The organism is Myroides sp. C6-3 (genome assembly GCF_050522425.1).
Classification (GTDB): Bacteria; Bacteroidota; Bacteroidia; order Flavobacteriales; family Flavobacteriaceae; genus Flavobacterium.
In genome coordinates this window covers 1-57671 of the sequence record NZ_JBMVQP010000020.1, presented here as the reverse complement: position 1 = coordinate 57671, position 57671 = coordinate 1, and the positions used below count along the sequence as shown (strand labels likewise).

The following is a 57671-nucleotide window of genomic DNA, read 5'->3' as shown; positions in this document are numbered from 1 at the left end:
CAGGACATGCAGCTAGAGAATACAAAGAGGGAAAACGAGTATTGTGTGGTGTTGAGCTGCCTGAAGGATTAAAAGAAAACGACAAATTGCCGCAACCAATTATCACCCCTTCAACGAAGGAAGATTTAGGGTTGCACGATGAGGATATTTCCAGAGAAGATATTTTAGCACGTGGTATTGTTTCAGAAGAAGATTACCTTGTTCTCGAACAGTACACTAGAGCCTTATATCAAAGAGGAAGTGAAATTGCTGCGCAAAGAGGGTTGATTCTCGTGGATACAAAATACGAATTTGGAAAGACCAAAGACGGAAAAATTGTGTTGATTGATGAGATTCACACCCCAGATTCTTCGCGTTATTTCTATGCAGAAGGGTATGAAGAGCGCCAAGCAAAAGAAGAACCTCAAAAGCAATTGTCTAAAGAGTTTGTGCGTCAATGGTTAATTAGTCACGGTTTCCAAGGAAAAGAGGGGCAGCAGGTGCCAGAAATGACAGATGAATACATTCAAACGATTTCAGAGCGCTACATCGAGTTGTATGAACATATTTTAGGAGAGTCTTTTGTAAAAGCAGATGTTTCGAATATCAATCAAAGAATTGAAGCGAATGTAGAAGCATTTTTGTCTAAAATTTAAAAAGTAAAGCGATGACATTAGTAGATAATTTAAAGTGGCGTTATGCTACGAAACGCTATAACAGTGCAGTCAAATTAGACGAAGGCAAAGTAATGCAGATTGTAGAAGCTGCTCGTTTAGCGCCAACATCTTCTGGATTGCAGCCTTTCGAAATGGTTTTAATTAAAAATCAAGAAGTAAAGGAGCAGTTATTTCCAATAGCAATGAATCAGATGCAGATCAAAGAATGTTCGCATTTGTTGATTTTTGCGGCTTGGGATAGTTATACGGACCAAAGAATAGATTCCGTATTTGATAATATGGAGGCGATTAGAGCGTTGCCAAAAGGAGAGATGAATGATTTTAAGAACAGCATCAAGGCTAATTTTAAAAGTCAAACACAAGAGCAACAATTTCAACATGCAGCCAGACAGGCTTATATCGCTTTTGGTATGGCTATTGCTGCTGCGGCTGAATTAAAAATTGACGCTTCTCCAATGGAGGGGTTCCACAATGATCAGTTGGATGCCTTCTTAGGGCTAGATAAAAAAGGACTTAAGAGTGTAACCATTTTAGCACTAGGGGAGAGAGATCCAGAAAACGATTGGTTGATGCCGATGAAGAAAGTGAGATTTTCATTGGAAACCCTGTTAACCGTTATCGAATAAAATAAAAAAAGCCTTTGTTTAAATCAACAAAGGCTTTTTTACTTTTGCTATATTGAGGATTTAGTAATCAAAAGCTTTTTTTTAAGATATGATTTTTATATTCTTATTTTTTTTGTGCTTTTAGTTCGTAAAATCTAAAAGAACAGTGTTGGAATTCGCAATAATCCTTTGCTATAAATTAGCTTTTTTGTTTGGATTATTTTATATTCGTATCCTGTAAAATATTAGATTACGCGATGAGTCAAAATAAAAAAAACACAGCACTTTCTTTTGAAGATTTTAAGAAAGAGGTTATTCAAGATTATACAATTGCAAAGATCAGTAGAGAATGTAGTTTACTAGGTCGTCGTGAAGTTTTAACGGGTAAGGCTAAGTTTGGGATATTTGGAGATGGAAAAGAGGTACCACAATTAGCTATGGCTAAAGCTTTTCAGAATGGAGATTTTAGATCCGGATATTACCGTGATCAGACCTTCATGATGGCAATTGGTCAGTTAAATATCCAACAGTTTTTTGCTGGTTTATTCGGTGATGCCAATATTGAAAATGACCCTATGTCAGGTGGACGTCAAATGGGTGGGCACTTTGCTACGCACAGTTTGGACGAAAATGGAAAGTGGAAGAAACTAACGGAACAAAAAAATTCAAGTGGAGATATTTCACCTACAGCAGGTCAAATGCCTCGTTTACTTGGACTTGCACAAGCATCGAAGTACTATAGAGCCATTCCTGAAGCAGATCAAAACCAACAGTTTTCAGTTAGTGGAAATGAGGTAGCTTGGGGAACAATTGGAAATGCTTCTACATCAGAAGGCTTGTTTTTCGAAACAATCAATGCTGCTGGTGTACTACAAGTGCCGATGGTAATGAGCGTTTGGGATGACCAATATGGGATTTCAGTACACGCGAGATACCAAACAACAAAAGAAAATATTTCTGAGATATTAAAAGGATTCCAACGCGATGAGCATGGGAACGGATATGAAATTCTACGCGTCAAAGGGTGGGATTACCCTGCTTTAGTAGAAACCTATGCGAAAGCAGCTCAAATCGCTAGAGAAGAGCACGTTCCGGTATTGATTCACGTACAGGAATTAACACAACCCCAAGGACACTCCACATCGGGATCACATGAGCGCTACAAAAGCAAAGAGCGCTTAGCTTGGGAGGCAGAACAAGATTGTATCTTGCAAATGAGAAATTGGATGATTGAAGCCAATATCGCTACTGCCGAAGAGTTAGACGTACTTGATAAAGACTTGAAAAAACAAGTATTGGACGGTAAAAAAGAGGCTTGGAAAAATTACTTAGATCCTATTATTGCAGAGCGCAATGAATTAGTAGCTGTTTTACAGCAAATTGCTGCTCAGAGTCCGAATAAAGTATTTATCGAAAAGCACATAGCAGACTTACAAGGGTTAAAAGAGCCTATTCGCCGTGATGTTTTAATTGCAGCACGTAAAGTATTGCGTTTGATCGTACAAGAGGGAGGTAAAGACCTGCTACTTCAATTTATCGAGAAATATTACGCAGCTGTACAACCTAAATACAGCTCCCATTTATTTTCAGTTTCAGATCAAAAAGCAGAACACATTCAAGAAGTCGCGCCTAGTTATGATGCAGATGCAGAAGAAGTAGATGCGCGTGTAATTTTACGCGATAACTTTGATTATATCTTGGCGAATCACAAAAATGTAACAGTTTTTGGAGAAGATTCAGGAAATATTGGAGACGTTAACCAGGGGTTAGAAGGATTACAAGAAAAACACGGAGAAGAACGCGTAACAGATACAGGAATTCGCGAAGCAACGATCTTAGGACAAGGAATAGGAATGGCGATGCGTGGTTTACGCCCGATTGCTGAGATCCAATACTTAGACTATTTGTTGTATGCGATTCAAATTATGAGTGATGACTTGGCAACTTTACAATATAGAACAGTAGGTCGTCAAAAAGCGCCTTTGATTGTGCGTACGCGTGGGCACCGTTTGGAAGGGATTTGGCATTCAGGATCTCCAATGGGGATGATTATCAACGCAATCCGTGGAATGCACGTTCTAGTACCTAGAAACATGACAAAAGCCGCTGGATTTTATAATACCCTATTAGAAAGCGATGAACCTGCTTTGTTAATTGAGTGCTTAAACGGGTATCGATTGAAAGAAAAAATGCCTAACAATATTGGGCAATTTAAAACAGCCATCGGTGTTGTAGAAACGATTAAAGAAGGGGCAGACCTAACGATTTTATCCTATGGATCTACTTTGCGCATTGTAGAACAAGCAGCAAAGGAATTGATGGAAGTAGGTATTGACGTTGAAATTATCGATGCGCAAACCCTATTGCCGTTTGACATCCAACACGATGTAGTGAAGAGTTTAGCGAAAACCAATCGCTTATTGGTGGTAGATGAAGACGTTCCTGGTGGAGCATCAGCATATCTATTGCAACAAGTGTTAGAAGTTCAAAAAGGATATCGTTATTTAGATAGCGAACCGCAAACACTTACTTCAAAAGAACACAGACCAGCGTATGGAACGGATGGAGACTATTTCAGTAAGCCATCAGCAGAAGATGTATACGAAAAAGTATACGCTATTATGCATGAAGTAAATCCAACAAAGTTTCCAAAACTGTATTAATAATAAGATAAAAACCTCTCAAATTGAGAGGTTTTTATTTATTTCATAATTTTTGCCCTCAAATTATGAGAGTAAAAACTATTTTTTTAATTTGTATATTAAATAATTCTACCTGTTTTTGAAAAAAAACAAATAGAATTTAATCGGTAAATAGAGAAATTCTCTCTTATTTATTATGAAAGCATACAAAATATGAGTAATTTTGCAATTGTTTTTTTAAACATAGTTATATTATGGTAAATGATTTATTTGACAGAATACAGAAGAATAAAGGACCTTTAGGAAAATGGGCGTCTCAAGCTGAAGGATATTATGTTTTTCCTAAACTAGAAGGACCTTTATCAAATCGTATGATGTTTCATGGAAAAGAAGTAATCAACTGGAGTATCAATGATTACTTAGGGTTGTCAAATCATCCAGAAGTAAGAAAGGTAGATGCTGAGGCAGCCGCAGAATATGGTGCAGCTTACCCAATGGGAGCTCGTATGATGTCTGGGCATACTACGGTGCACGAACAACTTCAAGATGAGTTAGCTGCATTTGTTCAAAAGGAAGCTGCTTATTTGTTAAACTTCGGTTACCAAGGAATGGTGTCTATTATTGACGCATTAGTAACAAAGAATGACGTAATTGTTTACGATGTTGATTCGCATGCTTGTATTATTGATGGAGTGCGTTTGCATATGGGGAAACGCTTTACGTATAAACACAACGACATCGAAAGTTTTGAAAAGAACTTAGAGCGTGCAACTAAAATGGCTGAAACAACAGGTGGCGGTATTTTGGTTATCACAGAAGGGGTGTTTGGAATGCGTGGACAGCAAGGAAAATTAAAAGAAATCGTTGCGTTAAAAGAGAAATATAACTTTAGATTACTAGTAGATGATGCACATGGTTTCGGTACGTTGGGAGCAACGGGAGCTGGAGCAGGAGAAGAGCAAGGATGTCAAGATGGTATTGATGTTTACTTCTCTACGTTTGCAAAATCAATGGCTAGTATAGGGGCATTTGTTGCTGCTGATAAAGATATTATCGATTATTTAAAATACAACTTACGTTCACAGATGTTCGCTAAATCATTGCCAATGATTTTCACGAAAGGAGCATTGAAGCGTTTAGAACTATTGCGTACACAACCTTCTCTTAAAGCAAAACTATGGGAGAATGTGGATGCGTTGCAAAATGGATTAAAAGACAGAGGTTTCAATATTGGTGATACGAATACGTGTGTTACCCCTGTTTACTTAGAAGGTAGTATTCCAGAAGCTATGGTGATGGTAAATGATTTACGTGAGAACTACAATATTTTCTTGTCAATCGTTGTATATCCAGTAATTCCAAAAGGAATTATCTTGTTGAGAATGATTCCTACGGCTACACATACCATGGAAGATATTCAAGAAACATTAGCTGCTTATGAAGCAATCCGCGAGAAATTAGAAAACGGAACGTATAAACGCATTGCAGCTGAAACGACAGTAGATGTATCTAATGCTTAATTAGATTTCAAATAGTATAAAAAAACTCGAAACCTTGGTTTCGAGTTTTTTTTATGCCTCGTTGCCTCGCCATTCGCGTAGGGCTAATAGCTTTTTAAAAGCTAAAAGTATTCTTTTTCCTCTAGTAGCGCTCTTCCTTCTTTTTGTCTTTTAAAAAGATAAAGTAATATAATATTAAAAAATATTTGTTATTTTTGTATTTATTAGTAAATTTTATTGTTTATTATTCGTCTTTGTGTAAAAAATCAATTCCAAAGCTGATTCAGAAATAATTATCCTTACATTTGTTAACATAATTAAAAGTAAAAGTTATATATACGTTTTACTCTAGTTGATGCGTTATAGCTATAAAAAAAGAAATGAAAAGGAAAAATTATATTTGGATAATGGCTCTAGCCTTTGTACTCGTACAGTGCACAGAAGGCAAGAAGAAGGAGATGAATAAAACGGCCCCTGTCGAGCAAACAGAGGAGATAAAATTATATAAAGTAACGGAAGTTCCCTTTACAGAGAACAAAAATTACAAGCTCAAGAAAGAAGTAAAAACTAATGGAGTTCAGCACGTTAAGATAACTACAAAGGCACATTTTGATCGCTTATTTGACTCAAGTAAGCACACCAAACTCGGAGAAGAGGTGGATTTTTCTACATCATTCGTACTTGCTTTGGTGGGTATTCCCAGTACGTTAGAAACCTCTTTTTCCATTACCAGTTTAAAGGAAAAGGATGATTTTATTGAATTGACATATTGTGTAGAAGAAGAAGAAAAAGAGTTGGCGCAAGCGGTATATCCCTGTGCTATTTTGGTGGTGGACAAAAAATTTAATAAAGATATTCGCTTTTTGATTGAGTAATTTTCTGTTAAAAAAATAAAATTTAATTATAATTATAAAGACTTAACTTTTTAGTTGAGTCTTTTTTTATTAATAGACATTGGTGTTAAGTTGTTTTTATGTTATTGATTGTCACATAATTAAAGACTATAAAAACGCTGCGAATTAGCATATTGGTATTGTTTTTGTGCTAAAAATTGTAGTTTTCTATTCTTTATTTAAAGGAATAAGATTTTTACTAAAAACAATGTATTATGAGTAAATTATTATTTTTTTTGAGTTTATCTTTTGTTTTCTTTTCTTGCGAATCAGAGGATAAGAAGTCTGATTTTGATTCAATTCAAAATTATGATGTTTACGGTAGTGGATTTTGGAATACCGCGTTTGTTGATGCTGCTGGTGCTTTGGGTGGAGCAGGATCTGTTGCTAGTGTTGCTGGATGGTTTGGGTGGACACCTGCTGCGCCAATTGCCGCTGGGGCAGTTGCATTAGGTGCAGTTATTGGAGGTGAAGGGGCTTCTATTGCCTATGCAAATAGTTATTCTGTTTCTTTAAATGACGATTACTCATTTAGGGAAGACATGATTGTAAGTGAAAATTATGTGGATAAAGTAGGTTTTATTCACAATCAAGTAGTACTTGACTATATAGAAAAATATACTATCTATAATGAAGAAGTCTATTTCAATTTCTTAGAGAAAAACAAAGATCAATATGGTTTTACTGAGCAAAATCTAATTTCTTTGAATCAAATAAAAGAAGATATTAGAAGCTTAAAAGAAGATTCACACGCCGATGTAATTGCGTATACTTTAAAAAAGTTGCCAAAAGAAATAGACCAACAAAAGTATATAGAATTCTTTAAGGAATTAGGTTCATTATCCGTTAAGGAGAAAGCAATAGATTGTATCATTGGTTTTGAATCTAAGGAACTCACTAAAAAAGAATATACTGATGAAGCAAAGGTGCTATTAGGTGTTTATTTTTCGACTTTGAGGTATTCTTTATGGGTATGGAATGAATAAAGTTGTTATAATTATAGGAGGAATAGTAGTTTTTGTATTGATTTATGCCTTTGTAACAAGTAAATACAACCCTATATTTTTATTGTTATTAGGCCCAGGTTTATTAGCAATTTTTAAACTACTAAAGAAGAAGTAATAGAAAACACAAAGGGCATTTCGAGTTCGAAATGCCTTTTTTTTGTATAGATTAAACTTTTTACTTTGTTTTTTTCGTCCAAGAATACGCCCAAAAGGCAAATGGAATAGTTCCTACCATAACTAGAGCAGTTGAAAACAAGGCGTCTTTTGAAAATAGCGAAACTAGGGCGCTAGCAATAAAACACATACCCAATTGAATGGTATTTTGTAAAGCGGCTGCTTTTCCAGCATTTTTTGGAAATAACTTTAAAGCTTCAGCAACAACGATAGGGTAGCAAGCTCCATTGGCTAAAGCCATAAAACAAAAAGGAATAAGCAAACTCGTTAGCGTAGGCGTTGTGAAGATGGCTAGTGCTGCTGTAACTGCAATAGCTATAGAAAATAACGTCACAAAATAGGCTACTAGCTTCGTCCCTTCAACTTTAGAGGATAAGGTTCGATAACCAAAACCACCAATCAAAAAAGCAATGGTTTGTGGTACAAAACTAAAGCCAATCTCTCCCTCGCTATAGCCCATTTCCTTTAAAAAGAAAGGAGATCCTGTTAACCAAGCAAAGAAAGCAGCTGAACAAAACGCATAAATCATCACATTACCTACATAGGCTTTAGATTGTAATAAGGTCCAATAAGAAATACGTTCTAGCACCGGAGATTCCTCATCTTGATGCACTTTGACAGTTGATTTTTTTTGAATCGTAAAAGTGTAAAGCATGAGTGCCATCGCTATAAATGCCAACGTGATAAAGATTGAACGCCAACCAAAATGCTCTAATAGGTAAACCCCTAACAAGGGAGCTAAGGCAGGTGATAGCGCAACCAAAGGCATAATCGTAGCAAAAACGCGATTCGTTTCTTCTTTGGGATAACGCTCGATCACTAAGGCTTGCCAGCTAACCGCAGCAGCACAAACACCAACTGCTTGTATTAAACGCAAAATTAAGAATGCAGTTACATTAGAAGTAAAATAAATCGCTAAGGAAGAGAGTGTAAAAATACACAGCCCTATTAAAATTGTTTTTGGTTTTCCTACTTTGTCTGAAACCGGTCCCTATAATAATTGTGCAATCGCATATCCCGCAAGAAATAAACTTAGAGTTGCACTAATACTACTTTTGGTTGTATCTAAATCTACACGCATTTGTTCAAAAGCAGGCAGATACATATCGGTTGCTAAAAATCCAATGATACTCAATCCCGTTAAGTATACGAGAAAGAAGAAGTTGTTTTTATTTTGTTTTGGCATGTATTTAAAAATTTTGAATTTGCAAAAGTACTGTTTTTTTTGTGAGGTTTGTGAGTTTGTTCTTCCCAGAGAACCTTTCCTCTCTCTTCTCTCTTCTTTCCAATTCACAACATTACAACGAGCAAAGAACAACGAACAAAGAACAACGAACAAAGAGCAAAGAACAAAGAGCAAAGAGCAAAGAGCAAAGAACAAAGAACAAAGAACAAAGAACAACGAGCAAAGAGCAAAGAGCAAAGAACAACGAGCAAAGAACAACGAGCAAAGAACAACGAGCAAAGAACAACGAGCAAAGAACAACGAGCAAAGAACAACGAGCAACGAGCAAAGAGCAAAGAACAACGAGCAAAGAACAACGAGCAAAGAACAACGAGCAAAGAACAACGAGCAAAGAACAAAGAGCAAAGAACAAAGAGCAAAGAACAACGAGCAAAGAGCAAAAAACAAAGAGCAAAGAGCAAAAAACAAAGAGCAAAAAAAACCACTCCTACAAAGGAATGGTTTATCTATGATTGATAATTTTCTGTCAACTGTTAACAGTTAACCGTTAACTGTTAACAGTTAACAGTTAAAAATAAGAAAACGTTTCTCCGTTTTCAATTTTCAGTAAAGTATTGTAGATTAATTGAATCGTATGTTCAACATCATCTCTGTGTATCATTTCCACTGTGGTGTGCATATAGCGCAAAGGCAATGAGATGAGGGCAGAAGCAACGCCACCATTGCTATAGGCGAAGGCATCCGTATCGGTTCCTGTTATGCGGGATAAGGCATTGCGTTGAAAGGGGATCTGTTGTTCCGTTGCGGTTTTTTCAATCAAGGCGCGTAAGTTGTTCTGTACAGCAGGTGCATACGCGACAACAGGTCCTTTGCCGATGGTATTATCCCCTTCAATATTTTTATCGACCATTGGAGTATTAGAATCGTGACAAACATCCGTTACAATAGCAACATTGGGTTTTATTCTTTGCGTAATCATTTCAGCCCCACGTAAGCCGACCTCTTCTTGAACAGCGTTGACGATATATAAGCCAAAAGGCAATTCTTTGTTGTTTTCTTTAAGTAAACGAGCAACTTCAGCGATCATAAATCCGCCAATGCGATTGTCTAGCGCTCGACAAACCCATCGTTTATGGTTTAAAACAGTAAAAGTATCCGGATAGGTGATCACACAGCCAATATGAATTCCCAAATCGAGTACTTCTTGTTTACTGTCACAACCTACATCAATAAAGTTTGTCTCTATTTTTGGAGCTTCTTCTTTTCCTGCTCTATTGCGGATGTGAATTGCTGGCCATCCGAATACACCTTCAACAATTCCTTTAGGTGTATGAATATTTACGCGTTTTGAAGGAGCAATCATATGATCACTACCACCGTTGCGTACAACGTGAATAAAACCGTCTTCTGTGATGTATTTTACATACCAAGAGATCTCATCTGCATGCCCTTCAATAACCACTTTGTAGGGGGCATCGGGATTAATAACCCCAACCGCATTGCCATACGTATCAGTAATAAAAGAATCAACATAAGGACGCAAGTAGTCCATCCACAGCTTTTGTCCTTGGTATTCATGTCCTGTTGGGGAAGCATTATTTAAATACGAAGCTAAAAAGTCAAGGGAGTTCTGATTTACTATTGTATTTTTATCCATAATAATTTTTTATACGAATGTACTCATTCGCTAGGGAATACTCAATCTAATTCTTTACATTTGGTTATATTTTTAACACATGAAAAAGCTTTGTTTCTATTTTTTGGTTTTTTGGACAGTACCTTCTGTTTATGCACAGGAGACAGACTTAAAGCCTGTTCCGCCGCTTGTGCCGAGTATTGAAATGGAAGATGATACGCTAAAATACAGTATTCCAGAAATATACATTGGGACCAATGAAAAAGAAGAGCGCTACCGACAGGATATGAATATCTTGCGCAACCGCATTCGAAGAGTATATCCCTATGCCCGAGCTACGGCGGAGAATCTGATGATCTTAAATGAGAACTTAGAGAAATTAGAAACGAAAAAACAAAAAAGACAATACATCAAAGGCTCACAAAAGTACTTAGAAAGTCAATTTAAGGAGCGGATAAAAAAATTATCTCGCAAGGATGGAAAGATTTTATTGAAATTGATTCACCGTGAGACAGGGGAGACCACATTTGCTTTGATCAAAGAATTTAGGAGTGGATGGACGGCTTTTTGGTCCAATACAACAGCCAAGACATTTAGTTTAGATTTAAAATCAGAGTATCATCCCGATAGTGATTTACAAGATTTTTATATCGAAACACAGCTACAGTTTTTATTTTACACCTATCAGCTAGATTTCAGTCAAGGAAAAGAAAAGATTGATTTCAATGCCTTGCGAAAAATGTGGAAGCTCAAGATTAGCGACCAGGAGTTTTTTCCAATTGAATTAAGGGAATAGTTTTGGCTTTCTAAAAATTAAGCTACCTTTGCATTAATAGTGATTTTATGGAACAATTTATCGTATCAGCAAGAAAATATAGACCGCAAACTTTTCAAGAAGTTGTAGGACAACAAGCCATTACTAATACCTTAGTGAATGCTATTGAGAGCAATCACTTGGCACAGGCTTTATTGTTTACAGGACCTAGAGGAGTTGGAAAAACAACTTGTGCGCGTATTTTAGCCCGTAAAATTAATCAAGTGGGGTATGATGATCCTACAGAAGATTTTACGTTTAATGTCTTTGAATTGGATGCGGCTTCGAATAACTCTGTGGATGACATTCGAAACTTGATTGATCAAGTACGCATACCTCCACAGACAGGTAAATACAAAGTGTATATCATTGACGAGGTTCACATGTTATCGACTGCGGCTTTTAATGCCTTTTTGAAAACATTAGAAGAGCCACCGCGTCATGCTATTTTTATCTTGGCGACAACAGAAAAGCACAAGATTATACCAACGATACTATCGCGTTGTCAAATATTTGATTTTAAGAGAATTACAATAGCTGATGCAGCGGATCATTTAGCTTTAGTAGCGAATAGCCAAGGCATTACTTACGAGCGTGATGCGTTGCGTATTATTGCACAAAAAGCAGATGGTGCCATGCGCGATGCTTTGTCTATCTTTGATCGTGTGGTTTCGTACTGTGGAAAAAATTTAACCAGACAAGCTGTTGCAGAAAATTTAAATGTACTTGATTTTGAGTATTACATTCGCGTAACGGATTTAATTTTATCGAATAATATCCCAGCTTTGTTAACTTCTTTTGATGCTATTTTAGCTAAAGGGTTTGACGCACAACATTTTATTGCAGGCTTAGCTTCTCATTTTAGAAACCTAATGGTTTGTAAAACGCCAGAGACGGCTGCTCTTTTAGAAGTTGGGGAACACGGTAGACAATTGTTTGACGAACAGGCAAAAAAAGCAAGTGTAGGGTTATTATTGGAAGCCATTGACTTAGCTAATGAAGCAGATTTGAAATTTAAGGCAAGTCAGAATCAGCGATTATTAGTTGAGTTGTGTTTAATGAAATTGGCGTCTTTATCTTATGAAGGCGAAAAAAAAAAGATAAATCTTTCATAATTCCCGCTCAAGCTTTACGTACAGTAGATTTAAATGCTGTTGTTGAAGTACCCGAAACTCAAGCTATCGTAGAACAGCCCGTGTCTATTCAACAAGAAGAGGTGATGGCACCCGTGGTAGAAGCACCTCAGGAGGATGATTCCCCACAGACCTTGTTTGGTGCAGTAGAGCAAGAAGCAACGGCTTCTCCTGCTGTTGCTCCAACGGAGACTGAAACAGAAGCTGTTTTTACGGCAAAGACAGTCTCAGCGTCGGAGTCAGAAAAAGCAACAACACCTCCTGTTGAGCGAAAAGTATCCGCCTTGTCTCTTTCGAGTATTCGTGCACGTAAAGAAATGGAATCCTCTTTAGAAAAAAAGGTGATTAACCCAGACGATTTACCCAAAGACCCCTTTACAGCAGAGCAATTCATGGACGAATGGACGAAATACGCGGATAAGTTGGCACGTTCTGGATTCATGTTAATGGCTTCATTAATGGGAATGGTTCCTCCAGTGATTAAGGGAACTACTGTTTCGCTGGAAATGCCAAATGAAGGTTCTAAGTTGAGTTTCGATGAAAATAAGTTTGACTTAGTCAATTACCTACGTAAAAAACTGAGTAACTATGATTTAGAAATTGAGATCATCGTTAATGAAGAAGTAAAAATTCAAAAAAGAGTACTAGATAAAGAAGATAAATTAGTTCGTTTTATAGAGCTAAATCCTGCCATGCAGTATATGAAAGAAATCTTCGATCTAGAATTTAAATACTAGTAAAAATAATCGTTTATGATTAACATTGGAAATGACAATACGTTAAAAGTAGCAAGGAAAACGAGCATTGGTTTATATTTAACCGATGGCGAAACCGATATTCTTTTGCCGAATAAATACGTACCAAAAAATATTGAAGTAGGAGATGAGATTGTAGTTTTTGTTTATTTAGATCAGGAGGAAAGACCTGTAGCTACGACCTTAGAGCCCTATATTTACATTAATGAGTTTGCCCTTTTAAAAGTGAGCTTTACCAATAAATTTGGTGCTTTTTTAGACATGGGATTAGAAAAGGATTTATTTGTTCCTTTTGCAGAGCAAGCGCGTCCGATGAAGGAGGGAAATTACTATTTGGTCTATATGCACCTTGATGAGAAAACCAATCGTTTAGTAGGCTCAAGTCGATTAAATCAGTTTTTGAACAATGACGAAATTACAGTTGCTGTTGGAGAAGAGGTTGAGTTGGTGGTTTCTCATATTACGGATTTGGGAATAAACGTTATAGTGAACGAGAAGCACAAGGGATTGATGTATAAGAATGAAGTTTTCGAAGATTTGAGAACAGGAGATCGCATTGTTGGTTTTATTAAGAACATTCGTCCTGATGGAAAAATTGACGTTTCAAGAACGAGAGTTGGAGTAGAGGCAATTGCCGATGGGGCAGAACAGGTTTTAGCCGCATTAGAAGAGAACAACGGATTTTTAGGCCTTTCGGACAATAGTCATCCCGAAGACATTAAAACAGTCTTAAACATGAGTAAAAAGATGTTTAAAAAGGCAATTGGAGGTTTGTATAAAGAAAAGAAAATCACCATCACAGAAAAGGGAATCTTTCTTGTGAAATAAGATTGAGACATAAAAAACAAAAGCACCTGATTTACAGGTGCTTTTGTTTTTTATGTTTAAGTGTTACTAAAACTAAATTAGCGCGTGAAGGAGGAGGGAATTCCTCCTTTTTTTTAGCGCCGTACTTTGGCTGAGCAGAGAGGGATGTTCTGCTTTTATTTCTTTGTGTAGTTCGCAAGAAGTCCATAGAGCGAAAAAAACAACAGTATTTTTTCAGCAAAAACACCTACAGTAACTTAAAAATCAGTATATTGAAACAACCAAAAAACAGCTGGGGTAGCGCATAGACCTAAAGCGAAAGTCTTGCAAATACTGGAATTCTAAACGTAGCGTGAAAGTGAGTAGCCTTGATTTTAGTTGAATCCTAGCTTTTTTTGAAAGATTTTGTCTCTGTACAAAAAATAATTTTATTAGAAATCCGCAATTTTAGCTCTTGTAGCTTGTCATTTCTTCTTAATAAAGGGTTAATTTAACCTGTGTTTTGTCTATTCGACAGTATTTAACTTTTGTTTGACTGATTTTATTTTATGGAAATTTAGATATAAAAAAGTTTTCAATAAAAATATTCATATATTTATCAAATATAAGTAGTTTGTCTGCGGTTGAGGCTATGAGGGCAGTGCTATTTAGCCTTTCAAAGATTCACCGAACTAGGAGCAGGATATTTATATATAAGATTTAGAATATTAACAACCATAAGAATGAACAAAACAAACAATTTCAAATCTCCCGGATTACTTTTTAGGGAGGCGATGCAGAAGGAAAGTCCCCTCCAAATTGTTGGCGCTATCAATGCGAACCACGCTCTACTGGCACAACAAGCAGGATTTAATGCTATTTATTTATCAGGAGGAGGTGTTGCTGCGGGATCATTAGGCGTACCAGATTTAGGAATTACTACATTAGAAGACGTTTTAATCGATGTACAACGCATTACCAATATATGTGATTTACCGTTAATGGTAGATGTTGACACTGGATTTGGTCCGTCGGCATTTAACGTAGCAAGAACAGTAAAGTCATTAATAAAAGCAGGAGCAGCAGCCTTACACATCGAAGATCAAGTAGGAGCAAAGCGCTGTGGACACCGTCCAGGAAAAGAAGTAGTAAGCAAGCAAGAGATGGTTGATCGTATTAAATCGGCTGTTGATGCGCGTACAGATGAGCATTTTGTTATCGGTGCTCGCACCGATGCTTTTGCAAATGAAGGGTTGGAAAGTACGTTAGAAAGAGCAATTGCATATAAAGAAGCAGGAGCGGATTTCATTTTTGCAGAGGCTGTACCTGATTTGAGTTTTTACCAAAAATTTGTTGACGCAACAGGTATTCCTGTACTAGCCAATATTACAGAGTTCGGAATGATCAAAATGTATACGGTAGAAGAATTAAGAGCAGCAGGTGTTGGCTTAGTATTGTACCCGCTGTCAGCTTTCCGTGCAGCAAATAAAGCAGCGTTGAATGTATACACTCATCTTCGCCAAGAGGGGACACAAGCCAATGTGTTAGATACAATGCAAACTCGTGAGGAGTTGTATCAAAGTATCAACTACCACGATTATGAGCAAAAATTAAACAACCTATTCAAAAAACAATAATATGTCAAATAACGAAACAACTTTTAAGCCAAAGAAAAGCGTAGCCCTTTCGGGAGTTGCAGCTGGAAATACGGCTTTATGTAGCGTTGGAAAAAGCGGAAACGACTTATACTATAGAGGATACAATATTTTAGATTTAGCGGAAAACGCTGAATTTGAAGAAGTAGCTTACCTTTTGATTTACGGGCATTTGCCAAACGAAGCACAATTAAAAAACTACAAAGCTAAATTAAAATCACTGCGTGGATTACCCAAATCAGTGCGCAGTATCTTAAAAAATATACCCGCTGCAGCGCATCCGATGGATGTTATGCGATCTATGGTTTCGGCTATCGGTACGATTCAGCCCGAAAAAGAGGATCACAATACAGCAGGAGCGAGAGATATTGCCGATAAATTATTAGCTTCTTTCGGTTCGGGATTATTGTATTGGTATCATTATACACACAATGGAAAAGAGATCGAAGTAGAAACAGACGACGAAACAATCGGAGGGCATTTCTTACACATGTTACACGGTAAAAAACCATCTGAATCATGGGTAAAAGCGATGCAAGTTTCCTTAATCTTATATGCAGAACACGAATTTAATGCTTCAACGTTTACAAGTCGTGTGATTGCGGGAACAAATTCTGATTTTTATTCTTGTGTAACAGGTGCAATTGGCGCTTTAAGAGGACCAAAGCACGGAGGAGCTAACGAAGTAGCTTTTGAGATTCAAAGTCGTTATAACGATGTAGATCAAGCAGAAGAAGACATCAGAAGTCGCGTGGCAAATAAAGAAGTGATCATTGGTTTTGGACACCCGGTTTACACGATCTCTGATCCGAGAAATGTCGTGATCAAAAAAGTTGCTGAAGAATTGTCAAAAGAAGCAGGAGATATGCTTTTATACAATATTGCAGAACGTTTAGAGCGCGTGATGTGGGAAGAGAAAAAAATGTTCCCGAACTTAGATTGGTTCTCTGCCGTATCGTACCACCAAATGGGAGTACCGACTTTGATGTTTACCCCTTTATTCGTAATCTCTCGTATTACAGGTTGGAGTGCCCATATTATGGAGCAACGTCAGGATGGAAAAATCATTCGTCCAAGTGCGAACTATGTAGGACCAGAAAACAAAGATTTTGTCTCAATCAAAAACAGAAAATAAATTAATAACTAAAAATAAGTATTTAAAATGTCATTACACATTTCAAACGAAAGACCACAACCAGATCAAGTATTAGTGGACATTGCGGATTACGTATTAAACTATGAAATTAAAAATGAATTAGCTTGGAAAACAGCACATTACTGTCTATTAGACACTATTGGATGTGGGTTAGAAGCTTTAACATATCCTGCATGTACTAAATTATTAGGACCTGTAGTAAAAGGTACAGTAGTTCCCAATGGAGCAAAAGTACCAGGAACACAATTTCAATTGGATCCGATTCAAGCGGCGTTCAACATTGGAACAATCGTACGTTGGTTAGATTTCAACGATACGTGGTTAGCAGCGGAGTGGGGACACCCATCGGATAACTTAGGGGGGATTTTAGCTACTGCAGATTGGTTGTCAAGAACAAACCTAGCAGAAGGAAAAGAACCTTTAAAAATGAAACAAGTTTTAGAAGCGATGATCATGGCACACGAAGTGCAAGGGGTAATGGCTTTAGAAAACTCATTTAACCGCGTTGGTTTAGACCACGTCATTTTAGTAAAATTAGCTTCTACAGCCGTAGTAGGTAAATTGATTGGTTTAACACGCGATGAGTTAATCAACGCGATTTCTTTGGCTTTCGTAGATGGACAAGCTTTGAGAACGTACCGTCATGCTCCTAACACAGGAAGCCGTAAATCATGGGCAGCAGGAGATGCAACTTCTCGTGCGGTTCGTTTGGCTTTAATGGCAAAAACAGGAGAAATGGGATATCCATCTGTATTAACAGCTAAAACATGGGGATTCTATGATGTTTCATTCAAAGGAAATGCATTCAAATTCCAAAGAGATTACTCTTCTTATGTAATGGAAAATGTGTTGTTTAAAATTTCATTCCCTGCGGAGTTCCACTCACAAACGGCAGTTGAAGCAGCGATGACGTTACATGCAAAACTAAAAGAGTTAGGGAAATCAACAGAAGATATTAAAAAGATTACGATTCGCACGCACGAAGCGGCTATCCGTATTATCGACAAAAAAGGTCCATTAGATAACCCTGCAGACCGTGACCACTGTATTCAGTATATGGTTGCTGTTCCTTTAATCTACGGTAGATTAACTGCAGCAGATTACGAAGATAACATTGCTTCAGATCCAAGAATTGACGTATTACGCGACAAAATGGAGTGTGTGGAAGATGTTCAATTCACAAAAGATTATTTCGATCCAGAAAAACGCTCTATTGCAAACGCTTTAACTATTACGTTCAATGACGGTTCTTCAATTGATGAAGTAGTAGTAGAATATCCAATCGGACACAAACGCAGAAGAGAAGAAGGTATTCCTGAATTAATCAAGAAATACAAAATTAACTTAGCGCGTATTTACCCAGAAAAACAACAACGAGTAGTGATGGAAAACTCATTAGATTACAATACATTAATTAATCTAAACGTAAACGAGTTCGTTGACTTACTAGTTATCTAAGCTTATAAAACAAGAGTTGATTGTAAAATCAACTCTTGTTCCTTACAAGCAACCACCAACCCAAATAAATGATGAATATTATGACACAAAAAATAAAACTATTTGTAAACGGAGCATTTACAGAGAGTAAAGCAACTGCGTACCTACCTGTAGAGAATCCAGCAACACAAGATATATTAGCAGAAGTTCCTTTAACTCAATTAGAGGAAATTGATGAGGCAATTGCCTTAGCGGGCGAAGCCTTTAAAACGTGGAAAGAGGTGGCAACGCCAGAACGTGCCCGTTTATTTTTAAAATACCAACATTTATTAAAAGAACACCAGCAAGAAATTGCTGAGATATTAGCTACAGAAAACGGAAAGACCCTAGCTGATGCGATGGGGGATGTTTGGAGAGGGATTGAAGTGGTAGAACACGCTTGTTCTATTCCGACCTTGATGATGGGAGAAACCGTTGAAAACGTAGCACGTGCGGTAGATACGTATAGTTACATTCAACCTTTGGGTGTATGTGCGGGTATTACGCCATTTAACTTCCCGGCGATGATTCCTCTGTGGATGTTCCCGATGGCTATTGCGTGTGGGAATACCTTTATCCTAAAGCCTTCTGAGCAAGCGCCAATGACGGCTATGAAATTAGCTGAATTGTTTCAGCAAGCAGGATTCCCTAAAGGTGTTTTAACTATTGTACACGGATCTAAAGATCAAGTGAATCACATTTTAAATCACGACGATATCCGTGCGATTTCATTCGTAGGATCTGTACCTGTAGCGGAACACGTGTATCGCACAGGAACGCACAATTTAAAACGCGTGCAAGCATTCGGTGGAGCAAAAAACCACATGGTTGTCATGCCAGATGCAAATAAACAACAAGTAATCAATAACTTAGTAGGAGCTTCTTGCGGTGCTGCAGGTCAGCGTTGTATGGCTATTAGTGTAGCTGTACTCGTAGGAGAAGCGCAAACTTGGGTAAATGATATTAAAAACGCACTAAGTACAATCAAACCCGGTGTTTGGTCAGATGATTCAGCGGCTTATGGACCGTTAATTAACAAACAAGCCAAAGAAAAAGTATTGCGTTTAATTAAAAGCGGATACGATCAAGGAGCCGAGGTTTTATTAGACGGAAGTGATTGTGTGGTGCCAGGGTATGAAAAAGGTTATTTTGTAGGACCAACGTTGTTTAATAAAGTAACGACGGATATGGATATCTATAAAGAAGAAATTTTCGGACCAGCTTTATTATTAGTAACAGCAGATACGTTAGATGAAGCAATTGAGATCATTAACAACAACCCTTACGGAAATGGTACATCAATTTTTACGAATTCAGGGGCAGCAGCGCGTAAATTCCAACATGAAATTCAGGTAGGACAAATTGGAGTAAACCTTCCAATTCCAGTGCCATTACCGTTTTTCTCTTTCACAGGATGGCGTAAGTCTTTCTTTGGAGATTTACATTCCTACGGAAAACAAGGGGTTCGCTTCTATACAGAGACCAAAACGATCACGGCTCGTTGGTTTGAGGAAGATGTACCTGGAGGAAAAGTAAATATGACTATAAATCTTAAATAGGGGGAGTTCGTATTATGCAGTTTAATTTAGATGAAAATCAGTTAGCCTTTCAAGATGCAGCAAGGAGTTTTGCAGAAAAAGAATTAGCTCCGTATGCATCAGATTGGGATGCCAACAAAATATTTCCACGTGAAGCGATCCAAAAGGCTGGAGAACAAGGTTTTTGTGGCGTTTACACGAGAGAAGATGTAGGGGGATTAGGATTCTCCAGATTAGATGCCGCAATTATTTTTGAAGAATTAGCCGCAGCTTGTCCTTCTACAACGGCGTATATTACTATTCACAATATGGTCACTTGGATGATTGACGAATTTGCAACAGAAGCAGTTCGCCAAGCTGTTTGTCCACCCTTAGCAGCAGGAATCAAATTTGGTTCCTACTGTTTGACAGAACCGGATTCTGGCTCTGATGCAGCTAGTTTAAAGACTACCGCAGTAAAGCAAGGAGACAACTATATTCTAAACGGTACCAAAGCGTTTATTTCAGGAGCGGGAGAAAGTGATTTCTTAGTTGTTATGGCACGTACAGGAGAAGCAGGTCCTAAGGGAATCAGTGCTTTTGTTGTTCCGGCAGATGCGGCGGGAATTAGCTTTGGTGAAAAAGAAAAAAAACTAGGTTGGAATACACAACCGACTCGTTTTGTGTTTTTTGACCAGGTAGAAATACCAGCAGAAAACTTATTGGGCAAAGAAGGAGATGGTTTTAAAATGGCTTTGAAAGGATTAGATGGAGGGCGTATCAATGTCGGAATCTGTTCTGTTGGAGCTGCTCAAGGAGCCTTAAATCTCGCCCAGCGTTATATGCATGAACGCATGCAGTTTGGCAAATCCCTAGCGCAATTTCAAGCCTTACAGTTTAAAATTGCGGACATGGTTACTGAATTAGTAGCAGCGCGTCAAATGGTGTACTTAGCTGCTTTTAAATTGGACTCAAAGGACGCTAATGCAACGACGTATTGTGCGATGGCTAAGCGTTTAGCTACGGATAACAGTTTTACGGTTTGCAATGAAGCGCTACAATTACTAGGCGGTTACGGTTGTACGCAAGATTTTCCTGTAGAGCGTTTAATGCGCGATGCACGTGTGCACCAAATTGTGGAAGGAACAAATGAAATTATGAAATTAGTTATTTCAAGAAGAATATTAGAAGAAGGAGCAACGACTGAAATACGATAATACAAGAGAAAATGAGTTTAATACTAACAGAGATAAAGAATAAAGTAGGTTTCATTACGTTGAATTCAGAAGCAACGCTGAACTCCCTTAATTTGGAGATGATCGAAGCTTTAACAGCTGTGATGACCTCTTGGAAAAACGACAGTGAAGTAGCTTGTATCTTTATTCAAGGAGCTGGAGAAAAGGCGCTTTGTGCTGGTGGAGACGTTAGACAATTGTACGACAATATTATCGCGCAACGTCAGGTTGACGCTACGCAAGTAGCCGCGGGTTGTTTTGATTTTTTCTCCAAGGAATACGCCTTAAATTACGACATTCAAACCTATCCAAAGCCTATTGTGGTATGGGGACATGGAATTGTAATGGGCGGTGGAATTGGCGTTATGGTAGGAGCTTCACATCGCATCGTTACAGAGCGAAGTAAATTAGCGATGCCAGAGATCACCATTGGTTTATTCCCAGACGTTGGAGCCACGTGGTTTTTAAATCGCATGCCTTCTGCTTATGGCTTGTATTTAGGATTAACAGGCGCACGTCTGGACGCAGCGGACTGTCGATTCTTAGGTTTAGCCGATTACTATATGGAATCAACGGCTAAACAAGCGGTTATTGATGCATTAGTAGCGGTTAATTGGGCTGCTAATGCCAAAGAACAGGTAGATGCCGTTTTAGAACAAATTGCGAAAAACTATCAAGTAGGGGTTTCACAAGCGCAAGCCCACGAATCGTTTATTCAATTGTTTGAAAAGGCGACAACACTTCAAGAATTTCGTACAATTTTGCATGATTATACAGCAAAAGACAGCTGGATAGAAGCAGGTGTACAGAGTTTTGAAAAGGGTTCTCCTAGTTCGGCACACGTTATTTTTAGACAGCTACAGGATGGAAAGTCATACAGCTTGGAGCAAGTATTCCAATCGGAATTGAACTTAGCTTGCCAATGTTGTATACATCCAGATTTTGCAGAAGGTGTACGTGCTTTACTAGTAGATAAAGATCAATCTCCTAAGTGGCAACCTGCTACTATAGAAGAAGTTACGTCTGATTGGGTAGAGGGATACTTTAAGCCACTTTGGACGAAAGAGAATTGCGTTTTAAAGCATTTAGGTAAAAACTAAAACGAAAAAGTATGGCAAAAATAGCTTTTATAGGCTTAGGAAATATGGGGGGGCCAATGGCTGCCAACCTACTAAAAAAAGGACATCAAGTAACTGGATTTGATTTAAGTGAGGTTGCTTTAAATCAGTTGGTTGCTCAAGGAGGAAAAGTAGCTAAATCCGCACTAGAAGTTGCGCAAGGCGCAGAAGTAGTGGTATCTATGTTACCTTCCGGAAAACACGTGGCAGATTTGTACAGCGTTGAATTTATGGAGCAATTGCAACCTAATGCGGTTATCATTGACAGTAGCACAATTGATGCTGTTACAGCTCGTGCTGTTGCTGCTTTAGCGGTGACACAAGGGCATGCGATGATCGATGCTCCCGTATCTGGAGGTACAGCGGGTGCTCAAGCGGGTACTTTGACTTTTATTGTCGGTGGAGCGTCCGCTGATTTTGAGCGTGCAAAGCCCATCTTAGAAGGCATGGGACAAAATATATTCTATGCTGGTGAATCTGGAGCAGGACAAGTGGCTAAGATTTGCAACAATATGTTGTTAGCGATTCACATGATTGGTACTTCAGAAGCAATAAACCTAGGAGTACGCCATGGATTAGATCCTAAAGTATTAAGTGAGATTATGCAAAAGAGTTCGGGGAGAAACTGGTCCTTAGAGGTGTATAATCCTTACCCAGGTGTTGCAGAAAACACACCCGCATCGAAAGGGTATGCAGGTGGTTTTGCTGTAGATTTAATGGCTAAAGATCTTGGACTAGCAGCAGAGGCGAGTTTAGATACAAAGAGTTCGACCCCTTTGGGAAATGCAGCACTAAACTTGTATAGAATGTGGAGTGAAGCAGGAAATGGGAAGTTTGACTTTTCGAGTATTATCAAATTTTTAAACCAGCAATAATGATGAATTTTGAAACTTTAATTTACCAACAAGAGGGGTATGTAGGCACCTTGACGATCAATCGTCCGGATGCGTTAAATGCGTTGAATGCAACGGTATTGGCGGAATTGAAATCATTCGCGGATCAAGTAAAAGACAAAGGAGATCTTCGCGTTTTAATTATTACGGGTTCTGGAGAAAAAGCCTTTGTTGCAGGTGCTGATATCAAAGCGATGCAAGGCATGTCTCCAGAAGAAGCAATGGCTTTTTCATATACGGCTCAAGCTGCATTTAATGCAATAGAAGGATTGCCTATGGCAGTTATTGCTGCTGTGAATGGCTTTGCTTTAGGCGGAGGTTGTGAGTTGGCTTTATCTTGTGATATTATTCTTGCAAGTGAGAAAGCTAAATTTGGTTTACCAGAATCGACCTTAGGCTTATTGCCTTGTTTTGGTGGAACACAACGTTTACCGAGAGCGATTGGACTTTACAAGGCAAAAGAAATGGTTTTTACGGGAGATTTTTATACCGCAGCTGCTTGTGAGGCAATGGGATTTGTAAATCGCGTTGTTCCCGCTGAGGAGCTATTGAACCAAGCGCATGCTATGGCTCAGAAAATCGCTTCAAGAGGACCGATTGCCGTGGCAAAAGCAAAAGATTCGATGCATACAGGCTTTGATCTTTCCCTTGCGGAAGGATTGAAACAAGAAGGTGCTTTATTTGGTACTTTGTTTCATACAGCCGATCAAAAAGAGGGAATAGGTGCTTTTATTGAAAAAAGAACCCCTGATTTTAAAGGAAAATAATAGCGTAAAGCATACAAGAAAGGGCAGACTAAAATTAGTTTGCCCTTTTTTTATTGCTAGATTTTTATAAAAGTTCTTTGCGCAATTGTTCGGCTGATTTTGGCGATAAATAACCTAATGGAATATCAAATACTGTTTTTGCTCCAATTTGTCCTTCTTTGGCCATTTTTGCAATCGCACGGCTAAAGGCAACTAATACAGAGGATGTGAATTCCGGATTACTGTCTAGTTTTAAACCAAATTCAAGATGTTGTTGATTGCCATTTCCTGTTTCTCCGGAGCGTAAAACAAATCCACCATGTGGCATTGCACTGTGATTGCGCTTCAATTCATCTTCCGATATGAAGTGTACCGTTGTATGGTAAGGTTCGAAATAATCAGGCATGGTTTTGATCGCCTGTTCAATCTCTTTCTTATCCGCTTGCTCTTCTGCTACGACGTAACAAACCCTTTCATGCTTTTCTGCTGCTGTAAAAGAAGGATTCTTTCCGGAGCGAACGTCCTCTAAAGCTTTTTCAATCGGCAAGGTATATTGTACCCCGTTTTTAACTCCCGCAAGACGGCGAATAGCATCTGAATGACCTTGGCTCAATCCTTTACCCCAAAAGGTGTAGGTATCTCCTTGTGGTAAAATACTCTCACCTAGTAAGCGCAACATAGAAAACAAACCAGGATCCCATCCTGTGGAAATTAAGCTCAAGGTTTGATTGGCTTTTGCACATTGATCGACTTGAGCAAAGTAAGCTGGGATTTTGGCATGTGTATCAAAACTATCTACTGTATTAAAATGCGTAGCGAGTTGAATGACTTGCTCGGGTAAATCCGTTGAAGACCCTCCACAAAGTATCATGACGTCAATTTTTGCTTGATAATCCAATACTTGATCTAAAGCAATTACTGTAGACGTGGTTTCTATACTTTCAGGAGAACGTCTTGTGAAAATGGCTACGAGTTCTAAATCCGCGTTTTGCTTAATCGCGCGTTCAACGCCTTTGCCTAAATTACCATAACCTACAATACCAATGCGAATAGGGGTTGTTGAATGTGTCATACTATATTTTTTTTGCAAGTAATGCTTTTTGTTTCAAAAGCATCAAAAGTACTCAAAAGTTTAGACAGACTCATTTGTTTTGAAACAAATTACTCCAAAAAGCAAGAGTGGTATCGCTATTCCTTCTCTTTTGCTCTTATTTATCAATTTTGAAATTGAAGTTTGGAAGCGGTAAATAATTTCTTGGCATTACGCACACGCTATAGCTTTTAATGCGAGGTTAGATCACATGATGCAAGAACGGTTTTATTTTCGTCTGCTCAATTAGCACCATTACTTTTTACCTTATATTCTTTTTATTACAATCCTTTTTATAGTTTAGATTTTTTAAGAAATAATACTTATTTAATTTATGAAAAAGATTTATTATGTCATTTTAATGGGAGTTGCTTGTGGTTTTTCATCTTTTTCACAAGTCAAGGATCCTTCGTTCACTAAAGAAGAATTTTTAGAGGATTTCGATATCTTAGTCGAATTGGTCAAAAAGCAACATCCGAATCCCTTTCGCTCTATTTCAGAAGCCGCTTTTGATCAACAAGTAGCGGCCAATCGAAACAAGTTAAAACAAAACCCTTCCTTTGAGAATTTTGTGCTATATAGTCCATTTGGCTTACTCGCAGATACACATTTGAGCTTGAGTACAGATCCTGTTTTTTATGAATCTTACGTTAAAACGATACACCACTTTCCTTTAGAAACCCTTGTTTATGACAATCGTGTATTTGTCAATCAATATACTGTTAATTTGCCTTTAGGGGTGGAGTTAATTAGCGTAAATGGTCAACGTGTAGCTGATTTATTGAAAAGAATACCCAAGGCTGCGGATGGTTTTATCGAAGTAAATTCGCAAAAGGATTTTACGGTGTATCTTCCGTTTTTATTACCTGGGGCAACTTCTTATGATTTGGTTTATAAGGAAGTGAATTCTACTGTGTTGAAATCTAGTAAGCTAAAAGGGGTTCCTTATGTCACTTATGATTAAAATAAAGAAAAGAGTATCTTACCTTTGACGTTATTGGCAAAGAAGACGGGTATTTATGGTTCTCAACTCAATGAAACTACCTATATGCTCACGATTACTTCCTTTAATTTATCAGAGGAATATGCCTATTATTTACTCCAGAATATATTTACCGAGATCAAGCAAAAAAAGCTAAAAAAACTCATCCTTGATATTCGCGATAATGCAGGAGGATCACTAGCTAATATTCCTTTATTTTACTCGTTTATCAGTCAGAGTAAAACATTTAAGAATACGTATAAATACGCGACGAAGGTACCTGAGATTCGCGTGAAAAACTACTTAGTTGATGAGGATGAAAAAGCGTTAAATACCAACGAGATAATCACGTTGAATAACTTCATGAAACAGCGATTTGACAAAAATGAAGCAGATGGATTTTACTACGGCAATAATCGTTTAGAAGAGTATTACGTTGAGCATTACCCCCAAGATAAAGATGCATTTGAAGGGGAGATCGTATTGATCCAAAATAACAATACAATTTCAGCCGCTGCTTATTTTGCTTCTGTTTTTCAAGCGAATAACCGAGGAGTAATTGTAGGGCAAGAAACGGGGAGCTGCAAGAATTTTACCACAGCCGCTTGGTTTTTATACTATAAACTTCCAAATACAGGAATGCTCGCTTCGATACCGCGAAGTGAAATATTTTTTAATACACAAGCGAATGATGCGACTAGTTGTCGAGGAGTTCTTCCAGATTATACCCTTACAGGGGATCAATTTCAGCAGGGCTTACACAACACGCAAGATGCAGAGCTAAATTTAGCCCTAAGCCTACTTAAGGAGTAAGTGTTGCTCAGGCACATAGCGTGAGGCCCCTTCAGTTTACGTTAATCAGGTTATTTTATTAGAGGTTTACTATAACAGGTGGTTTTAAAGCGATTGGCTTCAAACCACCTGTTGTTTAAAGCAATTGGGCAAGTTCAAAGTGCATTCCATCTTGTCGAGAAAAGTGCCCGCCCCAGTAAAAACCAAATTGATGAGCCAAAGGAACGATTTCCCGTAAAGAGCCTATACTACCGAGCAAGGCAGGTTTGTTCCCTATGGAATTCCATTGCATATTAAGGTCAAAGGCTGTTCCAAAGGCATGATTCGATAAGGTTGTTTTTGAACCGCGAATTAATCTTGGGGTATAGCTTCCACCATAGCTACGTAAAAGCGGCAGGAGTTTCTTTTCTTCTACGGCGGCAAAAAAGGCGCGTAGTTGATCCACCCCTTTGCGATGAAAACGCAAGCTAGTGTATTGGGTACCCCATTGTTTTTTGAATTGTGGAATTTCGACCCTTACGATGTTTTGTTTTTCAAAATCATTGAGAATAACGATGTTTTCAGGGGCGTTGGGTAGTGGCTGACGTTTGAATATCAGCATACCAAAAAGGTCAAAACGATTTTCTTGCTTGACAAGGGGACTAAACTGGGGTTTAAGCGGAAATGCTTCTTTTTGATTCGGTGTAAACTCCATCCCATCTAGATAGGCAGAAAGCCACGTTTGGTTGCCAATTACGCCATCAGGGGTTAATTTTTTTTGCTTTTGATAGCGTTGAATAACCGTTACAAAATTGGGATCATAGTCATTGTCAATAACCGAGTGGTATAGTCCCTGTTGCAGTAGAAACTGTTTCCACTGCGCTATTTCAGGGTCTCTAAAGTTTGGGCGTAATACGTTCATAAGCATGTTTGGGGGTTATGTAATTTGTCTTTTTAAATAGTTTTCGTAGCCTTCACTAATTTGCTTTAAACCTTCCGAAGTTTGCTGTGGACGCAGTGTAATTTTCAACTTGCCTACATGTGCATGTGAAGTCCTCTTTATGAGAGAAGTCGTTGGTTTGTCAAAGTAGATTTGCAGTTCATCGTTGCTAATTTCCATTTGAAATTCCGTTGTAAATGTCGCTTTTTCTATTCCACATACCTCCAAGGGGATCATGGAAATCAGAGGAACTTCGACAGGTTCCATGAGCAGGGTAAAAGAATCTTCCTCTGCTTTAGCTTGCTGTACTTTTTGGGGGTAGCTGAGCGTAACAGTTTTGGGAATCCATGTTTTTCTATAGGTCACTTGTCCATTAAGATCTATCGTCTGAACTTCTTTTTCTTCAAAATAACGATCAAGTAGCCTTAGATTTTGATCCGCTATTTGTTCCTTAGTCATTAAAATAGCAGTGTGTAGCGCTTGAATGAAGTTCTTTAAGCTTATTGTTTTCATCTCTATTTCTTTATAGAATTTTTATTGCTTTTATACGCGTTGACAGCTTGTGATACCGTTTCTTTGCTATCAGAAGCTAGACCAATACGGGCAGCACATTGGCCACAACTAAATTGAGTCCCTAAAAGAAGCTGCGTTACTTCTAAAGTAACAGGAGCCATACAATTAGGGCAGGTAATGAGTACCGTTTTTGTTTGCATATTTACTTGGAATTAAGGGGGTGAATAGTCTTACTATAAACGTCTAAAATGTTTAAGATGCCTAGGGGTAGAGGTAAAGGGCCTGCTTTCAACTCAACTTTTAAAGTGCGTTGACTGGCTTTAGCATAAGCATCTCGCGTTGGATTTTCTAGATTATTCATGGAGATTTTTCCATTCAATTGAGCCTTTCGCTCAATAATATCATTGGTGTTATTGGTATAGCTTGTTGTCGATGTTATTTCTAAGCTAAAAATAACCCGCATCTTTTGCAGCGCTATTGTGTTTAACGGAACGATCGAAATTAGCGGAACTTGAAAAAGGACTTCTTGTGTTGGGATTTCCTCTTCTTCTTTTCGATTAGTTGTTAGGATCATGTTGATCATTTTGGGTTGATAGACTGTTGCTGTCTCGGTTGATAGCGGCTTGTTTTTCTTTTCTACTTTGGTAAAGTATTGACTTAAAATAGCTAAAGCTTGTCCGTTTAACATCATGCTATTGGCCTTAGAAAGCGCTATTAGAGGAGCTGAAATAATCGATTCAATATTGAGTTCAGCGGTGTGATCTCTAGTGTATTTCGATAAGTTGTTGTCTTGTTTCATCCTTTCTCTTTTTTATGGATTCCCTAAAAAAGGGAATCCATTGGTTTGTATCTGTTGAACGAAACCGGTCTGGTCGGTTTTTCTCATGAAGCATTTTTACTACTTATGATGGGGTCAATGGATTTCGAGAAGACGTCAATAATAGTAGCCACACCAAAAGGCAAGGGCAATTGTCCAGCATGTACTTTAACGTTATACTTAGCGGCGTTACTCTTGTTGTAGTGTTGACTTTCTTTGCTGGAATTTTGGCTGTCATAGCTGACTTTACCTGTGATGGTGGCAGAGAAAAAGCTAAATCCAATTTTTGCTTCTAATCCAGCTTCAGCCGCTCTTTTTTCGCTTTTTTCCTTGCTATTTTCTTCCGAATAACTAGAGTTAACTTCCATGTCAAATTCCACATTTACGTTGTCAATACCCAGAGAATTGATAGGCATGATGGTCAACAAGGGCAAATTAAAAGTAGTCTTTACTGTTTCAATAGTATCGTCTTCTTTAATCAACGCTCTACTTAGTTCCATCTTAATCATAATAGGCTGATAAGAGGGATCTTCTTCTGTGCCCGTTTTGCTAAAACAGGTGTCTAAAATAAATTTGGTTTGCGAAATAGACATTTTAGCATTGGCATCTGCAGCTGCATTTAATGGACCTCCAATTAGAGCATCCATAGGTAATCCCAAGAATTGTTGAGAAATGTTTACTAGATTTTTACTCATGGCTTCTATTTTTAAAGTTTAAATTAAAGCTAATGAGATTAAAAAGCCGATTTTAGAGTGAAATTACCTTGATTTATTGTGTAATTACTTATTTATTTTTTGTTTTTTAACATTCTATGCGATTATTCACGATCTATTTCCTCTCTATCTTTGTTTAGTTATAACGCTAGCTTTTACGCGAATAAAAAAAAAGGACACCTTAGTAGAGTATATTGGCTTCAGCACTTTAGTACGCCTATCTACTTCAAGATTAATCATCTAAATTACAGCATATTTTATCTGACTTAATCTAGTTTGTTCGTTCTTCTGGCTTCATAAGAAATTGCTTGGGGTATAAAGCCCTTTTCCGATCGTTATGGCTTACTATTTGTTTACTTATAGGTGTTTTTTAGAAAGTAGACACAAGTGTTTCAAGGGTAAGGTTGGAGCGTAGATAAACTCGATTACTTGTTTTCAAACCTGTTAGATTCCCTTCATTTTTGTTATTCACATGCATTAATTTAGAATTGAGATGGAAATATATGTACTAGAGGTGTGTTTGTCTTTGGATGAGATTCGCGGTGTTTTTTATCCTAAATCTTGGAGTATTAAGTGTTTTTTCTTTTTGTTATTCAGTTTGAATATGATTTCAGTTGGGGTATTTTACTTGCTTATAAAAGAAGAGCGAACGAAAAGAACCCTCCAAAAGCGAAAAACAAATCAACAAAGGGAGATGCTAGTTCAAATGCAGATTGCAACACAAGAAGTAGAGCGAAGGCGTATAGGAAGAGAGTTACATGATTGTATTTCAAATAAGTTGAGTTTGATTCTATTAAAACTCAATGATGAGTATTCAACAGCGCAGCTCGAAGCAGATATGATACAAACGTTACTAGCGGTACGCAATATTACACATGATTTGAATCCGCCTTTTCAAAGTGACTCCCCTTTGCACCTTATGATTTTTCACCAAATTGAGAAGCTCAAACCGAACTATACGATTCATAAAACGCTTCGAATTTATTGCAGGAAGAACACATCGATCGGTTTTAAAATTCAGATTATTCGAATTGTACAAGAAGTAATTACCAATATAATAAAGCACGCTGAGGCAACAGCAGTTAGTGTAGCGATTCGGATTAGTTCGAAGGGAATATACCTGTCGATTGAAGATAATGGTTTAGGTCCCCTCAGCAGGAGAGAAGGACAAGGCTATTACAATATTAAGAATAGGCTTTATCTATTAAAAGGAGTCTTTAAGGTTAAAGGGAACAGACCCTATGGAACAAAAATAATTCTATTTATACCCCATGAAATACAGGATAACTCTAGTTGAAGATGACACTTTAATTCTTGAACTCATCAAAGATTTTTTAAATGCTTCTGAAAATTTTGAAGTGCGTTATTCTTTTGTAGATGGAGCAAGTTTTTATGAATCAATAGAACGTGTTACCTATGAAACGGATTTGATTATCATGGATTTTCAGCTAGGAGATACCACTGCAGAGCACTTGTTAGAATTAATCCAACTAGAGCAACGGAGGATTCCGGTACTCATTTTAACCGCTCATTACAACCAATCTCTGATCGGTTATATGCTGAAGCTTGGTGTGGCCTGTTATCTACCAAAATACATCAAGTTAACAGAGTTTTTAATCATCCTAAAAGAAGTGTTGCAGAAAGGACATTACATAAGCAGTGAACAATTTCCTTACTTAAAAGAATCCGTTTACGATAGTTCGGGTGATTTATCCGTAAAAAAATACAATATTTCTAAACGAGAGGTAGATATAATTTACCTCTTAGCAAAGCAGTGTACAGCCAAGGAGATTGGCAGTCGATTGTTTTTAGCCCCTCGGACAGTTGAGAATTACAAAAACACCCTATTTGCTAAAACGGGCACCAAAAGTATTGTTGGTTTAGTCCTGTGGGCGATAAACAGACGGATTTTTACACTTGATCAGTTTAACGATTTATAATTCATTTCATTTGTTCAATTCTAAAAAAAACGTTTAATTTTATTTTCACATCCTATTCTAGCGGTGTTATAGGGCGTGCCTATGTTGCTAGAAAAGTTAGGTTATGAATTTAAGATCCCAATACATTTACAGAGAAAGAGCGAGCATTATTTGATGTCTTTTTTTGGAAAGAAACCTGTATTTTTCATTGGGAAAGAATAAACTTTGTACGCATTAAATTAGAAATAGATAGGATACGAACAATTGATCCCACAGAATTTCCTCGTTTAATTGAAATTTGGGAAAGTGCTGTTTTAGCTATGCATGATTTTTTAAAAGCTGCTGACTTTGAATATTACAAAGAAAATTTACCCACTTATTTCTCCTTTGTGCAACTATGGGGTTATGAAGAAGAGGGGCAATTAGTTGGTTTTATGGGTATAGCGTCCAAAAGTTTAGAAATGCTATTCATAGATGCTTCAATCCGCGGAAAGGGAATAGGCAAGGCGGCGAAACGTTTCCCTTTTTGAAAAGATTAGTGTATTTGAAAAGCCAAGCTTTTCAGGTACACTTTTATTTTCTTCTTCCAGTTCAAAAAGAAATAAAAACTCAAATGATTGCGCGCACCATTTACGCAAAAGGGTGCTTTAACGGTACTAAACCGATAAAATCAAATAATCTTCTAATTGCATTGGCGGTCATATTGTTTTTTGACAAAAGTATAAAAAAGAGCGGTATAAATACGGTTTTAAATCCTGTTGTAAATGGACAAAACGCAGATAATTAAGAAGTAGGTAGCACTAGTTGTTTTTAGCTTCTTTAGTATTAATTAACAACTTGTTTTATATGATTTATTTAAAGTGAATTTAGATTGATTTAAGTGTGATTATTTTTTATAAAAAACAAATGTATTTTAATATATTTACTATATTGGTAATTATTTGAAAATCGAGGTCAATTAAGTGCTGAGTGTTAAATGTTAATTTTGCTAATAGTTACTTAAAATAAATCTTGGTATTAACACAATGTTCACCTAAATCCAGTAAAAATACTAGTGCAACTAACCAAATAATAAATATGAATAAACCATTACTTTTTAAACTCTTTTTGAGTTTTATGTTATTATCCGTTCAAATGACTAGAGGACAAGAGTATATTCCTTTGGCCATTACATCCGGATTTAATGAAGATGTTATTGCAGAGACTAGTCCTGCAAACGAACACACAACAGCTGCCGTTGATGCGACGAGTGTTGGTTCGAATTTTGCTTTTATGTCAAGAGCATATCCAGATGCTACCGTTGGACTTCCTGCCAACGGATTAATAACCTCAGTAGCAACAGCAACACCTGGTTTACAATTTCAATTGGGGGCTTATAATGCAAGTAATTCATTAAAAATTAACGCCCAAAATGGGACAGGGACATTAACTGTACAAAGTACCTATCCGGCATTAAAGATTTTTATTTTAGCTACATCAGGAAGTGCTGCGTCAAACTTTACGGGTACAATCACTTTTACAGACGGTACTACACAAGAAATTAGTACACAGTCGGTACCTAATTGGTTTCAAACGGGTACACCTGCTGTTGCTATACAAGGTATTGGTAGAGTACCTCGTAGCGGTGGAAATCCTGATAATAACAGTACGAATCCGAAATTATTTCAGATTCCCATTGCTATCGCTACAGCCAATCAAAGTAAACTTGTGCAGAGTATAGCTATTACTAAAACGAGTTCTACATCAAGTTATTTGAATATTTTAGCTGTTTCAGCAGAATATATACCCGCTTGCCCAAAACCTACAGCGTTTACTCGAGGAAGTGTTAGTGCTACGGATGCAATGCTAAGTTGGACAAGTACAGGTACTTCTTTTGAAGTTAAATACGGGGCAACGGATTTTGATGTTGCTACTGAAGGTACAACAGTTACAAGTACAACTAACAGTCGTACTATAGTTGGTTTAACTACAGGACAAACCTACGATGCTTATGTGCGTACGAATTGTGGAGAATAACTACAGGACAAACCTACGATGCTTATGTGCGTACGAATTGTGGAGAAGAAGATGGATATAGTGCATGGACAGGGCCTCTTACTTTTAGAGCAGAAAATGCTTTTCAAATAGGAGATGGAACTCGTACAAGTAGCGGTGGAAATACAATTCCAGTAACAAGCTATCATTACAATTACAGCCAACAAATTGTCACGTCTCAAGAATATAGTCAATTTGGTGGCGGAGTAGGTCCGATTACTAAAATTCGCTACTATACAACAAATATTGGAACGATAAGTGTTTGGAATAATTGGGCTGTATATATGGGACATACAACGAAGGAAGCTTTTAGCTCCACGACAGATTGGGTTCCACAATCGGATTTAACCGAGGTTTTTGATGGAACTATAACAGCTGTTGCGAACGATTGGTTTGAAATTACCCTAACAACTCCTTTTAATTATACAGGGGGGAATTTAGTTATTGCAGTACACGAAAAGACACGAGGTTGGAGTAGTCAACCTACATTTAGAATGTACGGATCTGGAGCTAATAGAGGAATTTTATACAGAACAGATGGTGGTAATCCGTCATCCCTACCTCCTGCTGAAGCTAGCAGCTTACAATCAACTTTGCCACAGTTACAGTTAGTCGGTACAATTGCATCTTGTAGACCTGTATCAAATATAACAACTACTTTATCTTCTTTTACATCGGTAACTGCATCCTGGAGTAGTCATGATAGTGCTACTATGTATGAATATGCTGTAACAACATCAACAGCAACTCCAACAACATGGTTAACAACAACTGCAACTTCACTGAATCTGACAGATTTGACGCGTGAAACGCAGTATTATTTACATATTCGTTCAAAATGTGGTGCAAACTCGTATAGTGCTTCGATTGTTTCCCCCTTTTATACTGGATATTGTATTCCTACTACCACTAGTACATCTACAGATTATAGAATTAAGGGAGTAAAAACAACAGGAGGCTATACCAATATTAATAACTTAGATAATGGTACAACTAATTGGTATACCAACTATTCAGATCATAAAGTTTACCAATCCCCAGGAGGGGTCATAAATTATGCAATAGATATCAAATCGAGTACTATTGTTAAGGTCTGGATTGATCTCAATCATGATTTTATATTCAGTGATGATGAGTTAATTGCTAACTTTTCAGATTCGGATAGGTCAGATGCAACACGAACAGGAACTTTTACGCTTCCTGCAACTATGCCTTTGGGGGATTACCGCATTAGAATTCGCTCGAGTTATTATAATTTAGTTGGAATTGGTGCTTGTGATACTTCGACCTCAGGAGGAGAAGTTGAAGATTACACACTTTCGGTTGTATCACCACCTACTTGTATCGCTCCCGATACACTTACTTCAGCTTACGTTGATGGTATGAATTATAGATTAGGTTGGGTTAGTGATGGAGATCTATTTGATGTAGAACTGATTAATATTGCAGCAGGAGAAAGCCCTACTGGAATTCCAACGCATACTGGAATTACTTCAAATTCAATGCTTACAGCATTAGATTTTTCTTCTACGTATGGTTTTCTAGTACGCAAGAATTGTGGAGAAGAAGCAGGAACAAGTTTATGGCAAGGACCTTATGTTATCCATACCTCACCCGTTACACCTTCTCCATGGCGTGAAGAATTCACAGGTTTAAGTGCATTACCTCAAGGATGGAATAGTATTCTTAATACTTGGAGAAGAAGAGATTCAAATGGAAATATTAGCTTTTACGCCAATATTTATCGTTCTAAACCTGTTGGAAGTTTATCAACTATTGGAGTTGGTCCTATCTTAAACGAAGACCTTTTAACATTTAAATTTAGGTTTCTTAGATATAGTAATAATGCAGTGATTAATGCTAATTTAGCAAGTTTAGAAGTTGATTTATCGACTGATTTTGGTGCTACTTATACAACAGTTGGTACAGTTAATAATAATGGTTCAGCTGATTGGCAAGAGTTTGAATATGATATGAGCAGTTATGCAAATAAATATGTGACCATTAAAATAACAGCAACTTTGATAGAAAGAGGAAACGACATAAATATCTTTATTGATGATTTTGATATTTCTGGAGGAGTTCCTTGTTATGAAATAACAGAGGCAAGTGTGGATGTTCTTCATACTGAAGGTTCTATATTGACGATCGAATCAGAAGCTGCTAAGTTTGATATTGAATATGGGCTTGAAGGTTTTGAATTGGGTGAAGGTACAGAAGGAACCGAAATTACTACCCCTTATCTTATTCCTGAATTGTCAGCTGATACAACCTATGATATTTATATCCGCGGCCAATATTGTGAGGAGTGGTTTGGTCCTGTAACCTTCACTGTAGATGCAGCAGAAACACAAACCATCACAGTAGAAGACACGACCAAAGTGTATGGTGATGAGCCCTTTATGGTTGGAGAGGCGACAAGTGAATTACCCTTAACGTATACCGTTGAAGATCCGACTGTTGCTATTGTTGAAAATGGCAAACTTGTAATTCAAGGAGCTGGAGAAACAGTAGTAACTGCAAGTCAGGCAGGAAACGGATTGTATTTACCTGCTCAGGATGTAACATTTACCTTAACGGTTACGCCAGCAGAATTAGTAGTGAATGCTGTTGAGGAACAAAAGAAAATCTATGGAGATGGTGATCCTGAGCTACTTTATACAGCTACTGGATTTAAATATGAGGATACGGTAGCTCTTTTAACAGGGGAGTTAGCTCGTGTTGAAGGGGAGGATGTAGGTTCTTATGCGATTCAAATGGGAACATTGGCTCTCAATGACAATTATACGATTATCTATACTGGAGATGATTTTGTTATTGAACAGGCTAAGTTGACGGTCAATGCAGAACCTAAAACCAAAGTGTATGGACAAGGAGATCCTGCTTTAACCTATACAGCTACTGGGTTTAAAAATAACGATACAGCAGAGACACTTATTACAGGTGCTTTAATGCGTGTGCCGGGTGAAAATGTAGCAACGTATGCGATTAATCAAGGTACTCTTGCCTTAACGAATCCTAATTATACGATAATTTACAATTCCGATCAGTTACAAATCGATCCTGCATTATTAAGCGTTTATCCTGCAGCGAATATGGAGAAAATTTATGGACAAGCAGATCCTACTTTTGCCTTCGAAATTACAGGATTCCAATTTAATGATACACATTTAGGTGTAATTAGTGGTTCTATTGAGAGAGTGGGAAGTAACAATGTGGGAGAATATCGATATTTAGTAGGTACTTTAGCGAGTACACCTGCAAACTATATCTTTACCATTGCGAACCAAGAAAAGTTTAAAATTACACCAGCACCAATAGACGTTGTTGTAACCGAAAATCAGCAAAAAGTTTATGGGCAATTGGATCCGATTTTTAGTTTTACTGCTCAAGGATTACAATACGATGATCGCGCGTTTTCGGTATTCTCTGGAAGTTTAGTGCGCGAAGCAGGAGAAGACTTAGGTCTGTATAGAATTAATCAAGGAACGTTAGCTCCAAGATCAAATTATTACTTAGTTTCTTTTACTGGAGCTGACTTTGAAATTGTAAGTGGTCAGATCGAAGGTCTAACTCTTCCTTCAGCTACTTATGTTTACGATGGATCGGCAAAATCACTTGTAGTTCAAGGGGATATCGCTGAAAATGCAGTAGTGACTTATACCAACAATAATCAAACGAATGTAGGTACATATACAGTAACTGCAGTGGTTGATTATGGTTCTAATTTTGAATCGACTACCTTAGAAGGAGAGTTGACGATAACAAAAGCGGATCAAACGATTCGTTTCACGCCACCGACACAAGTTGTACTAGAAGAAACGCCGACCTTACAACTTAATGGTGTAGCTTCTTCAAACTTAGCCGTTTCTTATCACGTGGATAACGCGGAAGCGGCAACAGTAGATGCTTCGGGTGTTATACGCTTCCTGAAAACAGGAATTGTTACTGTAACAGCTCAGCAAGAAGGTAATGCCAATTATAATGCAGCAATACCTGTAGAGAAAAAGATAGAAGTAATCAGCAAAAATGCTCCTATCCTCAACTTAATTGTAGATGGTGTGCCTTATGGAAAAGTTGAAAAAGAAGTTTATGTTAGTATTGGTTGTGAACAGGCACAAGATGTAGTTTTAATTGATGTTGAAACAGAAGAAGGAGCAGAAGTTCTTCCTTCCAATCACATTGAAGTTGCAGTTCCGAATTATGGCATTTACGAGCAGTTGATCACCGTAGTTTCTTCCTATGGAACGGAAGAGATTTATAAGGTAATCATTAATAAACGTATTCCTTCTGAGTTAATCGTACACCAAAAGTACACGAACGTTCTCCTTGTAAACAACAATAAAGAAACCAATGGGGGCTACGTATTTACAGCCTATGAATGGTTTAAAAATGGAGAATCAGTAGGTAAGAAACAGTCTTACGCAGCAGGAAAAGAAAGTTCGAGTACGTTTGAACCTGGAGCGACATATCACGTAGAAGTAACTTTACACAACGGCAAGAAAATAAGCAGTTGTCCGATTGAAATCGACAATAAAGAAGAGTCGAATTTAGCTGTTTATCCGAATCCAGTGAAGAGAAATCAGTTGTTAAATATTACAGCAGATCGCTTGGATCAAGAAACAACCAGCTACGTCATTTATAACGTACAAGGACAAGCTATCCTTCAAGGAGTAATAGAAAGTGGGGCAATGCATATTGAAATTCCTGCAACATTTGCTTCTGGTTCATATTTCTTATTAATGAATATAGAAGGAAAACAAAAATCGGTTCAATTTATTGTTAGAGAATAGCAACAACTGATTTTACTTATCAAGTAGGGTTCTTACACTAAGAACCCTACCTTTTAAAGAACAAGGGTTATTAATCAAATTCGTTTTAAAATGAAAAAATATATCGGTATTTTAACGTTAGGACTTGTGTTAGGAGGGTATCAACACGCACAGGCACAATTCAATCCTTACTATTATAAAAATCACGAAGTAGCCGTAAGTGTAAAAGCTGGTTTACTCCAAAACTATGGTAGTCTACCCGATCAGATTTCTACAGATTTAAAATTCAATACCGCTATTGGTTTGCAATACGACTATTTTCTAAATCGTCAATGGAGTCTTGGTATTGGCGCACAGTATGCGATGTACACAACCGATTTTACTGCAACTAATCTCAAAGGACAAAGTAATGAGATTGATTCCGACAATGAGAAATTCATTTTCTCTTATGAGGGAAGAGAATATAAAGAGGAATGGAAGGTGAATCAAGTTAATATCCCATTGACGGTACAATATGTCGGTGAGGCAGAGACTGCGATTTACGTTCGTACAGGGATTCAGTATTCCCTATTAATGAGTAGCAAACCAACAGTGACGTGGAATAATTTACAAACGTCGGGATTTTTTCCACAGTATAATGTAGTATTTGATGAAGCAATGTTATATGCAGGATTTGGTTTGCAAGATAAAGTTGAATCCAAACCAGATATAGAATTGAAAGATCGTTGGGCATGGATTGCAGAAGTTGGGGTAAAACACAACGTAAGAGAAAATCAAAATCTATATGTAGGTGTTTACTTTGATTTAGGATTAAACAATCAAAAGCCTAGTGTTAAAGAAACGAAAGAAAGTATTTTAGCGTATGATTCCACGTTAGATAATGCCTTGAAATATAATAGTATTCAAGAGAGTTCTAAGGCTGTGTTTAAAAATTACAGTTTTGGAATTCAACTTCGCTATGGAATAGGATTATAAATCTAGTGCTGAAAAGCAAGAGTTTAAATCAAAACCCGTATGAAAAAAGCGTGATTGAATGGATCAAATTCAGTCACGCTTCTTATTTTTAGTTCTAAAACAATTGATTATTCTATTATAAAAAAATAACATATATACTTAAAAGTCTTTAAAATTGCTTATTTTTTTATATTTTACTATTTATTTTTCCATTTTCTTTGTTTTTTTTGTATTTAAATTTTCAATACAAACTCTTTTTTATAAATAAAAAATACATGCAAAAAAAGATTACAATAGATGATCTCGATCAAATAGCCCTTGAAGCATCACAAAGAAAATATCGTTCAATTTTATCTAAGTTGGAAAAAACAGCACATAAAGGAAGGAATAGCATTATCATAACCGAGCTTTCCGAAATTTTAATAAACAAACTGAGAAAGGAAGGTTATACTGTTACCGCTCATTTTACAATAAAATCAAGTTTCCTGTTTAAAAAAAAAATTGTCAAACACTATCAAATACGCTTTAGGAAATAAGTGTAGCGCTTTTCGAAGAGGACGGATGTGCTATGGACAACTACAGTTGCCTTTTACAGGTGAAGGTAATGGAGCTTCAACTCGTTGTTTTTTTGTTTAACCTTGTTAATTAATGTTAATTAACAAAAGATATTTTATTAATCATTGCTTTATGGCTACATTGATTATAATGAAAAAGAATAAAACAAATAAAACAATGAAAAAATTTGTATTACTTGTTGCGTTTATGGCTTCTACAGCGATACAAGCACAACAAGGAAGAGAAAATAAACAAGAGAACAAGGACATTTCAATTTTAGTCAATCAAAGTGAATCCTATGGCTTGAGTCCAGCTCAACGGGAGAAATTAATTGCGCGTAAAAAGACCATTGGTCGAGAATATGCGGAAATTGGCAGGGACCGAAGCTTATCCGGTTATGAGAAAGGAGTAAAGAAAAGAGCCTTATCCCTCCAAATTCAGGAAGATATTCGCGCGATTCTAAATGAAGAGCAATACGGGCAGTGGTCTTCATATCAACAAAAAAAGGATTACTACGCTACGCGATATACCCAACAAAATGAGGAACTAGAGTATGAGATCGATCGTTTAGAGCGAGCGTATGAACAAGATATTAAAGCGTTAGAACAACAATATCGCAACGATAAATACACCTTAAAAAGAGAAAAGAATAAGCGAAAATCACGGTATAAAGAAGAAAGACAAAAGCTGAAAGATCAGAGAATATAAACAAAAAAGGACAACCAAGGCGTTGTCCTTTTTTGTTGATTCTTTGGGAGCTGTGTTTTTTATTTGATAGCTTATAGAAGTTTGATCAAGTCAAATTCAAATGACTATATTTGCATTCCTCGAAATACAACTGGATGTCACTGAAAAAAAATAAAGTGTACCGTAGAACACGGTACGTACTGTATAAAGAAACTTTAGTAGATTTTAAAGAACACTGTTGGGCCTTTATTGGTTCTTTTATTGGATTAGGAACTATTTGTTATTTGCATTTCGAAACCTTTAGCCAGCAGGATTTAACGCTTTTAATCGGTTCTTTTGGTGCGACTTGTGTTTTGATCTATGGCGCTATTGGAAGTCCATTAGCTCAACCTAAAAATTTATTTTTGGGGCATCTAATTTCTGCGATTATTGGGGTTACGATTTATAAAATTCTCGGAGATTATATCTGGGTTGCAGCACCACTTGCTGTTTCGCTATCTATTATTGGGATGCAGATGGCCAAATCACTACATCCTCCAGGAGGAGCAACGGCGCTCATTGCTGTAACAGGAGGGAACAGCATCACAAATCTTGGTTATGGTTATGTATTTTCTCCTGTATTAACGGGTGTAACGATCTTGTTTATAGCCGCTCTTATCTTTAATAATATTCCGCATAAACGCCAATATCCCATGCGATCCCTTATTCGTTTTCACAAGCGAAAGAAAAAAAGATGACAGGATTGAATATCGATTAAAATCGATTTTTTATTTAGTATATTAGCGCTATGAAAGCAGTAGGAAGTACAGTAGAGGACATTTTATCTCATATACCGGTAGAACGTGCAGAAGCTTTTACTAAGCTTCATCAAACCATTGTAGCTAATTTACCTGAAGGTTTTGAAGCAGCTATTAGTTACGGAGGCTTGGGGTATGTAATTCCCCATCAATTGTATCCTGCAGGGTATCATTGTAAACCTGCCGAACCATTGCCTTTCGCTGGATTAGCTAATCAAAAGAACTCCATTAATTTTTACCATATGGGTATTTATTCTGATCCCGAATTAATGGAATGGTTTGTTTCAGAATATCCCAAATACAGCAAGCAAAAATTAGATAGGGGTAAAAGTTGCATTCGCTTTAAAAAACTAGAAGAAATTCCCTACGATTTAATTGGAGCGTTGATGCAAAAGATGAGTGCACAGCAGTGGATTGATCGCTATGAAAGTCTTTTAAAAAAATAGAGTAGTCTTAGCTACTGAAAAAAGAGTCTTTATGTGGACTCTTTTTTTGTTTATTTGCGTTGTTTCTTCTCCGAGGTAACAGCAGTTTAGCTCTTTATTTGATAGCGTTTTACTGTTGTTTATTTCCATCTAATTAGCTGTGGATTTTCTTGAACCACGCTTTGGCCTTTTCATATTGCTCAACGAGGAAAGAATCTTGTTCTCTTTTATTTTTTTCAACTACAGGAAGTACGTGTTCATAGTAAGTTCCTTCTAAAAATTTACGCAGTAATCCATCACCTACGATAGGTTGATCATCATTTAGGGCATGTGCTGCTTTAAGGAGATGTCGGATATCGTATTGAAGCGGGAAGATATCGGGGATTTGTTTATTTAAGTTAAGCAATTGGTAAACCGCTTGTCTCCCCGTTCGAACCGAACTTTCCATGGTAAAAACAACATCGTTATTCGTTTCCACAAATTGACCAATAAGACCTAAATTAGTGCATCCTTGTGGAACAACTTGAGGTCGATCTCCTTGAGCACGAGGCATAAACATAGCTGTGATATAAGGCATATATGCCGTTCGAACAATTGTATTTTCAATTACTTGATCTAACTGATCTAGGAGTCCTAAATGATAGCACAATTCGGCTAAGATTTCATTTCCCGTACAGGCTGGCATTGTTTTTTTTACATAGTTCCCCTCCTTATCCATAAACAACGCATAGACCCAAAGTACGAGAACATCATGGGGTTGCGTAGGGAAGTGAGGTTGGCGATTGCAAGTAAAACTCATCAACCACTGGGAATCCGTAATCGTTATAATTCCGCCCGTAACCGTTTTTCCGGAGTAGGGATCATGTATACTCAGTTGCTTTAATTTGTCAATTAAGGGCGAGGGTTTACAAGTTAAGGTCGCAGATTCCCAAGAAGATTTGTCAATAGCAGAGCAGAATTTCTCTGGATGTCCAAAAATAGGAGACTTGGTCGCTAAATTTTTCCATAAGGTCCAGCCCGGACTTTTGCCGCTTGTGGCAACATCTACCTTTTGAATAGGAACTGTAGTATTCGTTCCATAAGATGTATCTTCTGTCATTGATCCTGTTGTAAGGATAACAAAATCCTCTTCATTTATTGGAATTTGCATTTGTTGTCCATTTTGTTGAACCTGTAAACTTTGGACCGTTTGTCCTTTCGCTGTAGGGTGTAATTCTACGTCTTGTACTAACGTATCCAATTGAATATGAACACCCAATTCAACAAGATATTGGCGAAGCGGAGTTACAAAAGTATCATATTGGTTGTATCTTGGAAATACTAGAGCAGATAAATCTTTCAATCCATCAATAGCGTGTAAGAATCGATGCATATATAATTTAAACTCTACTAAACTATGCCAATTCTCAAAAGCAAACATCGTCCTCCAAAGGGTCCAGAAATTGCTTGCTAAAAAGGAAGCATTGAAGTATTGCTCAATGGTTAGATCATCTAGTTCTTCTTTCTTTTTTAACAAAAGCTTGATCAAGGACATTTGATCTTTTTTGGAAAGACCGAACTTGCTAAAATCCTGAATTTCTCCTAGTTTATGAATAAATCGAGCTTTCGAATAATTGGGATCATTATCGTTAATAAGGCGGTATTCATCGAGTACGCTATAAGGTTTTGGAAGTTCTAAGGCAGGGATATCTTGAAAAATATCCCATAAATTATCATAGGTCATGTCCATTTCTCTTCCTCCGCGAATAATATATCCCTCTTGGGCATTACCAGCTCCATCCAATGAACCTCCATCAATTGATAACTGCTCTAAAAAAGTGATATTCACAGCGGGAATACGTCCATCTCGAATAAAATAATACGCAGCTGACATCCCAGCGATTCCACTTCCAACGATATACACTTTGCTTTGGCTGAAATCTTTTTTGGGAAGTCCTATGTTTCGTTGATAATTCCCTGGTTGATCGGCAAAAGGCATAGACCGTTGAGGCGTATTAATAGGAGGTTGCGCATTGGCATTAGGGGCATGATTCACTTGTCCATCAATAGTAGAAGCAGCTAATACTTTGTCAAATTTATGGGTATCTACTTTCATTTTTTTGGTTTTTATAGCTAATTACCTATAAAATTAAAGTATAATTTTATTATTTGATACCTTATTCCAAAAAATAAAAAGAGTAGTTTATTTTATTAACTTTTATCCTGTATTCTATTTCAATAGTATAACTAAAAAAGCAAGTTAGCAAAGGAGTGTGCTGTTATAGCTGTATAGATTTAGGCTAGTTTCTAATTTTTATTTTTCTACCTCTAGCTGGCTTAAGAGATAAAGAGATTAACTAAAAGGATGTAAATATCATTGAAAAACATTCAGTTTTTTGATTAGTTCAATAAAACTATGTGTATTTGTTTTGTTGAGTATGTTTTTTCGGTGTGTTTGGATTGTATTGGTACTCAGATTAAGGGCATTGGATATTTCTTTACTAGTTAATCCTTCTTTTATGAGTTGAATAATTTCGTATTCTCTCTTTGTTAATTTTATTTTATTGTCTAAATCGAGGTAAATTCCTTGTTCTTTATCATAGATTTTAAAGTGTGCTTGATCATAAGAACCACAATCGGCATTTAATAGGGTATGGCGTACAATAGATTTTGCCCAATAGCCTTCTTTATTAACTTCTAACGCTTGATACTCTTGTAAAAGCAAAAAGTAGGTACCATCCGCTTTACGCATGCGATACGTATATTCAAACTTATATTTAAATAGCTTGTGATATCTTAGACTATTCGTAAAAGCCTGTACTTGTAATTCTTTTTCAAAGAAGGCATCTAAATCTTCCGGATGTACATTTTGAAGATAAAGTTCCGTGGTCATTTCTTGTGCAGAAAACCCCGTAATTCTAGTAAAATCCATAGTAATAAACTGCAATTTATTGTTCAGTGTGTCGAAAATAAAGGAATACGATTGAGCTGGGGGATTTGGTTCTTTTTTTGCGACTTGGGTACTCTTTCCTTTCTCTTGTTTTAATAAATCTACCCATTTTTTATGAGGGGTTTTGTTCATTGTTGTGCGTTATTTAAAATAGAATTAAAGAAGGGGGCAAGTTAAAATTAATTTTAAAGAAAAACGTGCCTTAGTCAACATTTAATAAAAAGATAAGATTACTTCCTGAGCGAAAGGCCTAGAAAACGTATCGAAGGACGACCACTAAATGCATATAAGTAAATAAAAAGTACCCATAATGGGTATTTTCTAGTATGTAATCCACAGCTAATTTTGTTGAAACCATTAATTTCTTCTTGTGATGAAAAAACTATTTAACCTTTTGCTTGTGTTGTTTATAGCACTACTAACAGTTAGCTGTGACTCTGAAAGTTCAGGAGGCAGTGATGACATGGAAGGCGGTGGTTCTGGAAGTGGAACTGCGGATCAATTATACACCACGTGGACGATGTATAAAAAACATCAAATTGCTTATGAGGACGGCCAGGTTATTTACGACCAAACTACTCCTTATGCTGATGGAGAAATTACCTATCGCTTTGACAGAAACGGGACTTATTATGCGCAAGAGCCGGGTAATTCTATTACCGCTTCTTTTACGTTTGACAAAGCTAGAATGATTATTTTTTTTCCTGGAGATGAACATGGAAATCAAATCAAAACATTAAATGATACGAACTTAACTTTTTGGGGTTATTATGAAACAGCAGGAATTAGAGCCGAAACAACGATGTACTTTAAGAAATACACAGGAGGTACAGGCAGTGGAGGCGGAAATAACGGAGGAGGTTCATCTGATGGGCAAATCTCCTTTTGGATTGGTTCTGATTATCAGTGTGGCCCTATAACGGTTACGGTAAACGGACAAAGTCGAAGTATTACAAGCTATTATAGCAATGGAATCGCAGATTGCAACGCTACGGGTAATGCCAATTTTACGCTTGCACCTGGAACTTATTCTTTTACAGCAACCTGTCAGTCCTATAATTGGAGTGGTACTTTTGAGATCAAAGCGGCAGGTTGTTTGCGTATGAACTTAACTTTATAAGTAATAAACACTTAAAATATAAAGCGATGAAAACAATAGTTCTCACATTTTTAGTTTTGGTTTTTGTTGGATGTAGCAAAGATGAAAACCAGGATAGTAAGGATCCTGCAAAAGGGCCAAATCCTGTAGAAATCCCCATTCAAATGGGGTGGTTTTCCATTAATTCTGGTTCGTTTATAATTAGTGAAGATGGTAGTTCTTTAAATAACTTAGACTACTATGTGCTTCAAAAATCTCTTCCTCAGGTAAACTTTGAATTAATGGGATTATATGTCTATGTGCCTACGGATAAAGGATATACAACCACAATTTCTAAAGCACGGGTAGAAATGACCTCAACTACTGGTATGGCCACGGGTAATATTTATGCCGATAGCTTTAGTTTTTATGAGGGTAAACAAATGATGAATGGTATAGAGTACGCTGTTTATGCCGTTTTTGGTCGATATAATCACGAAAAAGGAATTATACATCCACAAAATTTCGCCAATGTAACTTGGAGTTTAAAGGTTGATTACAAAAAAGAAGGACAAGCAGCAGGCTCTCGAGATCTTATACTAAGTGTTTATAAAAGAAATGAATAGAACTCAAAAGAGACTTTAAAAAATAGTGCTGTTTTGCGATTTATGCGCGTTTTTCTGAATCTGATGGAAACCACAAGGATGCCGGCACCTCGATGAACCCTCACGATAAAGGAAGATGCTAAATAAATAGGAATAGTGGACTTGGTAACTTAGCCTGGACATTAAGTTAAGCATAAAAACTTATCTTTGAATTATGAAATTAGCTTTTATGATCATTTTAAAAATCATTCTATTTGTACTTACCCAGGTGGGATAAGCACATGAAACATCCAAATGAAACATCCAAATGGAATAGAGAAAGGGAATAGAGAAAGGGAATAGAGAAAGGGAATAGAGAAAGGGAATAGAGAAAGGGAATAGAGAAAGGGTATAGAAAATAAAGCTCCTTTTCGCCTTTATTTTCAAATAATTACCTAATTTATTAACCCAACTTTAAAATCAATCAATTTATAGTATGAAAATAGTTCAATTTATTTTTCTTTTAGTTACTTCTTTTGTCAGCGCACAACACGCAAAGTATCACTACGAATACGAAAGTATCATTCCCAATCAAGAACGCTTTGACAAGCTAGACGTCAAGGCGTATAACGAAGCGGACAAAATAGACTTATATGGCACCTTATTGATGCCTAAAACACCGTTTGATAAAGTAGTAATGATTATTCCAGGATCAGGTCCAGACACTCGGGAGAATCACTTTAAATTAGCAGAAGAATTGCTTTTGCATAATATTGCTGTTTTTCGCTATGACGAACGCGGCGTTTCTGAATCAGGTGGAGAATTTAACGAAGTGGCTGAAGGCATCAATGAAGGCGCAGACGATATGGGAATCTTATATCAACAGTTGAAACAACTTCCTGAGGTTAAAGACAAACAGCTAGGGCTTATTGGTCATAGTTTAGGTGGTATGATCGCTATTGACGCTTGGAATAAAAAGAAGGTGAACCCTAGTTTTATGGTGCAATGGTCAACTCCAGTTCAAAGCCATGGTGAATGGCTGAAATACCAATTAAAAAATGGGATAGGTGAACTGCCAGGACAGCTGAAGTACGACAAGCTAGAAGATGCTTATAAAATTATGGACATCTTCAACAAGGCACTTGCCTCAACAAATGACACAACTAGCTGGAAAGAGGACCTGGGCCTAATGAAAGCAACCCGAAAAGAAGCTAAAAAAGCAGGGTATACGTCTAAGCGATATGATCGTTTTCGCTATGCTACGTTTCCGAGCTATAAAAGCTTAATAAAAAAGGATTTTGAAAAAATGTATGCCGCTATTGATGTCCCTGTGCTTTATATCATTGGTACCAATGACCTAATTGTGGATCCAAAAGCAGAGGTTGAAAAACTAAAATTTTTGGGAAATAAAAACACAACCATCAAAGTTATGGATGGATTGGACCATTTCTTAACCACAGAAACAGAACTTATACAGAGTAAGGAGATCTATCATATTGATGCAGGTGCAAGTGATGCCATCATCCAATGGATTAAAACTATTTAAATCTAATTCCTCCTTTTTTATTGTTGTACCAGTTAACAGTTTACTGTGTAAAAGTTAAAAAACAAAAACTATACAAATATTACCTTATAAAAAAACAACCATCTGATAATCAGATGGTTGTTTTTTGTTTCTGTGGAGTCGTTGAAAGATTTAGAGGGTAAAACATCTACAATATAACGAAAACACAAATAGATAATACTTTGATTTATAAGTGTTTAATTATTTTGTATTAATGTTTTTATTTCACATATTACGGCAAGAGCGTACAGAAAGCGTACAAGTTTTTCTATACAAATTTCTAGCATATTATTCTTTTAAATCTGTTTATGACACAACATACATTATTCTTCTAATTTACTTAAAAAAGTTAAGTAATTTTTAATAACATATCTCTGATTGGCACCATTATACGCTGTGTGCTTTTTGCTTAGTAAACATTATTTTCTATATTGATGTCAGCTTTGATGGACCTAGTTATTTAATAATAACAAAACTATTATTAATCTTAAAAGAGTTCATCATGGCAGGAATTACCTTTCTATATCGTTCTTCCAAAGATAGGGCTAATGGACTTGGTCTTCTTTTCCAATCATATGCAGTTAATTTTTCAGGTTGTCTACCTTCATCAACAATGCATAAATATTGACTTAATAGTTATTGAAAATGCTCATCAGCTGAAGCTAAATGGTATTGTTCTCCAAATAACCAATAATTTTCTTCAATAGCTGTTTGAATATGATCTCTTTCAGTACTAAATTTTTTCAGATCATAAACTAAAGTAGCCTAATATTAGAAATAAAGATACTTTAAAAGCATAAAAAAGAACTTTTATTGTTGTTTCAGCGAATCTATAGCAACATTTTAGTTGTATTTTATTAAAATAAGAATTACATATTTCACTATAAAATAAAATATGTAATAGACTTATTACAATTACTCCAGGTCAAAGTGCCTTAGAAAATAGAAGTAAAAGACTTCTTGATATTCCCCATACAATAAATAAGATCCTAGCATTCATAGGGGTTCAACGTCTATTTTTGTTTTTTTGTACAACACTTTTTTTAAAGGAATTCAAACGAAAATCAATGGAATTATTTTAACAGATTAATGGGAGTAGGTGAGCAGTTTTGATGGATATTGTGTAATGCATAGTTTTCTTCTTTATATCATTTTTCACTGATAGAATTAAGATGAAATTCTTTTCTACTTGATCTAAAAGTAGAAAAAAAATATCAGAAATACGTTGATTCGAGATCTGAATAAAATATCATTTATCCTATCAGGAAGGTCAACAATTTTACTTTATGATTTAGTGTATCTCATATGAACTCCTCAAGTTATATTTTTCTATTTTTTGTAACAGGAGAAAATAACGTGTTACATTTTTGTCGTTTTTGTAACATGATAAAATTTAATCTGCATTCAATTTATGTAATTGCGTAGCTTCGTTTAAAAAGCGAAATGAGCTACTTAGAAATGAATGGGATCTGTTTTGTCTTTTCCACGCTAATTTCTTTGTTGTGCATTTAGATTTCTATAAAATAGGGTAAAGGAATGAAATAGTAATTTTTTAATTGATTAAAAATTAATTCGATCGAATAGTAAACAGCTCCTCTTTTTATAGTTCAATAATTAGTTCTTTATCAAATCCATTATCTCTTTCATCTAAATAGCCATGTGGATTACAAATAATTTCTGTTTCACCAACTTTATACTGACATGGGGTATGAATATGACCGTGAATCCAATACGTTGGTTGATGTTCTAAAAAAAAATCCTCCAAGTTGGAAGCATAAGCGGCAGTTACAGGATCATTTTTATAGCTTTCGGCAATGGATAAAATACTTGGTGCATGATGTGTGATAACTACATTTTTTTTAGCAAGAGACTCTTTTAAACTCTGATTTAACCAAGCTTTTGATTTTTGATGGATGTGATAAACATCAATTGTTCTCAATTTGGAATAAGAAGGGTCTCGTTTAATTTGTTTGTAGTCATTCATTTTACTTTGACAAATCATTCCATATTCTATGGGATTGCCAAAAATGGAGAAATCAGTCCATAATGTACATCCGTGAAAGCGAATATCATCGATGTCAGTGTATAGATTTTTAGATTTTGAAACAATTGAAAAGAAATGGGATTGTAGCCCAACAGACAAAGTAAATATATATTTAATTAATCAAAAAGTAATAGATTTACTTCACTTGCAGTATCGAAATACTTTTGAATTATTAGATGCTTCAATATATTCAAATAATGTTTTCGTTGAAACAGAATATAGACTATTACCTATTTTAAATCATATAGATCATGATAAAGTTATTTATAAAGATGATATTTGGGTAGATCAAAATTTTAGTAAAGCCTATAAGAAACACAAACTCAAAGGTTGGGTTTTTGATCGTGAAGATGAATAAAGTTTTATAGGTAATGAATCAAATATACCGACAATTTCTCGCTTGTATTAGCTAGTCGATAGAGAGGAAATCTAAATAGGACTTAATGTTAGATAGAAAAACCAAGGGGATGCTTTTATCCTTGGCTTTGGTGTAATCATTTAATGCTCAAACTTTGCGGTTTAACGCTTAAATCGAAGTTCTGGAATGCGAACAGTGGTGACATTATAAAAGGAATACAACAAATAATAAGATTTATTGTATTGTTTTCAAAATGCGATAAATTACTTCCTCGTTAACTCCCAATTTTCCACGCCAAGCTGTAAGAGGGAAGTTGACTTCTGTTCGGTGATTTGGCGCTTCTTGATGGAGTTGTTTCTCCCAAGAAAGTAATTGATGGTAGGGCGTAAAACCATTGAGCATACTGTAATCCTCAACGAACTTATTGCGTAAAATACCCAAAGTAGCTAAAATACGCAACAACCAAGTTCAGGAGGTATTGTTGCTATTTGGGAGTATCTTTGCTTTTGAAATTCGGTTTAATAGATCTGTAGGTGTTTCATTTTCATTGGCTTGCTCGATACAGTCTATAAGATTTTTAAATACTTCTATATCATTTTTGTCCGCTTTAATTGGGGCTAAGGTTGAGATTTCTCTTAAATCTAAAAGGATTTCGGTATAACCACCAATACGACAATAACCGATGTATAAATCATGACTGTTCTTTCCATCATTCTCCCAGTTTTCTTTGGGCAATCCACATATTTTACAAGGATTTCGAAAAGTGTCTTCTGCAAAAGGTTCGAAAATATGATCGGGTAGATGCTTGGCGTAGGCATAGCTAATAATGGGCTGTAAGCCGCGGTGAAGTCCAGTACCAATCGCTTTGATAAATAAATGATAGATTTTATGTTCTAATCCTTCTTGATTGACGATTGTTCTTAAATCCTGTACAACTTGATTGTGCTGATAATGTTCAATTTGATTGATTGAATACCCACTAGCAGTCAATAAAGAAAGATCTTTTTCTTTTATATTATTAGGTTGTAGCTGATAGGTATAGAACTTTTTATCGCTATCATAAGCTACTGTATTTTGATGTAAATAAACTTTAGATAGAATCTTGATTAGTTTTGGATCGATCATGATAGTTGGATTGTACTAGAATAGTGCTAAGGTATTTAAAATTTCTCTTGCTCTACTTTTAATTTGATCATTTCTACTAAATCATTTTGTGTGTGATTAATCGGTAATTATTTTTCGACACAATAAATCAGATCCTATTATTGATTTTGAATCTTTATAAGATCTTTTATTTTGAAATCATCCCATACTTTTTGATAAATATTAATCATACGTGTGGTTATAGCTTGAAAATGATTATTAATTGTATCATCAGTAATTCTGTCAATCATTTAACTCCAATATTGAAAATCATTTTCATTAACAAATGAAATTTTTCGTATGTACAGTCTGTTTAAAGGACAAGGCGCAAACCAAGCCTTATTAGATGCCTTACTCTTAGCTCGTATTATTACTAAAGGACGTGTAGCAACACCCTGGAGAGAAAATGGTCTAACTACAGTACTAAACGACTTTGAAGCGGCTATGTTCACACGAAGTGCTGAAAAAGTAAAAGGCTCAACTCAAGCCACTCAGCTGCTTCATTCCGCCTTTGTTTTAGAAGAATGCAATCAACCCAGGGGGGGGCAGTAAAATCAAAAAAACAAGGGTAGTATCCGAAACAGAAGTAAATAGGGTAGGGGCAATTTGGTTTGTAATGCCCCGAATTATAACTTGGGGTTTTGTGTTTGTTGATTTCAAAGATACAAAACCAAGGCTAAATTTAGGGCGAATCCTACAATTTTTGCAAATTACTGTTGGTAGATGTTTTTATCTTTTTACTTTATTATTGTTATATTCAATTTTTCTATTTAGGTCATTAATTGCCTTACTCCAATCTATAGTTGGTTGTATGGTTTTTATTGCATTAATGTCTTTTTCATAATTGTTTTTATATGAAATTAGGGTATCATTTGCCTTTGAATGTTCATTGAACATGATGTTGCCAACGTAGGTGATTTCCCCTTTTTTAACATCAAAAGGAATAGAAAAACTGCTTGAATAACTTGTTCGTTGCAGTGCTGCGAATCCGCTGTTTGTAAATAGTCGTATACTTGAAATTTCATATTTCCCTTCAGGTCTTTCGATTGAAAATAAATAGGTTAAACCATTGTCTAATTGCCCCTTATGCCTCATTTTCCATATTTGTTCTGGGCTTATTTGTATTTCAATTGAATTTTTATTCGCAATTTTCTCATCCGTATCTTTTGCAGTTATTCTTATGAAATATCCATTATATTTAGCTTTCTCCTTTGGAAAAGTTATTGAGCCTATAAGTAAACCATTTTGAGCGGTTTCTTTTTGAAAATGCATCGGCTGTCTTGAAAGTGCTGGAGCTGCACAACTTTGAACTAACATCATTACTGAAAATAACGCAACAGATAATGTGACAATTTTAAATAACTTTTTTTTCATTTTGTTTCTTGTTTATTCTTTTGTAAAAATAGTAGCCAACAGTGTTTTGATTAATCATTAATGGGTGTAGGCTTTTTCATTTTAGGACGCCTCTAAATTCGACAAATAATTCTTATTATGTTGAGATTTGATGAAGAATTTAAATTCTTCATCAAATCTGGGCTTATATTCTTTAGGAGATTTATTTCCTAATGCTTTATGAGGATGATTAAAATTATAATCCTCTCTCCATTTATCAGCCAATCTTTGTAACTGGTATACAGTCATCTAATACATTAAAAACTCGTACTTTTCTGCCATCTGTAAGAAAGTCACTCATAAAATCCATACTCCAACACTCATTGAGTACTTGCGGTGTTTCTAAAGGCTGTTTAACTCTTGTTATTAAACGTTTCTTATGCACTTAGTTTATCAATAACCTCTGTATCATCTTTTTTACTTTGATAATACCACATTGATCGGCTTAATCCAACTAATAAACAAATACGAACGATCGATAACTTGCATTGCTCTAACAGATACTTTACCCTTTCTATTTTATCTGCTGAGCTTAGAACTTTTTTGACAGAATATCTTTGAGCATTTTATTGTCTAAACTAACATCAGCATACATCTGTTTGAGCTTGCGATTTTCTTCTTCAAGTTCTTTTAAGCGCTTCAACTCATGTTTTTCCATTCCACCATACTTCTTTCTCCAATAGTAAAACGTACTCTTACCGATACCTAATTCTCGAGAGATTTCACTTACCGATCTTCCCTGTTCATTTTCTTTGAGAGCTTTAATGATTTGGTTCTCACTAAAATTACTTGCTTTCATAATTGACAGTTTTGTTTGAAGTTAATAATTTGGAATGTATTTATAATACTGCTTTACGAGAAGTATATTAATAAAGAGTCTTACTAATGGGGGAAGCCTCTAAAAATCACTTTTACAGTATAATTGTTTTTTTAACTTATTCGATTAATAATACTAAATCAAAAAACACGGTAAAAACATTGCTTTTTAGACAAAAAAAGTGAAGATAAGACAACATAGAAAGGAGTATATAAAAGGATCCGAAAAATAAAAGCGTACAAAAAGCGTACAGATTTGGACATAAAAAAAGCCTAACTATTTAATTATCAATAGTTAGGCTTTATTATCTGTGGAGTCGCCGAGAGTATTGCTAATGAAATTGTTTGAAATTATTTAAAACTAATTAAAACATAATACTGTTATTAATCAGTACATTACAAATATAAATATTTTTTAAAGTTACATTTTATTTTAACTGATTTAATTTTTGTGTGCAAGTTGTGTGCAAATTTATTAAATTTGAGTTTATACATTCAAAAATATTTAATAATGTCTGCTGTAACATTCTCTTATCGTTCTACAAAAGAAAAAGCACCTTTAGAAGTTCGTTTATCATTTCGTATTGATGGAAGTAAAAATCCTTACTCTTTTTATTGTCGTTCTAAAATTATTGTTGAAAAAGTTTATTGGAAAAATTTACATACTAAAACTGATTTTCCTAACTACAGAGATATTGACAAACAAAATGAAGTAAAAGAAATAAAAAACAAGCAGTTTGCTATAAATGAAGAAATTGAAAATATCAGAACTCATATATTAACGGCTTTTGATTTAGTACCAAGCGATGAGGTTTTAAAAGTAGTAAATAAAAAATGGTTAGAATACCAAATTGATATTTATTACAACCCTCCTAAAACTAAGGAAGAAGAAGAACAGGCTAAAATTCCAACTGACTTAATCAGCTATATTGATTATTATTTAGATTATCGTAAACACGAAATTTCGGAATCATTACGCAAAAAGAACAATGTTGTTAAAAACAAATTGATTCGTTTTCAGAAAGAACGTAAAAAAACAATTTTAATAAAAGATGTAAACGATAAGTTCAAACAAGAATTTGTAGCGTATCAAAAAAAACATGGTTATTCTCAAAACACTATACAAAGAGAATTAGTATTTATAAAAACATTTTGCAGACACGCTTCTTTTGTAGGATTAGAAACACACCCACAAATGGAAGGTTTACGAATAGATAGAGAAAAGGTAATTCCTATTTACTTAACTTTTGAAGAGATAGAACAAATAAAAGAAACTAATAATTTACCTGAGTATTTAGATAATGCACGAGATTGGTTAATAATTAGTTGTTATATAGGGCAAAGAGTATCTGATTTTATGAGATTTAAAAAAGATATGATTCGCATTGAAAATAATGAAATGTTTTTAGAGTTCACTCAAGTTAAAACTAAAAAACCTATGACAGTACCAATACACCCAAAAGTTATTGAAATACTAGAAAAGAGAAACGGAGATTTTCCAAGAAAAATATCAGATGTGAATTACAACTTATATATAAAAGAAGTTTGCCAACGTGCTGGAATTACACAAATTGTAAGTGGAAGTAAAAAAGTTGAAACAGCACCAAAGAGTAAACAATATAGAAAAGTATCAGGAGAATTTCCTAAATATGAACTTATAACCTCTCATATTGGAAGACGTTCTTTTGCTACTAATTTTTACGGAAAAATACCAACAACCTATTTAATTTACACCACAGGGCATTCTTCAGAAGCAATGTTCTTGGCATATATCGGAAAATCAAACAAAGATTTAGCAAAAGAAACAAGTAACTATTTTAAAAGCATTGTTTAATTAACTAATAACCAGCTATGAAAGACAAAAATAAAAAGTTCAAATTAGCACCTAAAAGCATTAAAGAAGAATTTAATGCTGAATATAGAAAAATTCAGCAATTAGGTAATACACACGTTAATTTATTCATAAGTTTCGAAGATGATAGTGAATTTATGCAGGCTTTTCAAAATGAATTTGCAAATACGTCACTAAAACCAGATGTTTCAAAATACTGGATAGGACGATTTGGAGAAGAAAAAGTAAATGCTACTATGCTAAAATTAAAAGGAATTCAAAGCAATATTAAAAAAGCTCCTTCAGAAAAAAAATTAAATGATAAGTCAAGAGAATTTTATAACGATTTAATGGAAGGAAAAGAACCGAAAGAATGCTATACTCATATTATTGTAGAAACCAATATTTATCAACAGTTTAGAAATATTGAAAATATACTTAATAGTTTCAAAGAAATGAAAGACTTTGATAATTCAGCAGATAGTTTGTTACAACAAGCAAAAGAGTTTGGCGAAGGTCTAATTTCAGAAATACAAAATCTAAATTACGAGCCAATAAGAACAAAAATCATTGAAACAATTATAAACGACAAAGAAAATATAAATTCAGTTTTAAATGGATTCTTAAATAATAACTTCAATAAAAAAGCATTTGACGATAATTACAGAAAAGCTAAAATGTACTTAGATAATTATTTGAAAATATATTTAGAAACACAAGTACAAACAATAAAAGAAAACAATCAATCTAATACCATTGAGAAAAAACCTACAAAGAAGGAAGGATATCTTTTTAAGATTGGTTTAAAATTAGCTTTGGGAGAACTTGATGAAGATTTAATTATTAAAGAAGGTAATATTTTACTTAATACAGATTTAAGCTTTCGAAAATTAGCTGATAAATATATGCTTAATGAAGTTTATCTAAAATGTACGATTGCAAACTACACAGTTTCAAATCAAAATAAAAATTTACGTAATAATCCCGAAATAATTAAAAAAGTATTAACACATTTAAAATCAATAGGTAAAGAACCAAAAGAATGGTTTCTAAATGAGTTTGAAACAATAGTACTGTAATAGTACCAGTACCAGTTTAAGTACCAAGTCGTTCGCTATAAATTTGGGGTATTCAATTGAAAATGAAGCCCTGACGAGGGTTTATTAATTAACTCAATATTATAAGTCAATGAACGATTTAGTTTTTAGTCCTATAAACACGGACACACTTATTGAAAGAATAGCTCAAAGAACAGCAGAGTTATTAATTAATCAAGCACCTCAACGTCAGGAAACAGAACAAGAAGAATTTTTGACACGTACTGAAGCAATGCAGTTTTTAAAAATTACAACAGCCACGCTTTGGAGATACGAAAAGAAAGGTAAAATCACTTCACACGGTATTGGTGGCAAACGCTACTTTAAAAAGTCTGAGTTAGAACAAAGTTTAGTTCAAAAAAAATAGAGCTATGAGTACACAAAACACAAATAGCTCTAATATTCTTGTAGCTGAGAATATGAGTAAATATACGGATTTTATAACAGAATGGCAAACAGACTTTACTTCACGAATAAAACAAGCCTTAAACAGTCAAAAGCACGTTTTTACAATAAATGATGCTATTGAAAAAAGTGAAGGTCGACGTACACCTTTAGATAATGTATTTATAGAGCATTTTAAATTTATAAGCTCAAATCCATTAGGGAAAAACGATTACTTCAAGTATCTAAATAGTTATAAAAAGGGTAAGAAGCTAGATGAAAAGTATTTTAAACACGATTTAGAATTATTACATCAATTATATAAAAAGGTAGATGAAAACCCAAGTTATACACCATTTTCAAAAAACAATTGGGAAAAGTACGTTTTGTTTATACTTCTAAAGTTCACAGGTTTGTATAAACCCGAAAAAATGGACGAAGTTTTTAACGTTAAAATTGATGAAAATCGGGAATACAATCCAATAACATCTTTATCACGTCCTTTACGTGGAATGTTACCACCATCACTTAAATTAATAGAATTTGACATTTACAGAGCGTATCCAACTTTTATTGATTTAGAGTTAGGTATTAGCCGAAATGAAGACGTTTACAGCTTAATAGACAAACGAAAGTTTAATAAACTAATAAATATTCATAATGAGATTGAAGGCACTTCAATTGAAAGCGTACGCAATGAATTAAGATGTGTTTATGATAATCGAGTTGATGAGGTTATAACAGAAAAACGCTTTTATAATAAAGGGCAAATGTTTCGAGATTTAACTAAATACGAAGCTAACTATATCAACGAATTTGTAAAGTATGCACCCGAGCAAGTACATCTAGTGAGATCTAATTATTCTTCTACATTATCCAGGATAAGTTTCTTGTAATTAT

The 57671-nt window shown here is 35.8% G+C and carries 57 protein-coding genes and 1 pseudogene (1 of these 58 running past the window's edge); 41 read left to right on the top strand and 17 right to left on the bottom strand.

Annotated elements, in window-relative coordinates; all coding sequences use genetic code 11:
• The 6 genes from ACPDG9_RS09850 to ACPDG9_RS09825 all read left to right on the top strand — a co-directional run.
• Window positions 1-635, top strand: partial view of a phosphoribosylaminoimidazolesuccinocarboxamide synthase gene (locus ACPDG9_RS09850; RefSeq protein WP_430527588.1) — the 3' portion only. Its footprint begins 319 nt before the window's first position; the window shows 635 of its 954 coding nt (coding positions 320-954); the start codon falls outside the window, past its left edge; the stop codon is at window positions 633-635.
• 11 nt (window positions 636-646) lie between these two features.
• The gene (locus tag ACPDG9_RS09845) at window positions 647-1282 is read left to right on the top strand and encodes a nitroreductase family protein (protein WP_430527587.1); all 636 of its coding nucleotides are present in this window, start codon (window positions 647-649) and stop codon (window positions 1280-1282) included.
• A gap of 236 nt (window positions 1283-1518) precedes the next feature.
• The gene (locus ACPDG9_RS09840; protein ID WP_430527586.1) at window positions 1519-3924 is read left to right on the top strand and encodes an alpha-ketoacid dehydrogenase subunit alpha/beta; all 2406 of its coding nucleotides are present in this window, start codon (window positions 1519-1521) and stop codon (window positions 3922-3924) included.
• A gap of 233 nt (window positions 3925-4157) precedes the next feature.
• Window positions 4158-5423, top strand: coding sequence for an aminotransferase class I/II-fold pyridoxal phosphate-dependent enzyme (locus ACPDG9_RS09835; RefSeq protein WP_430527585.1), 1266 nt, complete (start codon window positions 4158-4160; stop codon window positions 5421-5423).
• A gap of 359 nt (window positions 5424-5782) precedes the next feature.
• Window positions 5783-6277 (top strand): hypothetical protein, encoded by a 495-nt coding sequence (locus tag ACPDG9_RS09830; RefSeq protein WP_430527584.1) that lies wholly within the window; start codon window positions 5783-5785, stop codon window positions 6275-6277.
• Window positions 6278-6510: 233 nt separating this feature from the next.
• Window positions 6511-7281: a hypothetical protein gene (locus tag ACPDG9_RS09825; RefSeq protein ID WP_430527583.1), complete on the top strand. Its 771-nt coding sequence runs from the start codon at window positions 6511-6513 to the stop codon at window positions 7279-7281.
• Between the two features lie 196 nt (window positions 7282-7477).
• On the opposite strand, the pseudogene ACPDG9_RS09820 reads toward ACPDG9_RS09825, so the two are convergent.
• A pseudogene (locus ACPDG9_RS09820) lies at window positions 7478-8455 on the bottom strand (Bcr/CflA family efflux MFS transporter); the annotation flags it as partial.
• 12 nt (window positions 8456-8467) lie between these two features.
• Window positions 8468-8662, bottom strand: a complete 195-nt coding sequence (locus ACPDG9_RS09815) for a hypothetical protein (protein WP_430527582.1) — start codon at window positions 8660-8662, stop codon at window positions 8468-8470.
• Between the two features lie 19 nt (window positions 8663-8681).
• Here ACPDG9_RS09815 and ACPDG9_RS09810 point away from each other — a divergent pair, with 19 nt between their 5' ends.
• Window positions 8682-9206, top strand: a complete 525-nt coding sequence (locus ACPDG9_RS09810) for a hypothetical protein (protein ID WP_430527581.1) — start codon at window positions 8682-8684, stop codon at window positions 9204-9206.
• A gap of 24 nt (window positions 9207-9230) precedes the next feature.
• Here ACPDG9_RS09810 and ACPDG9_RS09805 read toward each other — a convergent pair whose 3' ends face one another.
• On the bottom strand, window positions 9231-10319 hold the full coding sequence (locus ACPDG9_RS09805) for a M42 family metallopeptidase (protein ID WP_430527580.1): 1089 nt from the start codon (window positions 10317-10319) through the stop codon (window positions 9231-9233).
• A gap of 79 nt (window positions 10320-10398) precedes the next feature.
• On the opposite strand from ACPDG9_RS09805, the gene ACPDG9_RS09800 reads away from it, so the two are divergent.
• The 12 genes from ACPDG9_RS09800 to ACPDG9_RS09745 all read left to right on the top strand — a co-directional run bounded on the left by ACPDG9_RS09800 (window position 10399) and on the right by ACPDG9_RS09745 (window position 23603).
• A complete protein-coding gene (locus ACPDG9_RS09800) occupies window positions 10399-11094 on the top strand; it encodes a DUF4294 domain-containing protein (RefSeq protein ID WP_430527579.1) in 696 nt (231 codons plus the stop codon).
• A 47-nt stretch (window positions 11095-11141) separates the two neighbouring features.
• On the top strand, window positions 11142-12227 hold the full coding sequence (gene dnaX / locus ACPDG9_RS09795) for a DNA polymerase III subunit gamma/tau (RefSeq protein ID WP_430527578.1): 1086 nt from the start codon (window positions 11142-11144) through the stop codon (window positions 12225-12227).
• Between the two features lie 80 nt (window positions 12228-12307).
• On the top strand, window positions 12308-12982 hold the full coding sequence (locus tag ACPDG9_RS09790; RefSeq protein WP_430527577.1) for a hypothetical protein: 675 nt from the start codon (window positions 12308-12310) through the stop codon (window positions 12980-12982).
• A 15-nt stretch (window positions 12983-12997) separates the two neighbouring features.
• The gene (locus ACPDG9_RS09785) at window positions 12998-13828 is read left to right on the top strand and encodes a CvfB family protein (protein WP_430527576.1); all 831 of its coding nucleotides are present in this window, start codon (window positions 12998-13000) and stop codon (window positions 13826-13828) included.
• 701 nt (window positions 13829-14529) lie between these two features.
• Window positions 14530-15423, top strand: a complete 894-nt coding sequence (prpB, locus tag ACPDG9_RS09780) for a methylisocitrate lyase (protein WP_430527575.1) — start codon at window positions 14530-14532, stop codon at window positions 15421-15423.
• A 1-nt stretch (window position 15424) separates the two neighbouring features.
• Window positions 15425-16576: a bifunctional 2-methylcitrate synthase/citrate synthase gene (gene prpC / locus ACPDG9_RS09775; RefSeq protein ID WP_430527574.1), complete on the top strand. Its 1152-nt coding sequence runs from the start codon at window positions 15425-15427 to the stop codon at window positions 16574-16576.
• Between the two features lie 27 nt (window positions 16577-16603).
• Window positions 16604-18055, top strand: coding sequence for a bifunctional 2-methylcitrate dehydratase/aconitate hydratase (locus ACPDG9_RS09770; RefSeq protein WP_430527573.1), 1452 nt, complete (start codon window positions 16604-16606; stop codon window positions 18053-18055).
• An 80-nt stretch (window positions 18056-18135) separates the two neighbouring features.
• Window positions 18136-19632, top strand: a complete 1497-nt coding sequence (locus ACPDG9_RS09765; RefSeq protein ID WP_430527572.1) for a CoA-acylating methylmalonate-semialdehyde dehydrogenase — start codon at window positions 18136-18138, stop codon at window positions 19630-19632.
• Between the two features lie 14 nt (window positions 19633-19646).
• Entirely contained in the window at window positions 19647-20807 is a 1161-nt protein-coding gene (locus ACPDG9_RS09760; protein ID WP_430527571.1) for an acyl-CoA dehydrogenase family protein, read from the top strand.
• An 11-nt stretch (window positions 20808-20818) separates the two neighbouring features.
• On the top strand, window positions 20819-21925 hold the full coding sequence (locus ACPDG9_RS09755) for an enoyl-CoA hydratase/isomerase family protein (protein WP_430527570.1): 1107 nt from the start codon (window positions 20819-20821) through the stop codon (window positions 21923-21925).
• Window positions 21926-21936: 11 nt separating this feature from the next.
• Window positions 21937-22818, top strand: a complete 882-nt coding sequence (gene mmsB, locus ACPDG9_RS09750; RefSeq protein ID WP_430527569.1) for a 3-hydroxyisobutyrate dehydrogenase — start codon at window positions 21937-21939, stop codon at window positions 22816-22818.
• Window positions 22818-23603 carry an enoyl-CoA hydratase/isomerase family protein gene (locus ACPDG9_RS09745; protein ID WP_430527568.1) on the top strand — a complete coding sequence of 262 codons (786 nt, stop codon included), beginning with the start codon at window positions 22818-22820 and terminating at the stop codon, window positions 23601-23603. Before mmsB ends, ACPDG9_RS09745 begins: the two co-directional genes overlap by 1 nt.
• A gap of 64 nt (window positions 23604-23667) precedes the next feature.
• On the opposite strand, the gene ACPDG9_RS09740 is transcribed toward ACPDG9_RS09745, so the two are convergent.
• Complete coding sequence (locus tag ACPDG9_RS09740; RefSeq protein WP_430527567.1) at window positions 23668-24654, bottom strand: diaminopimelate dehydrogenase; 987 nt, start codon at window positions 24652-24654, stop codon at window positions 23668-23670.
• Between the two features lie 352 nt (window positions 24655-25006).
• On the opposite strand from ACPDG9_RS09740, the gene ACPDG9_RS09735 reads away from it, so the two are divergent.
• Window positions 25007-25636, top strand: coding sequence for a hypothetical protein (locus ACPDG9_RS09735; protein ID WP_430527566.1), 630 nt, complete (start codon window positions 25007-25009; stop codon window positions 25634-25636).
• Between the two features lie 33 nt (window positions 25637-25669).
• On the top strand, window positions 25670-26467 hold the full coding sequence (locus ACPDG9_RS09730) for a S41 family peptidase (protein WP_430527565.1): 798 nt from the start codon (window positions 25670-25672) through the stop codon (window positions 26465-26467).
• 115 nt (window positions 26468-26582) lie between these two features.
• Here the strand turns inward: ACPDG9_RS09730 and ACPDG9_RS09725 are convergent, their stop codons facing one another.
• The 5 genes from ACPDG9_RS09725 to ACPDG9_RS09705 form a co-directional block, all read right to left on the bottom strand.
• Window positions 26583-27347, bottom strand: a complete 765-nt coding sequence (locus tag ACPDG9_RS09725; RefSeq protein ID WP_430527564.1) for a M15 family metallopeptidase — start codon at window positions 27345-27347, stop codon at window positions 26583-26585.
• A 15-nt stretch (window positions 27348-27362) separates the two neighbouring features.
• Window positions 27363-27878, bottom strand: coding sequence for a DUF2589 domain-containing protein (locus tag ACPDG9_RS09720; RefSeq protein WP_430527563.1), 516 nt, complete (start codon window positions 27876-27878; stop codon window positions 27363-27365).
• Window positions 27879-27880: 2 nt separating this feature from the next.
• Window positions 27881-28078 carry a hypothetical protein gene (locus ACPDG9_RS09715; RefSeq protein WP_430527562.1) on the bottom strand — a complete coding sequence of 66 codons (198 nt, stop codon included), beginning with the start codon at window positions 28076-28078 and terminating at the stop codon, window positions 27881-27883.
• A 2-nt stretch (window positions 28079-28080) separates the two neighbouring features.
• Window positions 28081-28677: a DUF2589 domain-containing protein gene (locus tag ACPDG9_RS09710; protein WP_430527561.1), complete on the bottom strand. Its 597-nt coding sequence runs from the start codon at window positions 28675-28677 to the stop codon at window positions 28081-28083.
• Between the two features lie 83 nt (window positions 28678-28760).
• A complete protein-coding gene (locus ACPDG9_RS09705; protein ID WP_430527560.1) occupies window positions 28761-29390 on the bottom strand; it encodes a DUF2589 domain-containing protein in 630 nt (209 codons plus the stop codon).
• A 511-nt stretch (window positions 29391-29901) separates the two neighbouring features.
• Here ACPDG9_RS09705 and ACPDG9_RS09700 point away from each other — a divergent pair.
• The 11 genes from ACPDG9_RS09700 to ACPDG9_RS09650 all read left to right on the top strand — a co-directional run bounded on the left by ACPDG9_RS09700 (window position 29902) and on the right by ACPDG9_RS09650 (window position 41572).
• Complete coding sequence (locus tag ACPDG9_RS09700; RefSeq protein ID WP_430527559.1) at window positions 29902-30705, top strand: sensor histidine kinase; 804 nt, start codon at window positions 29902-29904, stop codon at window positions 30703-30705.
• Window positions 30680-31348: a response regulator gene (locus ACPDG9_RS09695; protein WP_430527558.1), complete on the top strand. Its 669-nt coding sequence runs from the start codon at window positions 30680-30682 to the stop codon at window positions 31346-31348. The genes ACPDG9_RS09700 and ACPDG9_RS09695 overlap by 26 nt, the downstream gene beginning before the upstream one ends.
• A 299-nt stretch (window positions 31349-31647) precedes the next feature.
• Entirely contained in the window at window positions 31648-31857 is a 210-nt protein-coding gene (locus tag ACPDG9_RS09690) for a GNAT family N-acetyltransferase (RefSeq protein ID WP_430527557.1), read from the top strand.
• A 14-nt stretch (window positions 31858-31871) separates the two neighbouring features.
• The gene (locus ACPDG9_RS09685) at window positions 31872-32114 is read left to right on the top strand and encodes a hypothetical protein (protein ID WP_430527556.1); all 243 of its coding nucleotides are present in this window, start codon (window positions 31872-31874) and stop codon (window positions 32112-32114) included.
• Window positions 32115-32404: 290 nt separating this feature from the next.
• Window positions 32405-33343, top strand: a complete 939-nt coding sequence (locus tag ACPDG9_RS09680; RefSeq protein ID WP_430527555.1) for a hypothetical protein — start codon at window positions 32405-32407, stop codon at window positions 33341-33343.
• Window positions 33331-38154, top strand: a complete 4824-nt coding sequence (locus tag ACPDG9_RS09675; RefSeq protein WP_430527554.1) for an MBG domain-containing protein — start codon at window positions 33331-33333, stop codon at window positions 38152-38154. Before ACPDG9_RS09680 ends, ACPDG9_RS09675 begins: the two co-directional genes overlap by 13 nt.
• A 90-nt stretch (window positions 38155-38244) precedes the next feature.
• Window positions 38245-39108, top strand: a complete 864-nt coding sequence (locus ACPDG9_RS09670) for an outer membrane beta-barrel protein (protein WP_430527553.1) — start codon at window positions 38245-38247, stop codon at window positions 39106-39108.
• A 254-nt stretch (window positions 39109-39362) separates the two neighbouring features.
• Window positions 39363-39623 (top strand): hypothetical protein, encoded by a 261-nt coding sequence (locus ACPDG9_RS09665; protein WP_430527552.1) that lies wholly within the window; start codon window positions 39363-39365, stop codon window positions 39621-39623.
• A gap of 196 nt (window positions 39624-39819) precedes the next feature.
• Complete coding sequence (locus ACPDG9_RS09660) at window positions 39820-40350, top strand: hypothetical protein (RefSeq protein ID WP_430527551.1); 531 nt, start codon at window positions 39820-39822, stop codon at window positions 40348-40350.
• Window positions 40351-40484: 134 nt separating this feature from the next.
• Entirely contained in the window at window positions 40485-41066 is a 582-nt protein-coding gene (locus tag ACPDG9_RS09655; protein WP_430527550.1) for an HPP family protein, read from the top strand.
• A gap of 50 nt (window positions 41067-41116) precedes the next feature.
• On the top strand, window positions 41117-41572 hold the full coding sequence (locus tag ACPDG9_RS09650; protein ID WP_430527549.1) for a DUF1801 domain-containing protein: 456 nt from the start codon (window positions 41117-41119) through the stop codon (window positions 41570-41572).
• 133 nt (window positions 41573-41705) lie between these two features.
• Here ACPDG9_RS09650 and ACPDG9_RS09645 read toward each other — a convergent pair whose 3' ends face one another.
• Entirely contained in the window at window positions 41706-43646 is a 1941-nt protein-coding gene (locus ACPDG9_RS09645; RefSeq protein WP_430527548.1) for an oleate hydratase, read from the bottom strand.
• Window positions 43647-43904: 258 nt separating this feature from the next.
• On the bottom strand, window positions 43905-44612 hold the full coding sequence (locus ACPDG9_RS09640) for a LuxR C-terminal-related transcriptional regulator (protein ID WP_430527547.1): 708 nt from the start codon (window positions 44610-44612) through the stop codon (window positions 43905-43907).
• Between the two features lie 241 nt (window positions 44613-44853).
• On the opposite strand from ACPDG9_RS09640, the gene ACPDG9_RS09635 reads away from it, so the two are divergent.
• From ACPDG9_RS09635 to ACPDG9_RS09625, 3 genes are all read left to right on the top strand, one after another.
• Window positions 44854-45600: a hypothetical protein gene (locus tag ACPDG9_RS09635; protein ID WP_430527546.1), complete on the top strand. Its 747-nt coding sequence runs from the start codon at window positions 44854-44856 to the stop codon at window positions 45598-45600.
• 26 nt (window positions 45601-45626) lie between these two features.
• Window positions 45627-46184, top strand: a complete 558-nt coding sequence (locus tag ACPDG9_RS09630; RefSeq protein WP_430527545.1) for a hypothetical protein — start codon at window positions 45627-45629, stop codon at window positions 46182-46184.
• A 454-nt stretch (window positions 46185-46638) separates the two neighbouring features.
• Window positions 46639-47688, top strand: coding sequence for an alpha/beta hydrolase (locus ACPDG9_RS09625; protein WP_430527544.1), 1050 nt, complete (start codon window positions 46639-46641; stop codon window positions 47686-47688).
• 1618 nt (window positions 47689-49306) lie between these two features.
• On the opposite strand, the gene ACPDG9_RS09620 is transcribed toward ACPDG9_RS09625, so the two are convergent.
• Window positions 49307-49690, bottom strand: a complete 384-nt coding sequence (locus ACPDG9_RS09620; protein WP_430527543.1) for a metallophosphoesterase — start codon at window positions 49688-49690, stop codon at window positions 49307-49309.
• Window positions 49691-49781: 91 nt separating this feature from the next.
• Here ACPDG9_RS09620 and ACPDG9_RS09615 point away from each other — a divergent pair, with 91 nt between their 5' ends.
• On the top strand, window positions 49782-50108 hold the full coding sequence (locus ACPDG9_RS09615; protein ID WP_430527542.1) for a hypothetical protein: 327 nt from the start codon (window positions 49782-49784) through the stop codon (window positions 50106-50108).
• 234 nt (window positions 50109-50342) lie between these two features.
• Here ACPDG9_RS09615 and ACPDG9_RS09610 read toward each other — a convergent pair whose 3' ends face one another.
• Together ACPDG9_RS09610 and ACPDG9_RS09605 are read right to left on the bottom strand one after the other, a co-directional pair.
• Entirely contained in the window at window positions 50343-50570 is a 228-nt protein-coding gene (locus ACPDG9_RS09610) for a hypothetical protein (RefSeq protein ID WP_430527541.1), read from the bottom strand.
• Window positions 50571-50576: 6 nt separating this feature from the next.
• Window positions 50577-51233: a hypothetical protein gene (locus tag ACPDG9_RS09605; RefSeq protein ID WP_430527540.1), complete on the bottom strand. Its 657-nt coding sequence runs from the start codon at window positions 51231-51233 to the stop codon at window positions 50577-50579.
• Between the two features lie 318 nt (window positions 51234-51551).
• Between ACPDG9_RS09605 and ACPDG9_RS09600 the strand changes: the two genes are divergently transcribed.
• On the top strand, window positions 51552-51803 hold the full coding sequence (locus ACPDG9_RS09600) for a hypothetical protein (RefSeq protein WP_430527539.1): 252 nt from the start codon (window positions 51552-51554) through the stop codon (window positions 51801-51803).
• Window positions 51804-51980: 177 nt separating this feature from the next.
• On the opposite strand, the gene ACPDG9_RS09595 is transcribed toward ACPDG9_RS09600, so the two are convergent.
• The 3 genes from ACPDG9_RS09595 to ACPDG9_RS09585 all read right to left on the bottom strand — a co-directional run bounded on the left by ACPDG9_RS09595 (window position 51981) and on the right by ACPDG9_RS09585 (window position 53442).
• Window positions 51981-52625 carry a hypothetical protein gene (locus tag ACPDG9_RS09595; RefSeq protein WP_430527538.1) on the bottom strand — a complete coding sequence of 215 codons (645 nt, stop codon included), beginning with the start codon at window positions 52623-52625 and terminating at the stop codon, window positions 51981-51983.
• Window positions 52626-52706: 81 nt separating this feature from the next.
• Window positions 52707-52892, bottom strand: a complete 186-nt coding sequence (locus tag ACPDG9_RS09590; RefSeq protein WP_430527537.1) for an integrase core domain-containing protein — start codon at window positions 52890-52892, stop codon at window positions 52707-52709.
• 283 nt (window positions 52893-53175) lie between these two features.
• Complete coding sequence (locus ACPDG9_RS09585) at window positions 53176-53442, bottom strand: transposase (RefSeq protein WP_430527536.1); 267 nt, start codon at window positions 53440-53442, stop codon at window positions 53176-53178.
• Window positions 53443-53970: 528 nt separating this feature from the next.
• Between ACPDG9_RS09585 and ACPDG9_RS09580 the strand changes: the two genes are divergently transcribed.
• The 4 genes from ACPDG9_RS09580 to ACPDG9_RS09565 all read left to right on the top strand — a co-directional run bounded on the left by ACPDG9_RS09580 (window position 53971) and on the right by ACPDG9_RS09565 (window position 57667).
• On the top strand, window positions 53971-55293 hold the full coding sequence (locus tag ACPDG9_RS09580) for a phage integrase SAM-like domain-containing protein (RefSeq protein ID WP_286466942.1): 1323 nt from the start codon (window positions 53971-53973) through the stop codon (window positions 55291-55293).
• Window positions 55294-55310: 17 nt separating this feature from the next.
• The gene (locus tag ACPDG9_RS09575; protein WP_430527535.1) at window positions 55311-56369 is read left to right on the top strand and encodes a hypothetical protein; all 1059 of its coding nucleotides are present in this window, start codon (window positions 55311-55313) and stop codon (window positions 56367-56369) included.
• Window positions 56370-56478: 109 nt separating this feature from the next.
• A complete protein-coding gene (locus ACPDG9_RS09570; RefSeq protein ID WP_286466945.1) occupies window positions 56479-56754 on the top strand; it encodes a helix-turn-helix domain-containing protein in 276 nt (91 codons plus the stop codon).
• A gap of 4 nt (window positions 56755-56758) precedes the next feature.
• Window positions 56759-57667 carry a hypothetical protein gene (locus ACPDG9_RS09565; RefSeq protein ID WP_430527534.1) on the top strand — a complete coding sequence of 303 codons (909 nt, stop codon included), beginning with the start codon at window positions 56759-56761 and terminating at the stop codon, window positions 57665-57667.
• Window positions 57668-57671 lie beyond the last annotated feature (4 nt).

Coding starts and splice junctions, on each gene's coding strand:
- ACPDG9_RS09845 (WP_430527587.1), top strand. CDS start 647: ATGACATTAGTAGATAATTTAAAGTGGCGTTATGCTACGAAACGCTAT.
- ACPDG9_RS09635 (WP_430527546.1), top strand. CDS start 44,854: ATGAAAAAACTATTTAACCTTTTGCTTGTGTTGTTTATAGCACTACTA.
- ACPDG9_RS09605 (WP_430527540.1), bottom strand. CDS start 51,233: ATGATCGATCCAAAACTAATCAAGATTCTATCTAAAGTTTATTTACAT.
- prpB (WP_430527575.1), top strand. CDS start 14,530: ATGAACAAAACAAACAATTTCAAATCTCCCGGATTACTTTTTAGGGAG.
- ACPDG9_RS09835 (WP_430527585.1), top strand. CDS start 4,158: ATGGTAAATGATTTATTTGACAGAATACAGAAGAATAAAGGACCTTTA.
- ACPDG9_RS09735 (WP_430527566.1), top strand. CDS start 25,007: ATGAAAAAGATTTATTATGTCATTTTAATGGGAGTTGCTTGTGGTTTT.
- ACPDG9_RS09645 (WP_430527548.1), bottom strand. CDS start 43,646: ATGAAAGTAGATACCCATAAATTTGACAAAGTATTAGCTGCTTCTACT.
- ACPDG9_RS09680 (WP_430527555.1), top strand. CDS start 32,405: ATGAATAAACCATTACTTTTTAAACTCTTTTTGAGTTTTATGTTATTA.
- ACPDG9_RS09700 (WP_430527559.1), top strand. CDS start 29,902: ATGGAAATATATGTACTAGAGGTGTGTTTGTCTTTGGATGAGATTCGC.
- mmsB (WP_430527569.1), top strand. CDS start 21,937: ATGGCAAAAATAGCTTTTATAGGCTTAGGAAATATGGGGGGGCCAATG.
- ACPDG9_RS09760 (WP_430527571.1), top strand. CDS start 19,647: ATGCAGTTTAATTTAGATGAAAATCAGTTAGCCTTTCAAGATGCAGCA.
- ACPDG9_RS09655 (WP_430527550.1), top strand. CDS start 40,485: ATGTCACTGAAAAAAAATAAAGTGTACCGTAGAACACGGTACGTACTG.
- ACPDG9_RS09770 (WP_430527573.1), top strand. CDS start 16,604: ATGTCATTACACATTTCAAACGAAAGACCACAACCAGATCAAGTATTA.
- ACPDG9_RS09660 (WP_430527551.1), top strand. CDS start 39,820: ATGAAAAAATTTGTATTACTTGTTGCGTTTATGGCTTCTACAGCGATA.
- ACPDG9_RS09665 (WP_430527552.1), top strand. CDS start 39,363: ATGCAAAAAAAGATTACAATAGATGATCTCGATCAAATAGCCCTTGAA.
- ACPDG9_RS09620 (WP_430527543.1), bottom strand. CDS start 49,690: ATGAATGACTACAAACAAATTAAACGAGACCCTTCTTATTCCAAATTG.
- ACPDG9_RS09615 (WP_430527542.1), top strand. CDS start 49,782: ATGTCAGTGTATAGATTTTTAGATTTTGAAACAATTGAAAAGAAATGG.
- ACPDG9_RS09715 (WP_430527562.1), bottom strand. CDS start 28,078: ATGCAAACAAAAACGGTACTCATTACCTGCCCTAATTGTATGGCTCCT.
- ACPDG9_RS09785 (WP_430527576.1), top strand. CDS start 12,998: ATGATTAACATTGGAAATGACAATACGTTAAAAGTAGCAAGGAAAACG.
- ACPDG9_RS09815 (WP_430527582.1), bottom strand. CDS start 8,662: ATGCCAAAACAAAATAAAAACAACTTCTTCTTTCTCGTATACTTAACG.
- ACPDG9_RS09720 (WP_430527563.1), bottom strand. CDS start 27,878: ATGAAAACAATAAGCTTAAAGAACTTCATTCAAGCGCTACACACTGCT.
- ACPDG9_RS09825 (WP_430527583.1), top strand. CDS start 6,511: ATGAGTAAATTATTATTTTTTTTGAGTTTATCTTTTGTTTTCTTTTCT.
- prpC (WP_430527574.1), top strand. CDS start 15,425: ATGTCAAATAACGAAACAACTTTTAAGCCAAAGAAAAGCGTAGCCCTT.
- ACPDG9_RS09830 (WP_430527584.1), top strand. CDS start 5,783: ATGAAAAGGAAAAATTATATTTGGATAATGGCTCTAGCCTTTGTACTC.
- ACPDG9_RS09625 (WP_430527544.1), top strand. CDS start 46,639: ATGAAAATAGTTCAATTTATTTTTCTTTTAGTTACTTCTTTTGTCAGC.
- ACPDG9_RS09840 (WP_430527586.1), top strand. CDS start 1,519: ATGAGTCAAAATAAAAAAAACACAGCACTTTCTTTTGAAGATTTTAAG.
- ACPDG9_RS09575 (WP_430527535.1), top strand. CDS start 55,311: ATGAAAGACAAAAATAAAAAGTTCAAATTAGCACCTAAAAGCATTAAA.
- dnaX (WP_430527578.1), top strand. CDS start 11,142: ATGGAACAATTTATCGTATCAGCAAGAAAATATAGACCGCAAACTTTT.
- ACPDG9_RS09805 (WP_430527580.1), bottom strand. CDS start 10,319: ATGGATAAAAATACAATAGTAAATCAGAACTCCCTTGACTTTTTAGCT.
- ACPDG9_RS09585 (WP_430527536.1), bottom strand. CDS start 53,442: ATGAAAGCAAGTAATTTTAGTGAGAACCAAATCATTAAAGCTCTCAAA.
- ACPDG9_RS09690 (WP_430527557.1), top strand. CDS start 31,648: ATGCATGATTTTTTAAAAGCTGCTGACTTTGAATATTACAAAGAAAAT.
- ACPDG9_RS09650 (WP_430527549.1), top strand. CDS start 41,117: ATGAAAGCAGTAGGAAGTACAGTAGAGGACATTTTATCTCATATACCG.
- ACPDG9_RS09580 (WP_286466942.1), top strand. CDS start 53,971: ATGTCTGCTGTAACATTCTCTTATCGTTCTACAAAAGAAAAAGCACCT.
- ACPDG9_RS09705 (WP_430527560.1), bottom strand. CDS start 29,390: ATGAGTAAAAATCTAGTAAACATTTCTCAACAATTCTTGGGATTACCT.
- ACPDG9_RS09765 (WP_430527572.1), top strand. CDS start 18,136: ATGACACAAAAAATAAAACTATTTGTAAACGGAGCATTTACAGAGAGT.
- ACPDG9_RS09590 (WP_430527537.1), bottom strand. CDS start 52,892: ATGACTGTATACCAGTTACAAAGATTGGCTGATAAATGGAGAGAGGAT.
- ACPDG9_RS09710 (WP_430527561.1), bottom strand. CDS start 28,677: ATGAAACAAGACAACAACTTATCGAAATACACTAGAGATCACACCGCT.
- ACPDG9_RS09745 (WP_430527568.1), top strand. CDS start 22,818: ATGATGAATTTTGAAACTTTAATTTACCAACAAGAGGGGTATGTAGGC.
- ACPDG9_RS09755 (WP_430527570.1), top strand. CDS start 20,819: ATGAGTTTAATACTAACAGAGATAAAGAATAAAGTAGGTTTCATTACG.
- ACPDG9_RS09630 (WP_430527545.1), top strand. CDS start 45,627: ATGAAAACAATAGTTCTCACATTTTTAGTTTTGGTTTTTGTTGGATGT.
- ACPDG9_RS09670 (WP_430527553.1), top strand. CDS start 38,245: ATGAAAAAATATATCGGTATTTTAACGTTAGGACTTGTGTTAGGAGGG.
- ACPDG9_RS09695 (WP_430527558.1), top strand. CDS start 30,680: ATGAAATACAGGATAACTCTAGTTGAAGATGACACTTTAATTCTTGAA.
- ACPDG9_RS09800 (WP_430527579.1), top strand. CDS start 10,399: ATGAAAAAGCTTTGTTTCTATTTTTTGGTTTTTTGGACAGTACCTTCT.
- ACPDG9_RS09640 (WP_430527547.1), bottom strand. CDS start 44,612: ATGAACAAAACCCCTCATAAAAAATGGGTAGATTTATTAAAACAAGAG.
- ACPDG9_RS09725 (WP_430527564.1), bottom strand. CDS start 27,347: ATGAACGTATTACGCCCAAACTTTAGAGACCCTGAAATAGCGCAGTGG.
- ACPDG9_RS09740 (WP_430527567.1), bottom strand. CDS start 24,654: ATGACACATTCAACAACCCCTATTCGCATTGGTATTGTAGGTTATGGT.
- ACPDG9_RS09600 (WP_430527539.1), top strand. CDS start 51,552: ATGTACAGTCTGTTTAAAGGACAAGGCGCAAACCAAGCCTTATTAGAT.
- ACPDG9_RS09565 (WP_430527534.1), top strand. CDS start 56,759: ATGAGTACACAAAACACAAATAGCTCTAATATTCTTGTAGCTGAGAAT.
- ACPDG9_RS09595 (WP_430527538.1), bottom strand. CDS start 52,625: ATGAAAAAAAAGTTATTTAAAATTGTCACATTATCTGTTGCGTTATTT.
- ACPDG9_RS09570 (WP_286466945.1), top strand. CDS start 56,479: ATGAACGATTTAGTTTTTAGTCCTATAAACACGGACACACTTATTGAA.